This window comes from Ramlibacter sp. MMS24-I3-19 (assembly GCF_050320135.1).
GTDB lineage: Bacteria > Pseudomonadota > Gammaproteobacteria > Burkholderiales > Burkholderiaceae_C > Ramlibacter.
Map to the genome: position 1 here is coordinate 3,172,023 of NZ_CP190017.1, position 56,401 is coordinate 3,228,423.

A 56,401-nucleotide genomic window follows, 5' to 3' on the forward strand; every position below is an offset into this window, starting at 1 on the left:
GTCCGCCTCGAAGATGCGCACCGCTTGCATGGAACCGTCAGGGAGGAGGGCGCCGACGTTGACGTTGTAGGTGGAGTTCGCCTGCCTTTCCTTCAGCCACGCGCCGGTCTGCCCGATGCTGATTCGGCCCTCATAACGTGCGCGCAGCAACTGCGCGGCGCGATCGGCCGCAGGGGCGACGTAGTCCCCCACGGCGAAGGTCAGGGCGGTGAAGGCCAGTCCCAGGAGGAGCAACGTGCGCAACGCGCGACCGGGCCCGAGTCCGCTGGTGCGAAGGATGGTGTATTCGGAGCTCTGGGCGAGCCGCGCCATCACGAAGATGGTCCCGATCAGCACCGCGATGGGCAGCAGTTCGTAGAGGTGACTCGGCACCAGCAGCGAGACATAGAGCAGGGCTTGCGTGAGGCGGTATGGCGTCACGCCCTTGCCGACGTTGGGGAGTTCGTCGACGAAATCGAAGAAGAAGAACAGGGCCAGGAATCCCGCCGCGACGAACACCACCGCCGCGAGCACCTCGCGATAGACCAGTCGGCGGATGGTCTTCATGCCGCCTGCCCCTTGGGCTTGCGTTGCCACGACCAGTTGTTGTGCTGCTTGGCCAGCCAAAGCGAGGCGATGGCGAATGCCCCACCGTGCAGGCCTAGCATGAAGGGGGCGAAGGCCGAGCGGCCGCCACTGATCCAGCTCTGTCCGAGGTTGAGGAGGTTGTAGTAGACGACGAACGCGAACAGCGCGAACACCAGGTTGCCGCTGCGGCCCGCGCGCGGATTGACGCTGGACACGGTGATGGCGATCACGATGAAGTTGATGGCGGCGAACGCCATGCCCAGGCGCCAGGCCAGCTCGCCCAGGTTGGCCCGCGTGGGCTCGAGGACGAGCCGCGCGCTGGAGAGCGTCTTGGCCGGCGCATTGTCCTGCGGCCCGACATCGGCACTGCCCACCCGGTTGCCCAGTTCGCCGAACTCGCTGACGCGCAGCTCGCGGCCGTCCACGTTGCTCTCCACGCGCTGGCCGTTGGACAGCAGCAGGAACTGGCTCTCGCCCTGCGTGATGACCCGTCCGGTGCGGGCCGAAGTGATCGTCTGCCGTCCGCGCTCCACGGTGGAGATGAAGATGTTCTTGCCGGACTTGTTGTCCGGCGTGTCCTTGTCCAGGAAGAACACGCGCGTGCCACTGGCCGATTCCTGGAACTGCCCGGGCGCCACGCGTTCGAGGTCGCCACGGCTGCCGTAGCGATCCCGCAGGTCCTGCGTCTGCTGGTTGGCCCACGGCCAGACGATCAGGGCGAGCACCGCCACGGCGGCGAGGATTGGCCATGCGAACCCGAACATGGGCCGCAGCAGCGCCGACAGGCCGCGGCCGGCCGAGAACCAGATCACCATCTCACTGTCGGTGTACATGCGCGAGAGCGTTCCGACGATGGCGATGAACAGCGACATCGTGAGGATCGGGGGCAGGTAGCCGAGCACCGTGTACCCCATGACCATCATGACTTCCTGCGGGTTCACGCTGCCGCGATTGGCCTGGCTCAGGGTGCGGATCAGCGTCATGGTCATCACGATGGTGACCAGCACGACGAGGGTCGCGCCGAAGCTGCGCGCCAGTTCTTTGCGTAAGGACGAATGGAATAACATCGGCGCCGCCGCGACACGCGAGAAACAAGGATTATGGACTTCGAACTCAAGACCTTCGACCTGGCCGACGCATGCCGTCAGAAATGCGATGCCCTCGTGGCCGTGGTGACCGACGACGGCATGGCCGGCGACGATCCGGTCTCGCGCCTCGTGCAGGACGCGCGCAAGTCGGGGGATTTCGAGTCCAAGCCGGGCAAGCTGCTCCAGGCCTGGCGGGTCGAGGGCGTCGCGGCCAGGCGGGTCGTCATCGCAGGCGCCGGCGACGGTAGCGGCAAGCGGGTGCAGGCCGCCGTGCAGGCCGCCGTGGGCGGGCTGCGCCACAAGGCCATCAAGCGACTCGTCGTCGCGCTGCCAGGTAGTGCCGGCGATGACGCCGTGCGTGCCGCCGTGGTCGCGACCGCCGATTCCAGCTATGCGTACGTGGCCACGAAGAGCAAGGCCGACGGCCGTGCGATCGAGCGCGTGACCCTCTCCGTGCCGGCGTCGGTGACGGCGCATCGCCAAGCCTTCGATGCCGCGCGCGGTACCGCCGCCGGCATCGAGTTCGCACGCGAGCTGGGCAACCTGCCGCCCAACGTCGCCACGCCCACCCGCCTCGGCGACGAGGCCCGCAAGCTCGCCAAGGCGCATGGTTTCCGTTGCGAAGTGCTCGGCCCGAAGGAAGTCGAACGGCTGGGAATGGGTTCGTTCATGGCCGTGGCCCGTGGCTCCGAGGAGCCGCTTCGCTTCATCGTCCTGCAGTACCGCGGGGCCGCGGAGTCGCAGGCACCCGTCGTGCTGGTGGGCAAGGGCATCACGTTCGACAGCGGCGGCATCTCCATCAAGCCTGCGCCGGAGATGGACGAGATGAAGTTCGACATGAGCGGCGCGGCCAGCGTGCTGGGCACCTTCCGTGCGCTCGGCGAACTGAAGCCGAAGCTCAACGTCGTCGGGCTGATCCCTGCCTGCGAGAACCTGCCGGACGGCCGCTCGATGAAACCCGGCGACGTGCTCACCAGCATGAGCGGACAGACGATCGAGGTGCTCAACACCGACGCCGAGGGCCGCCTGATCCTGTGCGATGCGCTCACGTATGCCGAGCGCTTCAAGCCGCGCGCCGTGGTCGACATCGCCACGCTCACCGGCGCCTGCGTCATTGCCCTGGGCGGCGTGCGCAGCGGCCTGTTCGCATCCGACGACAACCTGGCGCGCGCACTGCAGGAGGCGGGCGACGCCGCGCTGGACCTGTGCTGGCGCATGCCGCTGGACGACGAATACGGTGACGGCCTGAAGACCAACTTCGCCGACGTGGCCAACGTGGCCGGCCGCCCGGCTGGCTCCGTCACCGCAGCGAAGTTCCTGCAGCGGTTCGCCGGCAAGTACCCGTGGGCGCACCTGGACATTGCCGGGACGGCCTGGAAGGGCGGGGCAGCCAAGGGCTCCACCGGCCGGCCGGTCGGTCTGCTGGTGCAGTACCTGCTTTCGCAGCAGGACGGGAAAGCCACGGCGACCACGAAGGCCACGGCGCCTGCGAAGGCAGGACGTCGCAAGGCCGCTGCGCGCTGAGCGCGATGACCGAGATCACGTTCCACGTCAACACGCCGGACAAGGTGGGCTACGCCTGCCGTCTCCTGCGCAAGGCGTGGGGCGCCGGCTCGAAGGTCGCGGTCACCGCCGAACCGGAACTGCTGCGGGAGCTGGACGCCACCCTCTGGACCTTCAGCGCTGCCGATTTCATTCCGCACTGCTACGAAGTGGCCGACGACCTGCGCGCACGCACGCCCATCGTGCTGGTGGACAGTGCCCGGGCCGCGCCGCACGTGGAGGTGCTGCTCAACCTGGGCACCTCGGTGCCGGATGGATTCGAGCGCTTCGAGCGACTGATCGAGGTCGTCTGTGCCGACCCCTCCGACCTGCAGCAGGGCCGCGTGCGCTGGAAGCACTATGCAAGCCGCGGCTACGCGATGACGCGCCACGATCGGGCAGAGGCGCGGTGATGGCTGCCGCGCGCCGGTAGCGTGTCGCGCACGGCTGCCTCGTCGTGCGCTTTCCCCTATGGTCCAGGCCCGGAAATTGCGATATGTTCGCGCCGGTTGAGTCATCCGCATCTCGACCCATTCCCACTCCGGAGGTTCTATGCAAATCAAGTTGAAGTTGACCGTCGCCGCTGCCATCGCCGCTGCCTGCGGCCTGGCGAGCGCGCAGGACGTGCAGGTGGTCAGGATCGGCAGCGTGGCACCGATGTCCGGCCAGCAGGCCTCGTACGGCAAGGACAACGACAACGGCGTTCGCATGGCGATCGACGACCTCAACGCCCAGAACGTCACCATCGGCGGCAAGAAGGTGCGCTTCGAGATCCAGACCGAGGACGATGCCGCCGACCCGAAACAGGGCACGGCTGCGGCACAGAAACTGTGCGATGCCAAGGTGAACGGCGTGGTGGGCCACCTCAATTCGGGAACCACCATCCCCGCTTCGAAGGTCTACAACGAGTGCGGCATCCCGCACATCACGGGCGCGGCCACCAACCCCGCGCTCACCAAGCCCGGCTACAAGACCACCTACCGCATCATCGCCAATGACAATGCGCTGGGCGCGGGCCTGGCGTTCTATGCCGCCGACGGCCTGAAGTTGAAGAAGGTGGCGATCATCGACGACCGCACGGCCTATGGCCAAGGCGTCGCCGAGGTGTTCAAGAAGACTGCCCAGTCCAAGGGCATGCAGGTCGTCGAGGAGCAGTTCACCAACGACAAGGCCACCGACTTCATGGCCATCCTCACTGCCGTGAAGTCCAAGAACCCGGACGCCATCTTCTACGGCGGCATGCACCCGCAGGCGGCCCCGATGCTGCGCCAGATGGAGCAGCTGGGCATGACCAACGTCAAGTACTTCGGCGGCGACGGCATCTGCACGCAGGAGATCATCCAACTGGTGCAGGGCGCCAAGACCCTGAACAACGTGGTGTGCGCCGAAGGCGGCGCCTCGCTGGCCAAGATGCCCGGCGGCGAAGCCTGGAAGAAGCGCTACGACGCCAAGTACCCGGGCCAGTTCCAGATCTACAGCCCGTACACCTACGACGCCACGATGGTGCTGGTCGACGCGATGAAGCGTGCCGGCTCGGCCGATCCCAAGGTCTACACGCCCAAGCTGGCCGAGACCAACTACAAGGGCGTGACGGCCAACATCCGCTTCGAGCCCAATGGTGAGCTGAAGAACCCCGCGATGACGCTCTACGTGTACCGCGACGGCAAGAAGGTGCCGCTGAACTGAGCGACGGCCTCGTGACAAAGGGCCGCCCGCGGGCGGCCCTTTTCGTTGCAACTCGCAGCGCGGCGTACTCGTGGACACCTCGCGAACCGTGCTTTCCTGCCTGTAGTACGCACGGCAGTCTTGCTGTCGGCGACTTCCTACAACCCACGCCGGCATTGGGTTTGCGGGCTATTCAAGGACGGCCGAGGTTGCCTCATCCGTCCGAACTCACTACGCTGCGCCACCGCCCGTCCATGCGACGGGTGTTACGTATTGGGGACGAACAATGGAAGTACTGGCGAAACTCCCGATCAGCGAGCAGCGGGACGCGGAGCTCAAGCAGTTGCTGAAGGCCCTGGGCGCGTTCCGTCGCGGCGAGAGCGGCGTCACGTTGCCCACCGACTGGGACGGCATCCACGGCAAGCTCGCGGCCGAGTTCAACGAACTCAGCGCCCAGGCTGCGCGCACCAATCACAGGCTCAAGGCCCTGGAGAGTGCCACTCGCATGGGCAGCAAGGCGCAGCGGCGCCTCGTGGACGACAAGCTCACCGGCTTCTGGCAGGACAACGTCGCCGCCGTGAACCTCCTGGTCGATGAGCTCGACCTCGGAGCGGAGAACACGCGTGCCCTGTTGAAGGGCCTGACCGACCTCAAGAAGGGCAATGCCAAGGCCCAGCTGCCGCCGGACTGGCCGGGCGTGCACGGCAAGGTGGCGGATGCCTTCAACGATGTGGTCGCCGAAAACCTGCGCATGGCGCAGGAGCTCTCGCGCCTGTCACGCGTGGTCGGCAAGGAAGGCAAGCTGAAGGAGCGCGCGCACCTGCCCAATGCCAGCGGCTTCTGGCGCGAGTCGGCCGAATCGATCAACTCGCTGATCGGCGACCTGGTGCACCCGACCTCGGAAGTGGCGCGGGTGATCGGCGCCGTCGCGCAAGGCGACCTCTCCAAGTCGATGGCGCTGGAAGCCGACGGGCGCCCGCTGGAAGGCGAGTTCCTGCGTACCGCGATGATCATCAACAAGATGGTGCAGCAGCTCGGCACCTTCGCCGCCGAAGTGACGCGCGTGGCGCGCGAGGTGGGCACCGAAGGCAAGCTGGGTGGCCAGGCCGACGTGCAGGGCGTGGCCGGCACGTGGAAGGACTTGACCGACTCCGTGAACTTCATGGCGTCGAACCTCACGGCCCAGGTGCGGAACATCGCCGACGTGACCAAGGCCGTGGCGGCGGGCGACCTGTCCAAGAAGATCACGGTGGACGTGAAGGGTGAGATCCAGGAACTGAAGAACACCATCAACACGATGGTGGACCAGCTGTCCTCGTTCGCCTCCGAGGTGACGCGTGTGGCGCGCGAGGTGGGCACCGAAGGCAAGCTGGGCGGACAGGCCGACGTGCAGGGCGTGGCCGGCACGTGGAAGGACCTCACCGAGTCGGTGAACTCCATGGGCTCGAACCTCACTGCGCAGGTGCGCAACATCGCCGAAGTGACGACCGCGGTGGCCGCGGGCGACCTGTCCAAGAAGATCACGGTGGACGTGAAGGGCGAGATCCTGGAGCTGAAGAACACCATCAACACGATGGTGGACCAGCTGCGGTCGTTCGCATCCGAGGTGACGCGCGTGGCGCGCGAAGTGGGTACCGAAGGCAAGCTCGGTGGCCAGGCTGACGTGCAAGGCGTGGCTGGCACCTGGAAGGACCTGACGGACTCGGTGAACTCGATGGCCGGCAACCTCACGGCCCAGGTGCGAAACATCGCGGACGTGACCACCGCCGTGGCCGCGGGCGACCTGTCCAAGAAGATCACGGTGGACGTGAAGGGCGAGATCCTGGAGCTGAAGAACACCATCAACACGATGGTGGACCAGCTGCGATCGTTCGCCTCCGAAGTGACGCGTGTTGCGCGCGAGGTGGGCACCGAGGGCAAGCTGGGTGGCCAGGCCGACGTGCAAGGCGTGGCCGGCACGTGGAAGGACCTCACGGACAACGTGAACTTCATGGCCGGTAACCTCACGGCCCAGGTGCGAAACATCGCGGACGTGACGAAGGCCGTGGCCGCGGGCGACCTGTCCAAGAAGATCACGGTGGACGTGAAGGGCGAGATCCTGGAGCTGAAGAACACCATCAACACGATGGTGGACCAGCTGTCCTCGTTCGCCTCCGAAGTGACGCGTGTGGCGCGTGAAGTGGGCACCGAGGGAAAGCTGGGTGGCCAGGCCGACGTGCAGGGCGTGGCCGGCACGTGGAAGGACTTGACCGACTCCGTGAACTTCATGGCGTCGAACCTCACGGCCCAGGTGCGCAACATCGCGGACGTGACCACGGCCGTGGCCGCGGGCGACCTCTCCAAGAAGATCACGGTGGACGTGAAGGGCGAGATCCTGGAGCTGAAGAACACCATCAACACGATGGTGGACCAGCTGCGGTCCTTCGCTTCGGAGGTGACGCGTGTGGCGCGGGAAGTGGGCACCGAAGGAAAGCTCGGTGGCCAGGCCGACGTGCAGGGCGTGGCCGGCACGTGGAAGGACCTGACGGACTCGGTGAACTCCATGGCCGGCAACCTCACGGCCCAGGTGCGCAACATCGCCGACGTGACGAAGGCGGTGGCCACCGGCGACCTGTCGAAGAAGATCACCGTGGACGTGAAGGGTGAGATTCTCGAATTGAAGAACACCATCAACGTGATGGTGGACCAGCTGTCGTCGTTCGCCTCCGAAGTGACGCGCGTGGCGCGCGAGGTGGGCACGGAGGGCAAGCTGGGTGGCCAGGCCGATGTGAAGGGCGTGGCCGGCACCTGGAAGGACCTCACGGACAACGTGAACTTCATGGCCGGCAACCTCACGGCCCAGGTGCGAAACATCGCGGACGTGACGAAGGCCGTGGCCGCGGGCGACCTGTCCAAGAAGATCACGGTGGACGTGAAGGGCGAGATCCTGGAGCTGAAGAACACCGTGAACACCATGGTGGACCAGCTGCGATCGTTCGCCGCCGAAGTGACGCGCGTCGCGCGCGAGGTGGGCACCGAAGGCAAGCTGGGCGGACAGGCCGATGTGCAGGGCGTGGCCGGCACGTGGAAGGATCTGACCGAGTCGGTGAACTCGATGGCCTCCAACCTCACCGTGCAGCTGCGCGACGTGTCCAAGGTGGCCACCGCGATCGCGACCGGTGACCTGACGCAGAAGATCACGGTCGACGCCCGCGGCGAGATCCTGCAGATCAAGGACGTGATCAACACCATGGTGGACCAGCTCTCGTCGTTCGCGGCGGAGGTGACCCGGGTGGCGCGCGAGGTGGGCACCGAGGGCAAGCTGGGCGGCCAGGCCGACGTGAAGGGCGTGGCCGGTACGTGGAAGGACCTGACCGAGTCGGTGAACTCGATGGCGTCCAACCTCACGGTGCAGCTGCGCGACGTGTCCAAGGTGGCGACGGCCATCGCCATGGGCGACCTGACGCAGAAGATCACCGTGGACGTGCGCGGCGAGATCCTGCAGATCAAGGACGTGATCAACACCATGGTGGACCAGCTGCGCTCGTTCGCCGCGGAAGTGACGCGCGTTGCCCGCGAAGTGGGTACCGAAGGAAAGCTGGGTGGCCAGGCCGACGTGCAGGGCGTTGCGGGTACGTGGAAGGACCTCACCGACAACGTGAACTTCATGGCCGGCAACCTCACGGCCCAGGTGCGCAACATCGCCGACGTGACCAAGGCGGTGGCGGCCGGCGACCTCGGCAAGAAGATCACGGTGGACGTGAAGGGCGAGATCCTGGAGCTGAAGAACACCATCAACACGATGGTGGACCAGCTCTCGTCGTTCGCCTCGGAAGTGACGCGCGTGGCACGCGAGGTGGGCACCGAAGGCCGCCTGGGCGGCCAGGCGCAGGTGAAGGGCGTGTCGGGCACGTGGAAGGACCTGACCGACAACGTGAACTTCATGGCCGGCAACCTCACGTCGCAGGTGCGAGGCATCGCCAAGGTGGTGACCGCGGTGGCCAACGGCGACCTGCAGCAGAAGCTGACGGTGGAGGCCAAGGGCGAGATCGCCGCGCTGGCCGAGACGATCAACTCGATGACCGACACGCTGGCCACCTTCGCCGACCAGGTGACCACGGTGGCGCGCGAGGTGGGCGTCGAAGGCAAGCTGGGTGGCCAGGCCAAGGTGCCGGGCGCGTCGGGCACCTGGAAGGGCCTGACGGAGAACGTGAACCAGCTGGCGGCCAACCTCACCACGCAGGTGCGAGCAATTGCCGAGGTGGCGACTGCGGTGACGCAGGGTGACCTGACGCGATCGATCACGGTGGAGGCGCTCGGCGAGGTGGCCGCCCTGAAGGACACGATCAACGAGATGATCCGGAACCTGAAGGACACCACGCAGCTGAACACCGAGCAGGACTGGCTGAAGACCAACCTGGCCAAGTTCTCGCGCATGCTGCAGGGCCAGAAGGACCTGGTCGCCGTGGGCCACCTGATCCTGTCCGAGCTCGCCCCCGTGGTCGGCGCCCAGCAGGCCGAGTTCTACGTGCTGCGATACACGCAGGACGTGCCCAAGCTGCGCCTGATGGCCAGCTACGCGTCGGACGGCCACGGTTCGTACGGCAAGGAGGTCGGCCTGGGCGAGGGACTGGTCGGCCAGTGCGCCTTCGACAAGAAGAAGCTCCTGCTGACCTCGAGCATTCCCGAGTCGCTGCGCATCTCGTCCGGTCTCACGCACTTCACGCCGCTGAACGTGCTGGTGCTGCCCATCATTTTCGAAGGGCAGGTGCGTGGCGTCGTCGAACTGGCCTCGCTCGAGCGGTTCAACCCGACCCACCAGCAGTTCCTCGACCAGCTGACCGAGTCCATCGGCATCGTGATCAACACGATCGAGGCCAACATGCGCACCGAGGACCTGCTGACGCAGTCGCAGTCGCTCGCGCAGGAGCTCCAGAGCCGGCAGCAGGAACTGCAGCAGACCAACGAGGAGCTGCAGGAGAAGGCCCGCTTGCTGGTGCACCAGAACCACGAGGTGGAGCGCAAGAACCAGGAAGTGGAGCAGGCCCGCCAGGCCTTGGAGGAAAAGGCCAAGCAGCTGGCCCTGACCTCCAAGTACAAGTCCGAGTTCCTGGCCAACATGTCGCACGAGCTGCGCACGCCGCTCAACTCGCTGCTGATCCTGTCCGACCAGTTGTCGAAGAACCCCGAAGGCAACCTCAGCACCAAGCAGGTGGAGTTCGCCAAGACGATCCACTCGTCCGGCAACGACCTGCTGATGCTGATCAACGACATCCTGGACCTCTCCAAGATCGAGTCCGGCACGGTGGCCGTCGATGTCAGCGAGCTGCGGCTGTCGGACCTGCAGCTGTACGTGGAGCGCACGTTCCGCCACGTGGCCGAGGCCAAGAACGTGGAGTTCGTCATCCACACCGGCGTGCAGTTGCCGTCGACGATGGTGACCGACCTGAAGCGCCTGCAGCAGATCCTGAAGAACCTGCTGTCCAACGCGTTCAAGTTCACCCACCAGGGCAGCGTGACTCTGACGGTCGAGGAGGTCGTCACCGGCTGGAGCACCGACCACGAGGAGCTGAACCGCGCACAGCAGGTGATCGCCTTCGCCGTGTCGGACACCGGCATCGGCATCTCCGGCGACAAGCAGCAGATCATCTTCGAGGCGTTCCAGCAGGCGGACGGCTCCACCAGCCGCAAGTACGGCGGTACGGGCCTGGGCCTGGCGATCAGCCGCGAGCTGTCGAAGCTGCTGGGCGGCGAGATCCGCCTGGCCAGCGCGCCGGGGCAGGGCAGCACGTTCACGCTGTACCTGCCGGTGCACTACCCCTCGACCCGCACCACGCGGCGCACCACGTCCTACTCGTCGGAGCCGACGCTGCCGCCGATGGCTCGCCGGCTGCCCGCACCGGCACCCGCACCGGTCGGCGTGCCGCAGCCGCAGCCGCAGATGCCGGGGCCGGAGGATGCTTCGGATCCCTCGCTGCTGGTGCGCAACGAGGCCGACGACGACCGCAACAACATTGGCGAGGGCGACCTGGTCCTGCTGATCGTGGAGAACGATCTCGCGTTCGCCCGCCTCCTGCTGGATGCGGCGCGCGCCAAGGGCTTCAAGGGGCTGGTGACCGCGATGGGCGCCGGCGCGCTCACGTTCGCCAACCAGTACCAGATCGCGGCCATCACGCTCGACATGTACCTGCCCGACATGGACGGCTGGCGCGTGCTCGACCGGCTCAAGCAGGACTTCATCGCGCGCCACATCCCGGTGTGCGTGATCTCGACCGACGACTCGAAGGAGCGCGCGTTCGGCGGCGGCGCGATGGCGTTCCTGGAGAAGCCCATCCAGTCCAAGGACCTGCTGGACGCGATGCTGGACAAGCTGCGCGCCTATGCATTGCGCAAGCAGCGCAACGTGCTGGTCGCGATGAAGGACACGGCCGGTCGCAACGAACTGGTCGCGCTGCTCGAGGACGAGGACACCAACACCGTGGTGGTCAAGAGCGCCGACAAGTTCGTCGAGGCGCTCGACCAGACGCGGTTCGACTGCGTGGTGCTCGACGATGCCTTCGGCAAGCTGGACACCATGCAGGTGCGGCAGGCCCTGGGCGCGCACGCGTCGGTGGGCCCATTGCCGCTGCTGCTGTATCGGAGCATGGCCGCGCCAGAGGTGGCGCGGTTCGCATGGCATTCGGACGACCTGGTCACCGTGCGTGAGGCGCACTCGGTGCCCCGGCTCTACGACATGGCGTTGCTGGCCCTGCACCAGAGCATCAACCGGCTGCCCGAGCCGCGTCGGGCGCTGCTGGAAGACGCAGTCTCCGCCGCCAAGCCCCTGGCCGGCAAGCGCGTACTCATCGTCGACGACGACATGCGCAACATCTTCGCCCTGGCCACGGTTCTGGAAGAGCACGCCATGGACATCGTCTGGGCGGACAATGGGCGGGAAGCCATCAGCCGCGTCGCGAACGATCCCCAGATCGAGGTCGTGCTGATGGACATCATGATGCCGGAGATGGACGGCATGGCCACCATGAAGGAGATCCGCAAGCTTCCGCAGGGCAAGAACCTGCCGATGATCGCGGTGACCGCGAAGGCGATGAAGGGCGACCGCGAGAAATGCATCGAGGCGGGCGCATGGGATTACCTCTCCAAGCCGGTGAACACGCACGACCTGCTGACGGTGCTGCGTGCCTGGCTCCACCAGTGACAGTGACGGCACGACTGAACCCCGAAGCGCAGGCCGCCCTCCAGGAGCGCGCCAACATCCTCGTGGTCGACGACCTGCAGGAAAAGCACGTCGTCTTCCGCACCATCCTCGAGGAGCTGGGCGAGAACATCGTCAGCGCGAGGTCCGGCAAGGAGGCACTGCGCTACATCCTGGAGATGGAGTTCGCGGTGATCCTGCTGGACGTCAACATGCCCGACATCGACGGGCTGGAGACGGCCAGCCTGATCCGGCACTACAAGAAATCGGCCCAGACGCCGATCGTGTTCATCACGGCCTACGTGGACGAACTGCAGGCCAAGCGCGGCTACGCGCTGGGCGCGGTCGACTACATCCCGTCGCCCGTGGTGCCGGAGGTGCTGCGTTCCAAGGTGCGCGTGTTCGTCGAACTGCACCGGATGAACCGCCAGCTGCAGCTGCGGGCCGCCGAGCGCGAGGCGCTGGCGCGGTCCGAGACGGCGCGCGTCGCGGCCGAGGAGGCGATCCAGCGAGCGGACTACCTGTCCGACGTCAGCCAGCGGCTGTCGCGGTCGCTGAACCTGGAGCACACCAGCCGTGCGCTGCTCGATGCGGCGGCGCCCATGCTGGGCGAACGTGCCATCCTCGTGCTGGCCGACGCGGACGGCCACGTCACGCGGTCGATGGCGAGCACGGGCAAGGGGCTGGACGATCTGCCCGCCGGTGCCCAGGAGGCGGTCGGCCGCACCCTGCGAGAGCGCCAGTTCCAGCTGTGGCACGACGACGAGACGGACCTGGCGCTGGCCATCTGCCCGCTCACGGCGGGCGAGCGGGTGCGTGGTGCGCTGCTGCTGGAGGGACCGGCCCGCCAATTCGACGGCGCCCGCCTGGCCCTGGCCCGGGAAGTGGCCAGCCGCGCATCCATTGCGATGGAGAACGCGCGCCTTTACAGCGCTGTGCAGGAGGCGGACCGCCGCAAGAACGAGTTCCTGGCGATGCTGGCGCATGAATTGCGCAACCCGCTGGCACCGATCCGCAATGCAGTGCACATCATGCAGGGGTCCGACGTCGCGGCACCCACGATGCACTGGGCGCGCGACGTGATCAGCCGACAGGCCGACCACATGGCGCGGCTCATCGACGACCTGCTGGATGTGTCCCGCATCGTGCAGGGCAAGGTGGTGGTCAAGCCCGAACGCCTGCATCTCGCCTCGCTGATCGAGCGCTCCGCCGAATCGACGCTGCCCAAGATGGAATCGCGCGGCCAGCAGTTGCGCATCCAGCTGCCCGACGAGCCGGTGGTGATCGACGGCGATCCGGTGCGGCTGGCCCAGGTGCTGTCCAACCTCATCAACAACGCCGCGAAGTTTTCGCCGCAGCATGCGGTGATCGAGCTGGCCGCGACCTACGAAGGCGGCATGGTGGCGATCACCGTGCGCGACGAAGGCGCAGGCATCGACCCGGCGTTCCTGCCGCACATCTTCGACCTGTTCGCGCAGGCCGACCAGTCGCTGGACCGCTCGCAGGGTGGCCTGGGCATCGGCCTCACGCTGGTCAAGCACCTCGTCGAGCTGCATGGCGGGTCGGTCGAGGCACGTAGCGAGGGACTGGGGCGCGGTGCCGAGGTCACCGTGCGGCTCCCGGCGCTGCTCGACGAGCAGAAGGTGACGGTGCAACCGGAAGAGGGCGCAGAGGCCGGCAACGCCGGGCGTGGTGCCAACGGACCATCGCGCATCCTCGTCGTCGACGACCTGGTGGCTTCGGCCGAAACGCTGATGACCCTGCTGGAGATGGAAGGGTTCGAGGTCCGCATCGCCAACGAGGGCATGGCGGCCCTGAAGATCGCGCAGGAGTTCCGGCCCGACGTGGTGCTGCTGGACATCGGCCTGCCGGGCATGAACGGCTTCGAGGTCGCCCACAAGCTGCGCGAGTTGCCGGCCGGCCATGACGCGCTGCTGATCGCGCTGACCGGCTACGGCGAGGCTGAAAGCCGGTCGCGGTCGGCCGAGGCGGGCTTCGATTTCCACATGGTCAAGCCCGCCGACGTGAACCTGCTGCTGCAGATGATCGCGGATCCGCAGCAATCGCGGAGTGCCAAGGTCGCCTGAGCCGCTGCGCTTGCTACAATCGCGCGCTCGCAGGAGAGGTGGATGAGCGGTTTAAGTCGCACGCCTGGAAAGCGTGTGTGGGTTAATAGCCCACCGCGGGTTCGAATCCCGCCCTCTCCGCCAGAACGCCAAAGGCCCGCATCGCGGGCCTTTTCGTTTCCGGGCGCAAAAAGGAGGCCCGCCGAAGCGGAACCTCCTGAGCCCCCTCTTCACCAACGGTCGTCTCAATTCCTCCCGAGCGGACTCGGGCGGGACCGCAGCCCTGGCGGCAGCAGGTCCTCGAACATCTCGCTCACCCGCTCGATCAGCTCCAGCGCGGCGGCCTCGCCATGGTTGCGTGCCAGCAGTCCCATCAGTTCGCCACGGATGAACCACAGCGTCTCGACATCGTCCGCGTACCGGATCCGCCGGCGCGCGGCGCCCGACTCCTCGTCGGGGACGGTGGACGCCAGGGCCAGCATCTTCTTGCGGATGTCCTCGATGCCGTACATCTCGTCGACATAGGACGGCTCGGTCGCCGGGCCACCACTGAAGATGGCGTGCAGGCTGTTCCGGAGATTGGGCTTGAACCAACGCATGTCTCGTCCTTTCGCGCTCAGGCAGCCGCCTGGCCATGGGGTGGGGTGAGGCCCGCGGGGGCCAGGTCGATCAGTTCGGTGACGGGCAGGTCCGCCATTGCCGGAGCCACGGTCGCCGAAGGCGCCAGATCCTGCAGGCGGGCAAAGCTGGCCAGCACGCGCTGGCCGGATGCGTCGGCCCCGCGGCGCGGGACGCCGTACTGGAGCCGCTGGCGCTCGCCGGCATCGAGCCGGTCGACCAGGCCGCGAGTCATCCAGACCGCGCCGCCGCGCGCCGTGCGCGAGAGCGCACCGGCATGGTCGGCCGCGGCGCCGAGCACCGACAGCTCCAGGGGCTCGACCAGGCGCAGCGGCCCGATCCAGTCCTGGCCGGCATCGATGCCGGTGTTCATGCACAGCTCGACGTCCCAGCCCTTGCGCGACTGCCAGCGGGCCGACAGCTGCCGCATCGCCTCGCGCGTGCGGTGCGCGGCGGCCAGCGCATTTGCGAGGTAGCCGCTGCCGCCATGCGGCAGGAAATGGCAGACCATCCCCTCGCCGGGATGGCTGCCGTGGCGTCCACCCAGCTCGGTGAAGATGCCGTCCAGCGTGCTCCAGATCTCGTTCACCAGCTCGAAGTACTCGCCGGCCGGCAGACGCAGCCACAAGGCATGGGCGTCCTGCAGGGTCGTGACCAGCACGGCAACGGGGAGCAGGGCAGGCGCGCCGGCCGGCTTGGCGCGTGAGGTGCGCTGCTCGGCGGCGGCCTCGGGCGCCTTCTCCACGGGGACCAGCACGAACAGGATGCCTTCGCGGAACTGCGCGGCCTGCAGCAGCCGTGCGCCTGCGTCGCCGGTCGCGACGAGGACCTGGGCGAACGGCTCCGCGGGCACGGCGACGCTCGCGCGGTAAGACGTTTCGAGCGCAGCCTGGTGTCCGGCCGGCGCGCTCGCCGTGATCGTGCCGATGCCGGTCCCGCGGGCCTTGAGCAGCCCGAGATGGAACCGCAGGACGGACTCGGCGCCATGCTGCTCGGCCCAGGTCACCAGATACTGCGCAACGCTGCCCGTCGTGGCCTGGTCCGACAACCCGTGGAGCGGGGAATCGGCATGGCTCCGCGCGGCCTCGTTGGACCACACCAGGCCAAGCGCGCCATCCAGCAGGTATGCCGGATGCGGGATGTCGGCCAGCGACAGGGTGGGGCGTCCCAGTCGGCGGTCCACGCTGGCGGGCGGGGGGAGGCCACCGATGGCATGGCCGTCGGCGGCGTGGCCGGGCGAGCGGCGGGAGACGGTGCCTCGGTGCCCCGGCCCGACAGCTGGCCGGCGAAATGCGCCGAGATGCGCGAGATGCTCCAGCCCTCGCGCTTCAGGCGCTGGATCTCGTTGACGCGGTCGACCGTGTCGTCGGGGAAGTAGCCGATGCGCGGCGCAGCGCCATCGGCCGGGTTGGGCGGCAGCACCTCCGGCCGGGGCAACAGCCCCGAGCTGATGTAGTTGTTCAGGGTCGCCCGGGAAATCCCGGTTCGCTCCAGAACGTCTTTGCTGGTCAGCACCTGTACCCTTTGTCTTGCACTGTCCGAGAAGTATTGGACAGCACAAAAAGACAGTCAAGACAGTTGTTGCCCCTGAAACACGGTATTTACACCTAGACAGTGTCACTATGTCTTAGCCAGTCACTTAGACGGAGCGTCTCTGCGTAGACAGATACCAACTGGATTAGACAGTTTGCCGGCAGGCGCCAGCCAGAAAAAGGCGCCCCCAGCGCCCTTCGAGACCGGTGCCGGAGAAGAACTACTCGGCGCTTCGCCCAGCCTGCACGAGGCGCATCGCGGACGCGATCAGCCCGGAGACCTCGCCCATGTGGCCGGGAATGATCAACGTGGTCTTGGACTCGTTGGCGACGGTGCGGAAGGCATCGACGGCACGCTCGGCGACCTTGAGCTGCACCGCCTGCTCGCCGCCGGGCTGCCGGATCGACTCTGCGACCTGCCGGATGGCGCCTGCCGTCGCCTCCGCGACGGCCAGGATGGCCGCCGCCTCGCCCTGGGCCTTGTTGATCTCGGCCTGCTTCTCGCCCTCGGAGCGGGCGATGAAGGCCTCGCGCTCGCCGGTGGCGATGTTGATCTGCTCCTGCCGGCGGCCCTCGGACGCGGCGATCAGGGCGCGCTTCTCGCGTTCGGCGGTGATCTGGGCCTGCATGGCCCGCAGGATCTCGGCGGGCGGGGTCAGGTCCTTGATCTCGTAGCGCAGCACCTTCACGCCCCAGTTGAGCGCGGCCTCGTCGATGGCCGCGACCACCTGCGCGTTGATCATGTCGCGCTCCTCGAAGGTCTTGTCCAGCTCCAGCTTGCCGATCACGCTGCGCAGCGAGGTCTGGGCAAGCTGGGTGACCGCCACGATGTAGTTGGACGAGCCGTAGCTGGCGCGCATGGGGTCGGTCACCTGGAAGTACAGGATCCCGTCGACGGTCAGTTGCGTGTTGTCCCGGGTGATGCACACCTGGCTGGGGACGTCCAGCGGGATCTCCTTCAGGCTGTGGCGGTAGGCCACCCGGTCCACGAAAGGCACGAGCAGGTTCAGGCCCGGCGAGAGCGTGCCGTGGTACTTGCCCAGCCGCTCGACCACCCAGGCGTGCTGCTGCGGGACGACCTTGATGGACCGCACGACGAAGATGACGGCGATGACGAACAGGACCAATGCGATTTCCACGTGCTTTCCCTCCAGTGAGACGGTTCAGATTTTCTCGACCACCAGCCGGCTGCCGACGACCTCGCGCACGCGGTGCATCCCTGTGGCGGGAGCGACGCCGGGCAGGTGCGTGACGGTCCAAATGGCGCCGCGATAGCGCACCTGGGCCGTGCCATCGGGCAGCCAGGTGTCGACCATCAGGGTTTCACCCACATCGAGGTTGACGTCCGGATTGCTCGCAGCGGGCGCCGCGGTCGCCCGTCCACGGCGCAGCAGGTACCAGCCAGTGACGGCGCCCCCACCGACCAGGGCCGCGGTCACCAGTTGCACCGTGAGCGCCGCGCCCGCGTGGGCCGCCAGCGCCGCAGCCGCCAGGCCGATGGCCAGCATCAGCAGGTAAAAGGTGCCGGTCATCAGTTCCACCGCCACCGCGGCGCCGGCCAGCAGCCACCACACTGTCGAATCCGCCATCTCTGCAGTCCTCCTGCCGGGATTGTGCGGGAGCGGGCGCTCAGGGAGGCGCCAGCCCGATTGCATACACTTCGCGCCTCACGTTTCCGGCCCCACGCCTCGCGTCCGCGGCCGGGCTGCCCGCCCCACCAGGATCCCTGCATGAAATTCCGCTTCCCCATCGTCATCATCGATGAAGACTACCGCTCGGAGAACACGTCCGGGCTGGGCATCCGCGCCCTGGCCCAGGCCATCGAGGCCGAAGGCATGGAGGTCCTGGGGGTCACGAGCTACGGCGACCTGGCGCAGTTCGCGCAGCAGCAAAGCCGCGCCAGCGCCTTCATCCTCTCGATCGACGACGAGGAGTTCACGGCCGGCCCCGACCCGGACCCGGCCGTGGTGCACCTGCGCAGCTTCATCCAGGAAGTGCGCCGCAAGAACAGCGACGTGCCGATCTACATCTACGGCGAGACCAAGACCAGCCGGCACCTGCCCAACGACATCCTGCGCGAGCTGCACGGCTTCATCCACATGTTCGAGGACACGCCGGAGTTCGTGGCCCGCCACATCATCCGGGAGGCCAAGAGCTATCTCGAAGGCGTGCAGCCGCCGTTCTTCAAGGCGCTGCTCGACTACGCCGAGGACGGCTCGTATTCATGGCACTGCCCCGGGCACTCCGGCGGCGTGGCCTTCCTCAAGAGCCCCATCGGCCAGATGTTCCACCAGTTCTTCGGCGAGAACATGCTGCGGGCCGACGTCTGCAACGCGGTCGACGAGCTGGGGCAGCTGCTGGACCACACGGGCCCGGTAGCGGCGAGCGAACGCAATGCCGCCCGCATCTTCAACGCCGACCACTGCTTCTTCGTCACCAACGGCACGTCGACGTCGAACAAGATGGTGTGGCACCACACCGTGGCGCCGGGCGACGTGGTGGTGGTCGACCGCAACTGCCACAAGTCGATCCTGCACTCGATCATCATGACCGGGGCGATCCCGGTGTTCCTCAAGCCCACCCGCAACCACTTCGGCATCATCGGCCCGATCCCCCAGAGCGAGTTCGAGCCGGCCGCCATCCGCGCCAAGATCCGCGCCAATCCGCTGCTCAAGGGCGTGGATGCCGACGCCGTCAAGCCGCGGGTGATGACGCTCACCCAGTCCACCTACGACGGCGTCCTGTACAACACCGAGACCATCAAGGGGATGCTGGACGGCTACGTCGACACGCTGCACTTCGACGAGGCCTGGCTGCCGCACGCGGCCTTCCACAAGTTCTATGGCACGTACCACGCGATGGGCCGCAGCCGCACGCGTCCGCGCGAGTCGCTGACGTTCGCCACCCAGTCCACCCACAAGCTGCTGGCCGGCATCAGCCAGGCCAGCCACGTGCTGGTGCAGGACTCGCAGCACCGCAAGCTCGATCGGCACCTGTTCAACGAAGCCTTCCTCATGCACACGTCCACCAGCCCGCAGTACGCGATCATCGCCAGCTGCGACGTGGCGGCGGCGATGATGGAGCCGCCCGGCGGCACCGCCCTGGTGGAGGAGAGCATCCTCGAGGCGCTGGACTTCCGGCGCGCCATGCGCAAGGTGGACCAGGAGTACGGCAAGGACTGGTGGTTCAAGGTCTGGGGCCCCGACAGGCTGGTCGAGGAGGGCATCGGCCGCGGCGACGACTGGGTGATCAAAGGCGAGGCGCGCACCGCCAAGTGGCATGGCTTCGGCAACCTGGCCGAAGGCTTCAACATGCTGGACCCGATCAAGTCCACCATCGTCACGCCCGGCCTGGACCTGAACGGCAAGTTCGCCAAGACCGGCATCCCGGCCTCGATCGTCACGCGCTTCCTGGCCGAGCACGGGATCATCGTGGAGAAGACCGGCCTCTACAGCTTCTTCATCATGTTCACCATCGGCATCACCAAGGGCCGGTGGAACACGCTCCTGACGGCGCTGCAGCAGTTCAAGGACGACTACGCGCGCAACCAGCCGATGTGGCGGATCCTCCCGGAGTTCTGCCAGCAGTACCCGCGCTACGAGCGCATGGGCCTGGCCGACCTGTGCCAGTTCGTGCACGAGCTCTACGCCAGGTACGACATCGCCCGCCTCACCACCGACATGTACCTGTCGGACCTGACGCCGGCCATGAAGCCCAGCGACGCCTTCGCCCACATCGCGCATCGCAAGACCGAACGCGTGGGCATCGACGAACTGGAAGGGCGCATCACCACCTCGCTGGTGACGCCGTACCCGCCCGGCATCCCGCTGCTGATCCCGGGCGAGGTGTTCAACAAGAAGATCGTCGACTACCTGAAGTTCTCGCGCGAGTTCAACGCCCAGTGCCCCGGCTTCGAGACCGACATCCACGGTCTGGTCGAGGAGACCTCCGCCGACGGCAAGGTGCGGTACTACGCCGACTGTGTGCGGGAGTGACCGGCTCCGGGCCGGGGCGGTCGGGCTGCAGCTCGTCGCGCCAGCCTGCAGTTCGTCGCCCACCGGGTGCGGCGGAAGGGCCGCTTCCCTACAGTTTCCTCATCGGGCCACGTCGGCCCGGAGGAGACCGAGATGCAGCATCCCGCCACCCACTTCCAGCCGCAGTCCCTGCCGCCTGCCGTCCGCATCGGCCTGGCCGCCGCCGTCGCGCTGCTCCTGACCGGCGTCCTCGCTGTCGCCACTTCGGCCAGCCACACCGCAGTGCGCCACGCATCCGCGCAGATGCAGGACACCACGCGCTACGTGAAGCTGCCGCCGGTGGAAATCGTCGGCCGCCGCGCCGTGGCGATGGACTCGCAGGATGACGCACCGCAGGCGCGCGCGGCCGCCGCCAGCACCAGCACGCCGGCTTGCGTGCAACCCACCTGAAGCGGGGTAACCTCGGACGATGACCCCGGAAGCAAAGACGCCCCGCTCGCCGCGAGGGCCCCTGTTCGCCTGGCTGTCGCGCGCCAACGCCGAGCTGAGCGGCTGGGCGGCGGCCACGTCGTGGTGGCGCCTCATCGTGCTGTTCCTGGTGGTGCTGATCGCGGGCAACCTGATCGCCGAGCAGCTGCACCTGAAGCACCAGCGGGTGGTGATCGCCCGCGGCGGGAACGACACCTCGGTCGAAGTCACGCGGGTCGGGCCGGACGGCATCCGCATCACGCGCCGCCGCGATCCACTGGCGAATCCGCCGGGCCACGCCGGTCCGGTGGCGCCCGAACAGCCGGCCACCGCCGAGGGGTTGCCCGACACGCCTCCCGTTCCCCACCCGCCAGGGGCAGCCAACGAGGGCAACTCGAACGACAGCGACGAGGAGGATGGCGACGAGCCGCGCACGATCTCGCGCAACGTGTTCACCTTCCGCGGCCTGGTGGGCGACCTGGGCGCGACGCTGATCATCGTTCTCTTCGCCTATCTCGCGGCCTCCAAGATCGTGGTGCGCAAGGTGGCCCTGGCCGACGCCAAGGTCCGCACGGCCGAGGACGCCGCCGGCCGCGAGGCGATGGAACGCCAGCTGGTCCAGGCCCGGTTGCAGGTGCTGCAGGCCCAGGTCGAGCCGCACTTCCTGTTCAACACCCTGGCGGCGGTCGACTACCTGATCGAGACCGACCCGGCGCGCGCCAGCCAGATGCAGAAGGCGCTGATCACCTACCTGCGCGGGGCGCTGCCGCAGATGCGCCAGGAGTCGTCCACGCTCGGTCGGGAAATGCGCCTGGTGCGCTCCTACCTGGAGCTGATCAAGATGCGCATCGAGGACCGGCTGGAGCTGCAGTACGAGATCCCGCCGGAGCTGGAAAGTGCGGAGTTCCCGCCCATGATGCTGCAGTCCCTGGTGGAAAACTCGATCAAGCACGGCATCGAGCCCAAGCCGGAGGGCGGCAAGGTCACCGTGGCCGCGCGTGCGCAAAAGGGTGCGCTGGTCGTCGAGGTGCGCGACACCGGGGTCGGCATCGTCGATCTCGACAAGCTGGACGGTCCCACCTCGGGCACCGGCATCGGCCTGCAGAACATCCGTGAACGCCTGGCCATGCTCTATTCGGGCAAGGGCCACCTGAGCCTCATGTCCGACTCCAACACCGGCACCACCGTGCGCATCTCCGTCCCGTTCCACATTCCCACCAAGGCCCCCGCCGGCTCGCAGCCGGCGACGGAGCAGGCAGCATGAGCACGGCCAACGGGACGCCGCTGCGTGCGCTGATCGCCGACGACGAGCGCCTGCTGCGCGAGCAGCTCAAGACCCGCCTGGCCGCGGCCTGGCCCGAGCTGCAGATCGCCGGCGAGGCCCGCGACGGCATGGAAGCGCTGGCGCAGGCCGAGGCGCTGCAGCCGGACGTGGTCTTCCTCGATATCCGCATGCCAGGCATGACAGGCATCGAGGCGGCCCGCGAGATCGTGGCCCTGCCGGGCTGGAAGGGCGAGATCGTCTTCGTCACGGCCTATGACGAGTACGCCATCGCGGCCTTCGAGCAGGGCGCGCTGGACTACCTGCTCAAGCCGGTGGAAGCGGCGCGGCTGGCCCAGACGGCCCAGCGGCTGAAGGACCGGCTGGCCGCACGGCGCTCGACCGGATCCTCTGCCGCCGATGAAGCGGCGCTCGACTCGCTGCTCGAGCGGCTGATGAAGCTGCAGCACGGCATCTCGCAGCCCGCGGGCGGTGCAGCGACGTACATGCAATGGATCCAGGCCGCGGCGGGATCGACCACGCGCCTGATCGCCGTGCCCGAAGTGCTGTTCTTCCGCTCGGACGAGAAGTACACGCGGGTGCAGACCCGACAGCAGGAGGCCTTCATCCGCACGCCGATCCGCGACCTGCTGCCGCAGCTGGACCCGCAGCAGTTCTGGCAGATCCACCGGTCCACCATCGTGAACCTGGCCGCGGTGGCGTCAGTGACCCGCGACGACACCGGCAGGCAGCGCGTGCACCTGCACGGCCACCCCGAGGTGCTGGAAGTCAGCCGCAGCTTTGCGCACCTGTTCAGGGGCGCGTGAGGGTAGGGCGCCTCAGTCGGCTGCCTGTTCGGCGATGCCGCCGACCACCTGGCTGAAACCACCGTCGACGTAAGTGATCTCGGCCGACACGCCACCGGCGAGGTCGGACAACAGGAACGCCGCCACGTTGCCGACGTCGTCGATGGTGACGTTGCGCCGGATCGGCGAGGTCTCGGCCACCACCGACAGGATCTTGCCGAAGCCCTTGATGCCGCTGGCAGCCAGCGTCTTGATCGGGCCGGCGCTGATGCCGTTGACGCGAACGCCGCGTGGGCCCATCGACTCGGCCAGGTAGCGCACCGAGGCTTCCAGCGAAGCCTTGGCCAGGCCCATCGTGTTGTAGTTGGGGACGGTGCGGATGGCGCCCAGGTAGGTGAGCGTCAGCAGCGCCGCCTTGTCGTTCAGCATCGGCTGCGCCGCCTTGGCCATGGCCGGGAAGCTGTAGGCACTGATGTCGTGGGCGATGCGGAATGCCTCGCGCGACAGGCCGTCGAGGAAATCGCCCGCGATCGCCTCGCGCGGCGCGAAGCCGATGGCATGCACGAAGCCGTCGAACTTCGGCCAGTGCGCCGAGAGGTCGGTGAACAGGCGCTCGATCTGCGCGTCGTCCCCGACGTCGCAGTCGAACACCAGCTTCGAGCCGAAGTCGGCCGCGAATTCGGTGATGCGGTCCTTGAACCGCTCACCGACATAGCTGAAGGCCAGTTCGGCCCCCTGTGCATGGCACGCCTTCGCGATGCCGTAGGCGATGGAGCGGTTGGACAACACGCCCGTGATCAGGAACTTCTTGCCGGCCAGGAAACCCATGGGAGCTCGCTTGAACAAAACGGGCAGAATTCTCGCATGCGTGCCGTGTTGTGTTTTCTGGCCTGCGTACTGGCGGCTCCCGGCTGGGCCGCCCCAGGGTATTCGGTGTGGGGCGACTTCAAGTACAAGCCCGGCTTCGACCACTTCGAGTACGTCAATCCGCAGGCGCCCAAGGGCGGCGAGCTGCGCATGGTGCCCGCATCGCGCGTCTCCAATTTCGACAAGGTCAACCCGTTCACGCTGAAGGGTCGCGAGCCCTCGCAGGAGGCCGACCTGCTGTTCGAGTCCCTGCTGACGGGCCCGATGGACGAGGTGGGCGTGGCCTACGGCTTGCTGGCCGAGGACGTGGATGTTGCAGCCGATGGGATGTCGGCCACTTACCGTCTTCGGCGCGAGGCCCGCTTCCACAATGGAGACCCCGTCACGGCGACCGACGTCAAGCACAGCTTCGACACGCTGATCTCGAAACTGGCGCATCCCTCATACGCGGCGACGTATGTGGATATCGCGGGCTGCGACGTGGTGGACCCGCTGACCGTGAAGTTCCGGTTCAGGAAGAAGGACCGTCAGCTTCCCCTCGTGGCGGGCGGCATGCCCGTGTTCAGTGCCAAATGGGGTGGCGGCAAGCCGTTCGACCAGGTCGTCATGGACACGCCGATCGGCACGGGTCCCTACAAGATCGGACAACTGCTCTCCGGCCGCGAGGTGACCTACGTGCGCGACCCGGGTTACTGGGGCCGCAACCTTGCGGTCCGCAAGGGGACGGGAAACTTCGACCGCATCACCATCAAGCTGTACCGGGACAGCACGGCGCAGCTCGAGGCGCTCAAGGCCGGTGAATTCGACTTGATGGAATTCTTCTCCGCCGGCGATTGGGCGCGTCGGCTGAATGGTCCGCGCGTCGCGCGCGGCGAACTGGTCAAGCAGGAGTTCCACCACCGCACGCCCGACGGCTTCCCGGCGTACTTCCTGAACCTGCGCCTGCCCAAGTTCCAGGACCGCCGCGTGCGCATGGCCATCGAGCTGGCGATGGACTACGAGTGGATGAACCGGCAGCTGTTCCGGGGCGCCTACACGCGCGTCAAGGGCGTGTTCGGCAATACCGATTGCGAGGCCAACGGCACGCCGTCGCCGCAGGAGATGGCGCTGCTGGAACCGTACCGGGCGTCGCTGGCGCCCGAGACGTTCGGCCCGATGGCGGTGCCCCCGCGCACCGACGGCCAGAACTCCCTGCGAGGCAACCTGCTGCAAGCGCGCGAGTTGCTGCGTGCTGCAGGCTGGACGCTCGACGATGGCGTGCTTCGCGATGCGAACGGACAGCCGTTCACCATCGAACTGCTGGACACGACCGAGGGCAAGGCCGAGACGCTGACCGCCGCCTGGCAGCGCGCACTCGAGAAGCTGGGCATCCGCCTGACGGTGCGCACGGTCGACTGGGCCCTGTTCCAGGAACGCATCGACGCCCACCAGTTCGAGATGGTGCAGATCGCGGCACCGGGCACGCACTTTCCCGGCACCGACTACTTCGACCTGTTCGGCAGCAAGGCCGCCGACACGCCGGGGTCGAACAACTGGGGCGGCGTGAAGAATCCGGCCATCGACGGCATCCTCGGCCGGCTGACGGGCGCCAGCAACCGCGACGAGTACCTCGCGGCCTGCCGTGCCCTCGACCGCGTGATCGCGCATGGCCACTACATGATTCCCGGCTGGACCAACCGTGCCGTTCGCATCGCCTACGACACGTGGCGGCTCGAGCGCCCGGCCACCGTGCCGCCTTATCCGCCAGAGGGCGTCGCGTATCTCGACTGGCCCATGATGGTGTGGTGGGCGCGCATGCCACCCGCCACCGCTGCGACACACTGACATGGCCGCCTACATCCTCAAGCGCATCCTCCTGATGCTGCCGACGCTGCTGGGCGTCCTCCTGCTCACTTTCATCGTCACGCAGTTCGTCCCCGGCGGACCGGTGGAGCAGTTCATGGCGGAGGCGCGCCGCACCGCCGGACGCACCGGCGAGACCGGGGCGTATCGCGGAGGCCAGGGCGTCGACCCGAAACGGATCGCCGAGATCAAGGCGCTGTACGGGTTCGACAGGCCTCCCGCCGAGCGCTTCGTCAAGATGCTGGGGCAGTTCGCCCGCTTCGACCTGGGGCGCAGCTTCTTCCAGAACAAGGACGTGTGGGAGCTGGTGAAGGAAAAGTTGCCGGTCTCCGTGAGCCTGGGCCTGTGGACGTTCTTCATCAGTTACCTGGTGGCAGTGCCCCTGGGCGTGGCCAAGGCCGTGCGGGCGGGCAGCCGCTTCGACCTGGTCACGAGCATCCTCGTGCTGGTCGGCTACGCGATTCCCGGGTTCGTCCTCGGCGTCGTGCTGCTGGTGATCTTCGGCGGCCAGCTGCAGTGGTTCCCCTTGCGCGGACTGGTCTCGGGCAACTGGGAGCAGCTGTCGTGGCCGGCGCGCATCGTGGACTACCTGTGGCACATCGCCATGCCGGTCACGGCGATGGTGCTGGGCAGCTTTGCCGTCACGGCCATGCTGACCAAGAACGCCTTCCTCGAGGAGATCCGCAAGCAGTACGTGCTGACGGCGCGGGCCAAGGGACTGACGGAGCGCCGCGTGCTGTGGAAGCACGTGTTCCGCAACGCACTGATCCCCATCGTCACGGGCTTTCCGGCGGCGTTCATCGGCGCGTTCTTCACCGGCGCGCTCCTGATCGAGACGCTGTTCTCGCTGGACGGCCTGGGGCTGCTCAGCTACGAGAGCGTGATCCGCCGCGACTATCCGGTGGTGCTCGGAACCCTTTACCTCTTCACGTTGATCGGCCTTCTCACCAAGCTCGTCAGCGATCTCTGCTATGTCTGGGTCGACCCTCGTGTCAAGTTCGATTGACGGCCAGGCCGTCGCGCAAGCGGCCCCGGCCGCGATGCGCAGCGAGAGCCCAGGCGCGCGCGCCTGGCGGCGCTTCAAGGCCAACCGGCTCGGCTTCTGGAGCCTGGTGATCTTCTGCGGCCTCGTTGCCGTCAGCCTCTTCGCCGAGGTGCTCTCGAACGACCGGCCGCTGCTGGTGCGCTACCAGGGAGCGTTCTATGTGCCATTGGTGCACGACTACCCGGAGAAGACCTTCGGCGGCGATTTCGAGACGCCCACCGACTACCTCGATCCGCTGATCAAGGACAGGATCACGCATGGCGGCAACTGGGCGATCTACGCGCCCAACCCGTACGGGCCGTCGACCCTCAACTACTTCGCCGAGCTCCCCAACCCGGCGCCGCCGTCGAAGGAGAACTTCCTCGGGACGGACGAGCGCGGTCGCGACTTGCTGGCCCAGCTGATCTACGGGTTCCGGCTCGACGTGTTGTTCGGGCTCGCGCTCACGGCGATCGGCGTCGTCATCGGCGTGGCGACGGGCGCCGTCCAGGGCTACTTCGGGGGACGCACCGACCTCGCGTTCCAGCGCTTCATCGAGATCTGGGGATCGATGCCCGAGCTGTACCTGCTGATCATCTTCAGCGCGATCTTCGCGCCCAGCGTCGGACTGCTGCTGGTGTTGCTCAGCCTGTTCGGGTGGATGGGCCTCTCCGATTACGTCCGGGCCGAGTTCCTGCGGAACCGGCAGATGGACTATGTGCGCGGCGCCCGTTCGCTCGGGGTGCGCAATGGCCGGATCATCTGGCGCCACATCCTCCCCAACTCGATGACGCCGGTCGTGACGTTCCTGCCCTTTCGCATGAGCGCGGCGATTCTCGCCCTCACGTCGCTGGACTTCCTGGGCCTGGGCGTGCCGCCGGGAACGCCCTCCATCGGGGAACTCCTGAGCCAGGGCAAGGCCAACCTCGACGCCTGGTGGATTTCCGTATCGACGTTTGCAGCGCTGGTCTTGACGCTGCTGCTGCTCACCTTCATGGGCGACGCGCTGCGCGACGCGCTCGATCCGCGAAAGGCCGACCAATGACCGCGCTCGTGGAAGTACGCGACCTCCGGATCGCGTTCGAGGGCCGCGAGGTCGTGCATGGCGCCGATTTCCATATCGATGCCGGCGAGAAGCTGGCCCTCGTGGGCGAGTCCGGCTCCGGCAAGACCGTCACCGCGCTCTCGCTGCTGGGATTGGTGCAGAACGCGCGCGTGACGGGATCGGCGCGCTTCGCGCCGCCTGCACCCGGCAACGACCCGGTCGACCTGCTGAAGCTGTCCGAGCGGGAGCTGCTGGGCGTGCGCGGCGCCGACATCGCCATGATCTTCCAGGAGCCGATGACGGCGCTGAACCCGCTGTACCCGGTCGGCGACCAGGTCGCCGAGGTTCTGGAATTCAAGCAGGGCCTGAGCCGCCGGCAGGCATGGCAGGGCGCGATCGAGGCGCTCGCGGCCACCGGCATTCCCGAGCCGGCGCGACGCGCACAGGCCTTCCCGCACCAGCTCTCCGGAGGCCAGAGGCAGCGGGCGATGATCGCGATGGCACTGGCCTGCCAGCCGCGCCTGTTGCTGGCCGACGAGCCGACGACGGCGCTCGACGTCACCCTCCGGGGCCAGATCCTCGCCTTGCTGGCGGACCTGCAGCGGCAGACCGGCATGGCGGTTCTCCTCATCACGCACGACCTGAACCTCGTGCGCAAGTTCGCCGATCGCGTGGCGGTGATGGAAAACGGGCATCTGGTCGAGGAGGGCACTGTCATGACCGTGTTCTCGTCGCCGCGGCATGCCTACACGCGCCGCCTGATCGACAGCCGTCCCACCCGCGACGTCGACACGCCGCAAGCCGATGCCGCACCGGTGATGCACGCGCGTGGCCTGCAGGTGAGCTATCCGGTGACGTTGCCGGGCGTGCGCGGCTGGTTCCGCCGCGGCGAATTCAAGGCCGTGCGCGGCGCCGACTTTGCCATCCACCCGCGGCAGACGCTGGGAGTGGTGGGGGAGTCCGGCTCGGGCAAGTCCACGCTGGCCATGGCGGCCCTCGGCCTGCTCAGGCACAGCGGCGAGCTGGACGTCGTCGGCCAGCAATGGGGGCCCAAGGCAGCAAACAACCGCGCCATCCGCCGGCAGGTGCAGGTGGTCTTCCAGGATCCGTTCTCGTCGCTGTCGCCCCGCATGACCGTGGAGGAGATCGTCGGGGAGGGCCTGCTCGTGCACGAGCCGGAGTTGCCGGCCGCGGACCGGCGCGTTCGCGTGCTGCAGGCCCTGGAGGACGTCGGCCTGGCCGAGACGCAGTTCCCGGGCCTGCTCGGCCGCTACCCGCACCAGTTCTCGGGCGGCCAGCGGCAGCGCCTCGCCATCGCCCGTGCGCTGATCGTCGGCCCCCAGTTGCTGGTGCTGGACGAACCCACCAGCGCCCTCGACGTCACCATCCAGAAGCAGGTGCTGCGGTTGCTGCAGCGGCTCCAGCGGGAGAGGGGCCTGGCCTACCTGCTGATCACCCACGACGTCGACGTCATCCGGGCCATGGCGCACGACGTGCTGGTGATGAAGGACGGCGAGGTGCTGGAGGCCGGTCCTGTCGACCGGGTGCTGGGCAGTCCTTCGCACGACTACACCCGCGCGCTCGTGGCCGCGGCGGCCTGAGCCCGATGGGATTGCACCGCCTGCCCACGCCGATCCCGCCGGACGAGGTGGAGATCAGCGCCGTGCGGGCCCAAGGCGCCGGCGGCCAGAACGTCAACAAGGTGTCGAGCGCGGTGCACCTGCGGTACGACATCCGTGGCTCGTCGCTGCCGGCCGACCACAAGGCGCGCCTGCTGGCCTTGAGCGACCAGCGCATCACCCGCGCCGGCGTGCTCGTGATCAAGGCCCAGATCCACCGCTCGCAGGACATGAACCGAGCCGAAGCGTGGGCCCGGCTGCAGGACCTGGTGGACAGCGTGGCTGAGCCGCCGCACGTGCGCAGGCCCACGCGGCCGACTGCTGCGTCGCGTCGTCGACGGCTTGCGGACAAGCGCCTGCATTCGGCCGCCAAGCTCAGGCGCAGCGGGCGCGACACACCGGATTAGGACCACCGTCCCGGTTGCGTCGGAGGGCGCCGCGCGGTACAATCTTTGCTTCACGACCAGGACCGGGCGGGTAATCACCGCCCGTTTTTTTGCCCGCGCCAGTTTCGACGCAGTGCCCTTGCACTGCGGGCGCGAAGCGGCCAAGAAGGCCGCCGGCAACCTGCCCGTGAACCGAAAGGAATGACGCAAACCTCGGCGCTGCACGACATCGCCCAACAGACCGTGAGCGGCCTGGGCTACGACCTGGTGGAGATCGAACGCTCCGCCGGCGGGCTGCTGCGCGTCACGATCGACCTGCCCTGGGTCCCTGGCAAGGAGCAGTTCGTGAACGTCGAGGACTGCGAGAAGGTCACGCGCCAGCTGCAGTACGCGCTGGAAGTCGAAGGCATCGACTACAAGCGGCTGGAGGTGTCATCGCCCGGCCTCGACCGCCCCCTGCGCTCGCAGCAGGACTTCGAGCGGTTCGCCGGCGAGGTGGTTGACATCACGCTGAAGGCGCCGGTGGGCGCGGCTGGTGCCGGCCAGGTGGCCGCCAACCGCAAGAAGTTCCGCGGCGAGCTGGGTCCGGACGGCGACGGTGCCTGGCAGGTGACCTGGAGCGACGAGCCCGAACCGAAGCCCGGGCAGCGCGTCAGCCGCAAGAAGACGCCGGCGCCGCTGCAGGTGCTGGGCTTCACGTTGGACGAGTTGAAGGAGGCGCGCCTCGCGCCGGTGGTGGATTTCAAGGGCAGGAAGCCCAGGCAGACAGGAGAGTCGTGACATGAACCGCGAATTGTTGATGCTGGTGGAGGCGATTTCGCGCGAGAAGAACGTGGAGCGCGACGTCGTGTTCGGCGCGGTGGAATCCGCGCTCGCCCAGGCGACCAAGAAGCTGTACGAAGGCGAGGTCGACATCCGCGTGGCCATCGATCGCGACAGCGGCAACTACGAGACCTTCCGTCGCTGGCTGGTCGTGCCCGACGAGCAGGGGCTGCAGAACCCCGATGCCGAAGAGATGCTGATGGACGCCAAGGAGCGCGTCGCCGACGTCGAGCCGGGCGACTACATCGAGGAGCCGATCGAGTCGTTGCCCATCGGCCGCATCGGCGCGATGGCGGCCAAGCAGGTCATCCTGCAGAAAATCCGCGACGCCGAGCGCGAGATGCTGCTGAACGACTTCATGTCGCGCGGCGACAAGATCTTCGTGGGCACGGTCAAGCGCATGGACAAGGGCGACATCATCGTCGAGAGCGGCCGCGTCGAAGGGCGCCTGCGCCGCGGCGAGATGATCCCCAAGGAGAACCTGCGCAACGGCGACCGCGTGCGGGCCATGATCATGGAGGTCGACCTCACGCTGCGCGGCGCCCCCATCATCCTGTCGCGCGCCGCCCCCGAGTTCATGATCGAGCTGTTCCGCCAGGAAGTGCCCGAGATCGAGCAGGGCCTGCTGGAGATCAAGAGCTGCGCCCGCGACCCGGGCTCGCGCGCCAAGATCGCCGTGCTCTCGCACGACAAGCGCGTCGACCCGATCGGCACCTGCGTCGGCGTGCGCGGCACCCGCGTCAACGCCGTCACCAACGAGCTGGCGGGCGAGCGCGTGGACATCGTCTTGTGGTCCGAGGATCCGGCCCAATTTGTGATCGGTGCCCTGGCGCCCGCCAACGTGTCCTCCATCGTCGTCGACGAGGAGAAGCATGCGATGGACGTGGTGGTCGACGAGGAGAACCTCGCCATTGCCATCGGCCGGGGCGGCCAGAACGTGCGCCTGGCTTCCGAGCTCACGGGCTGGAAGATCAACATCATGGACGCCAACGAGTCGGCCCAGAAGCAGGCCGAGGAGTCCAGCTCCATCCGCGCGCTGTTCATGGAGAAGCTCGACGTCGACGAGGAGATCGCCGACATCCTGATCTCCGAGGGCTTCACCAGCCTCGAGGAAGTGGCGTATGTGCCGATCTCCGAGATGCTGGAGATCGAGGCCTTCGACGAGGACACCGTCAACGAGCTGCGGACCCGCGCCAAGGATGCGCTGCTCACGATGGAGATCGCACGCGAGGAGAGCGTCGAGGGGGTCTCGCAGGACCTGCGCGACCTCGACGGCCTCTCGAACGAACTGATTGGCAAGCTGGCTGACGCCGGCGTGCACACCCGCGACGAGCTGGCAGACCTGGCCGTCGATGAATTGACCGAGATCACTGGCCAGTCCGCGGACGAGGCCAAAGCCCTGATCATGAAGGCGCGCGAGCACTGGTTCTCCGGTGCGACGGCCCAAGCGTGACGTGATGGAGGGACCAGGAACCTATGTCGAGTACCACCGTCGCCGAGTTCGCCAGCGAACTCAAGAAATCTCCCGATACGCTGCTGGAACAGCTGCGTAGCGCGGGCGTCGCCAAGAGCGCGACGACCGATGCGTTGTCCGAGTCGGACAAGCAGAAGCTGCTGGGCTACCTGAAGGCCAGCCACGGCACCAGCTCGCCCGAGCGCAAGAAGATCACCCTGGTGAAGAAGTCCACCAGCGAGATCAAGCAGGCGGACGCCAGCGGCAAGGCCCGCACCATCCAGGTCGAGGTGCGCAAGAAGCGCACCTTCGTCAAGCGCGACGACGGCGCGGACACCGCCGTGGTCGAGGCGCCCGAGCCCGAGGTGCGCGATGCCGCCCCGGCCGCGCCGCGCATGGACGACGCCGAGCTGTCGCGCCGCGAGGAAGAACACCGCCGCCAGGCCGAACTGCTGCGCCGCCAGGAGGAAGACCTGGTGGAAAAGCGTCGGCTGCGCGAGGAGCAGGAGCGCCGCGAGCGCGAGGCCGAGGAACGCGCCGCCGCCTATGCGGCCGAGGAGCGCGCCAAGCAGGCCGCCCAATCGCAGGCCCAGGTCGCCGCCAGCCAGGAAGCTGCCGCTGCCGCCGAGGAGCGCGCTGCTGCCGCTGCCGCCGCCCGCGCCAAGGCCGAAGCCGAATCGAAGGCCCGCGCCGCCGAGGAAGCCGCGCGCGCCAAGGACCTGGACGAGCGCCGCCGCAAGGCCCTGGCCGAGGCCGAGGCCATCCGCGCCATGATGGCCGCGCCCAAGAAGGTGCTGGTGGCCAAGAAGCCCGAGGAAGCCAAGCCCGTCGCCAGGCCCGGCGAGGCCAAGCCTGCTGCCAAGGGCACGCTGCACAAGCCCGCCGTCACCGGCCGTGCCGCGCCTGGTGCCGGCGCGCCCGCAGCGCCCGGCAGTGGCAAGGAAGTCAAGTCGGCCAAGCTGTCGTCCAGCTGGGCCGCCGATCCGGCCAAGAAGAAGGCCATCCCGACCCGTGGCGATGCCTCGGGCGGGGTGGGCCGCAACAACTGGCGCGGAGGCCCGCGTGGCCGCCGCGGCAGCGACCGCGACCAGCGTGACATGTCCCCGGTCCAGGCCGTGGAGCAGCGCGTGCTGGAAGTGCACGTGCCCGAGACCATCACGGTCGCCGAGCTCGCCCACAAGATGGCGGTCAAGGCCTCCGAGGTGATCAAGGTGCTGATGAAGATGGGCCAGATGGTCACCATCAACCAGCCGCTGGACCAGGACACGGCCATGATCGTGGTCGAGGAAATGGGCCACAAGGCCCTGACCGCCGCGCTGGACGACCCCGAGGCGTTCACCGAGGAAGAGACCTCGCAGGCCGAGGCCGAGGCGCTGCCGCGCGCTCCCGTGGTCACCGTCATGGGCCACGTCGACCACGGCAAGACCTCGCTGCTGGACTACATCCGCCGCGCCAAGGTGGCGGCGGGCGAGGCCGGCGGCATCACGCAGCACATCGGCGCGTACCACGTGGAGACCCCGCGCGGCACGATCTCGTTCCTGGACACCCCGGGCCACGAGGCGTTCACCGCCATGCGGGCCCGCGGCGCGCAGGCCACCGACATCGTGATCCTGGTGGTGGCGGCCGACGACGGCGTCATGCCGCAGACCAAGGAAGCCATCAAGCACGCCAAGGCGGCCAAGGTGCCGATCGTGGTCGCGGTGAACAAGATCGACAAGCCCGGCGCCAACCCGGACCGGGTGAAGCAGGAACTTGTGACCGAGGAGGTGGTGCCCGAGGAGTACGGCGGCGACTCGCCATTCGTGAGCGTCTCGGCGCTGACGGGCCAGGGCGTCGACGACCTGCTCGAGCAGGTGCTGCTGCAGGCCGAGGTGCTGGAGCTGAAGGCGCCGGTGGATGCCGCCGCCAAGGGCCTGGTCATCGAGGCGCAACTGGACAAGGGCCGCGGCCCGGTCGCCACGATGCTGGTGCAATCCGGCACGCTCAAGGTGGGCGACGTGGTCCTCGCGGGCCAGACCTTCGGCCGCGTGCGCGCCATGCTCGACGAGAACGGCAAGACGATCAAGGCAGCCGGTCCCTCCATCCCGGTGGAGATCCAGGGCCTGACCGAGGTGCCGCAGGCCGGCGACGAGTTCATGGTGCTGGGCGACGAGCGCCGTGCGCGCGAGATCGCGACGTACCGCGCGGGCAAGTTCCGCAACACCAAGCTGGCCCGCCAGCAGGCCGCCAAGCTGGAGAACATGTTCAACGACATGACCGCCGGCGAGGTGAAGACGCTGCCCATCATCGTCAAGGCCGACGTGCAGGGCTCGCAGGAAGCGCTTTCGCAGTCGCTGCTCAAGCTCTCGACCGACGAGGTCAAGGTGCAGCTGGTGTTCGCCGGCGTCGGTGGCATCACCGAGTCGGACGTCAACCTGGCCATCGCCTCCAAGGCGGTGATCATCGGCTTCAACACGCGTGCCGATTCCGGCGCGCGCAAGCTGGCCGAGGGCAACGGCATCGACCTGCGCTACTACAGCATCATCTACGACGCGGTCGACGAGCTGAAGACCGCGATGTCGGGGATGCTGGCACCGGAGAAGCGCGAAGAGGTCATCGGCTCGGCCGAGATCCGCACGGTGTTCGTGGCGTCCAAGATCGGTACGGTGGCCGGTTGCATGGTCACCTCGGGCATGGTCACGCGCAACTCGCACTTCCGCCTGCTGCGCGACAACGTGGTGATCTACACGGGCGAGCTGGAGTCGTTGAAGCGGATGAAGGACGACGTGCGCGAAGTCAAGGAAGGCTTCGAGTGCGGCATCAAGCTGAAGAACTACAACGACATCAAGGAAGGCGACCAGCTCGAGTTCTTCGAGATCAAGGAAGTCGCCCGCACGCTGTAAGGCGGCCGAGATGCCCAAGAAGCAGACCAAGCCCAATCGAGCCTTCCAGGTCGCGGACCAGATCCAGCGCGACCTGGGCGAGCTCGTGCGCGAGATCAAGGATCCGCGCCTGGGCATGGTCACGCTCAACGCCGTGGAGGTCACGCCGGACTACGCCCACGCAAAGGTGTTCTTCAGCGTGCTGGTGGGCGACCCGCAGGAATGCGAGGACGCCCTCAACCACGCCGCCGGATTCCTGCGCAACGGGCTGTTCAAGCGCCTGCACATCCACACGGTGCCGACGCTGCACTTCCAGTTCGACCGCACGACCGAGCGGGCCGCAGACATGAACGCGCTGATCGCACGTGCGGTCGCGTCGCGCTCCAAAGAGTCGGGCGACAACTAGCCATGAGCGCACCACGAGCACGGGTCGTGAGGCGCCCCGTGCACGGGGTGCTGCTGCTGGACAAGCCCAGGGGCCTGTCGAGCAATGACGCCTTGCAGAAGGCCAAGTGGCTGCTGCGCGCGGAAAAGGCCGGGCACACCGGCACGCTCGACCCGCTGGCCACCGGTGTGCTGCCGCTGTGCTTCGGCGCGGCCACCAAGTTCAGCCAACTGCACCTGGACGCCGACAAGGCCTACGACGCGGTTGCCGTGCTCGGTGTGAAGACCACGACCGGCGATGCGGAAGGCGATGTGATCGCCGAACGCCCGGTCCCGGCCATCACGCCGGCCCAACTGCACGACCTGCAGCGCCGCTTCACCGGTCCGATCCGCCAGTTGCCGCCGATGCACAGCGCCCTGAAAAAGGATGGCAAGGCCTTGTACGAGTACGCGCGTGCCGGCCAGGAGGTCGAGCGCGAGCCGCGCGACGTCACGATCCATGCCCTCGAGCTGGCCCTGGGCGAGGAGGGCGGGTGCGCGGTGCTGCGCTTCAGCGCACGCGTGAGCAAGGGCACCTACATCCGCACGCTGGGCGAGGACCTGGGCGAGGCACTCGGCTGTGGCGCGCACCTGTCCTTCCTGCGCCGCACCGCCACGGGCCCGTTCGACGTGGCGAACTGCACAAGCATCGAGGCACTCGAAGCGATGGACGAGGACGAACGCCTGGCCATGTTGCTGCCTGTCGAGGCGCTGCTGGCCGGCCATGCGCCCGTCACGCTGGGCCCCGACGATGCAGGCCGTTTCCTCTCCGGGCTGCGCCGCCGCGGCGCCTGGCCCGACACGACCGCCGTGGCGGTGTTCGGCACGCAGCCGTCCACGCTGCTCGGCACCGGCCACGTGAAGGCCGGCGAACTGATTCCAGGGCGCCTGCTGAGCCCCATCGACATCCAGCAAATCCTCGGTTCCCAGGAACCCGTTACCCCATGAGCACCAAACAGATCCGCAACATCGCCATCATTGCCCACGTCGACCACGGCAAGACCACCATGGTCGACCAGCTGCTGCGCCAGTCCGGCACCTTCGCCGAGCACGAGAAGGTGGTCGACACCGTGATGGACAACAACGCCATCGAGCGCGAGCGGGGCATCACCATCCTGGCCAAGAACTGCGCGGTCAGCTGGAAGGGCACCCACATCAACATCGTCGACACCCCGGGACACGCGGACTTCGGCGGTGAGGTCGAGCGCGCGCTGTCGATGGTCGACGGCGTGGTGCTGCTGATCGACGCCCAGGAAGGCCCGATGCCGCAGACGCGCTTCGTGACGAAGAAGGCGCTGGCCCTGGGCCTGCGCCCGATCCTGGTGGTCAACAAGGTCGACAAGCCCGGTGCGCGCCCGCAGCACGTGGTGAACGCCGCCTTCGACCTGTTCGACAAGCTCGGCGCCACCGACGAACAGCTGGACTTCCCCGTCGTCTATGCCTCCGGCATCAACGGCTGGACCTCGATGGACGAGGGTGCGCCCGGCGAGCAGTGGGGCCCCGACATGTCGGCGCTCTTCGAGACCATCCTGAAGCACGTGCCGGCGCACGAGGGCGACCCCGCCGCCCCGCTGCAGCTGCAGATCTCGGCGCTGGACTACTCCAGCTTCGTCGGCCGCATCGGCGTGGGCCGCATCAATGCCGGCACCATCAAGCCGATGATGGACGTGCTGGTGATGGAAGGCCCGGACGGCAAGTCGCTCAAGGGCCGCGTCAACCAGGTGCTGACGTTCCAGGGCCTGGACCGCGTGCAGGTCACCGAGGCTGGCCCCGGCGACATCGTGCTGATCAACGGCATCACGGAGATCGGCATCGGCGTGACGCTGACCGACCCGCAGGCCCCGACGCCGCTGCCGATGCTGAAGGTCGACGAGCCGACCCTGACGATGAACTTCTGCGTCAACACCAGCCCGCTGGCCGGCCGCGAAGGCAAGTTCGTCACCAGCCGCCAGATCTGGGACCGCCTGCAGAAGGAACTGCAGTCGAACGTGGCGCTGCGCGTCAAGGAAACCGACGAGGAAGGCGTGTTCGAGGTCTCCGGCCGCGGCGAACTGCACCTCACCATCCTGCTGGAGAACATGCGCCGTGAAGGCTACGAGCTGGCCGTCTCCAAGCCGCGCGTGGTGTTCAAGGACATCGACGGCGTGCGCTGCGAGCCGATCGAGCTGGTGACGGCCGACATCGAGGAGCAGCACCAGGGCGGCGTGATGCAGGCCCTGGGCGAGCGCAAGGGCGACCTGGTGAACATGGAGCCGGACGGCCGCGGCCGCGTGCGCCTGGAGTACCGCATTCCCGCTCGCGGGCTGATCGGGTTCTCCAACGAGTTCCTGAACCTCACCCGCGGCTCGGGCCTGATCTCCAACATCTTCGACAAGTACGAGCCGTTCCGCGGCGACATCGGCGGCCGCAAGAACGGCGTGCTGATCTCGATGGACGACGGCGAGATCTTCACCTACGCGCTGGGCAAGCTGGACGATCGCGGCCGCATGTTCGTGCGCGCGAACGACCCGGTGTACGAAGGCATGATCGTCGGCATCCACAGCCGCGACAACGACCTGGTGGTCAACGCCACGCGCACCAAGCAGCTGACCAACTTCCGCGTCAGCGGCAAGGAAGACGCGATCAAGATCACGCCCCCGATCGAGCTGACGCTGGAGTACGGCGTCGAGTTCATCGAGGACGACGAGCTGGTCGAGATCACGCCCAAGTCGATCCGCCTGCGCAAGCGCTACCTGAAGGAACACGAGCGCAAGCGCGCTCTCCGCGAAGCGGCCTGACCCGGGGCGGCGACCCAGGTCGCCGCCTCTTTTTTTCGCATGAAGCTGTCGCACCCCCAAGCCGTGGTCGGGATGGTGGCGGTGACCCTGATGTGGTCCATCGCCGGGGTCGTCACGCGCCATCTCGAGCAGGCGCGCAGCTTCGAGGTCACTTTCTGGCGCAGCTTCTTCACCGTGCTGTCGCTGCTGGTGATCCTGCCGGTCTTCCAGGGCCGATCGGTGTTCGGCAAGCTGCGCCGCGCCGGCCCTGCGCTGTGGCTCTCCGGCCTGTGCTGGAGCGTGATGTTCACGGCGTTCATGGTGGCCCTCACGCTCACCAGCGTCGCCAACGTGCTGGTGACGATGGCCGTCGGGCCGTTCCTCACGGCGATCGTCGCGTGGCTTGCCATCGGTCATCGCGTGCCCGGGCGCACGTGGCTCGCCATCGTGGTCGCCGGGGCCGGCATCGGCTCGATGTACGCCGCCCAGCTCTCGGGCGGGCGGCTGGCCGGCACGGTCGTGGCCCTGTGCGTGCCGATCGCAGGGGCGTTCAACTGGACGATCACGCAGCGCGCGCACCGCGAGGGACACGACATCGACCTGGTGCCGGCCGTGCTGGTCGGCGCCGCGCTCTGCGCCATGGCCACGCTGCCGCTCGCGATGCCGTTCGCCGCGTCCTGGCACGACATCGGGCTGCTCGCCATGCTGGGCCTGGTGCAGCTGGCGATTCCATGCGCGCTGTCGGTCGTCTGCGCGCGCGTGCTCAAGGCACCCGAGATCGCGCTGCTGGCGCTGCTGGAAGTGATCTTCGGGATCCTGCTGGCCTGGGTCGGCGCCGACGAGGCACCCACGCGGGAGGTGCTGGCGGGCGGCACGCTGGTGATCGGCGCGCTGGTGTTGAACGAACTGGCTGGATGGAGACAACGAACATGAGTGAAGTGGTCGCGGAACGCGTGGGCAGGGCAGGGTGCATCACCCTCAACCGACCGAAGGCGCTGAACGCGCTGTCGCTGCAGATGATCCGGGAGATCACGTCGGCCCTTCTGGCCTGGCAGGACGACGATCGCGTCGAAGTCGTCCTGCTGCGTGGCCAAGGCAAGGACGGTCCGTTCGGGGCGTTCTGCGCCGGTGGCGACATCCGCTTCTTCCATCGCGTGGCCCTCGCCGGCAATCCCGAGCTCGAGGACTTCTTCACCGAGGAATACACGCTCAACCACCTCGCCCACGGCTACCGCAAGCCCTACATCACGTTCCTCGACGGGATCGTGATGGGTGGTGGCATGGGCCTGTCGCAGAGCGTCGCTCGACCCGAGCCGGCGGGCATCGACCATCCCGACGACCGGCAGAGGCCGCGTCCCCAGGCTGCGCGCTCGCGCATCGTGACCGAGCGCACGAAGATGGCCATGCCGGAGACCAACATCGGCCTGTTCCCGGACGTCGGTGGCGGCTGGTTCCTCTCGCGCTGTCCCGGACGGCTGGGCGAATACCTGGCGCTCACGGGCGAATTGCTCGATGGTGCCGAGGCCCTCGAGGCGGGTCTCGCGGATGCGATGCTGCCGGCTGCCGACCTTCCTGCGCTGTGGGAGCGGTTCGCCGCACAGGGTGCAGAAGCGATCCCGCCGCTCCAGCTGGCGCCCTCCGGCAAGCTCACCGCCCTGCGGCCGGAGATCGACCGCGTGTTCGCGCTGCCCACGGTGCGCGACATCGTGCAGGCGCTGGAAGGCAGCGCCACTGAGTGGGCCGCGCACACGGCAGGCCTGCTGCGCAAGCGGTCGCCGCTCATGCTGCATGTGACCCTGGAGCAGGTGCGGCGCGCGCGCGGCATGGACCTGGCGTCGGACCTGCGCATGGAGCGCGACCTGGTGCGGCACTGCTTCCACCTGCGGCCCGGCGTCGCCAGCGAGACGGTGGAAGGGATCCGCGCCGTGGCGATCGACAAGGACCATGCGCCGCGGTGGAACCCGGTGCGCATCGAGGACGTCACGCCGGAGATGGTGGCGCCGTTCTTCGAGAGTCCGTGGCCCTTGCACGCGCACCCGCTGCGCGGGCTTGCCTGATTCGCACGCGCACCCGCTGCGCGGCCTTGCCTGATTTCGCACGCGCACCCGCTGCGCGCGCTCGACCAGGCGCCAGCCTCAGAGCTGCTTGTAGACGGTCTCGGCCAGCGGCAGCAGGTCGGCCCGCGCCATGCGGCCCGCGAGCGCATAACCGAAGCCCTGGTCGATCCAGTAGAAGCTCGACGTCCCGGCTTCGCTGGTGAAGCGGAACGCGGTTTCTGCCGAAGCCTGCGTGCCCGCCTTGCCGGCATCGAGCGCACCGACGTACAAGGTCACGCGCTCGCCCTTGCCGTTCTGGTACATGAACTGCGCGCGTGCACCCTGCTCGCCGGGGAGGAGCCTGCCGCCCACCAGCTCGTAGCCCTGGGCCGCGAGGTCCGGCACCTTGAGCGGCCGCCCCAGGCGCTTGGAGAGCCACTGCACGAGATGTTCCTGCTGCGCGGCCGCCACTTCGACGGGATGCCGCACCTCGGGCGAATACACCACATGCGCGACCACGGCCTGGTGGCCGAACTCGGCCCCGCGCGCCTTGGCCATGACGCTGCTGCCCGGCATGGCATCCCACTGACCGCGCCCCAGCCATCCGGCGCCGATGGCCAGCAGCACGGCCGCGGCCATGCCGCCCCAGCGCTGCCACCGGTCCACGCTCGCGCCGGCCTGTCCTACGGCGCGGGACGCTGCAGCCAGCTCCGGCGGCACCGGCTCGCGCAGCACGTCGAGATGCAGCCCGCGCAGCATGTCGCGCTGGGCCTGCCAGTCCTGCACGGTCTGGGCTGCTTCGGGGTCTGCGGCCAGGCGCGCCTGCAGTGCTTCGCGCTCGGAGGGCGCGAGCCGGCCGTCGACCAGCGCGTGCAGGCTGGCTTCATCGATCGGCGGACTGGAATGGGAGGTCATGGTCATCTCACTTCAGGCGCTTGAGCGGAACCACCGCCGGTGGACCCGCCAGGGTGCCATCCATCAGTTCGCGCAGGCGCGTGCGCGCGCGTGACAGGCGGGACATCACGGTGCCCACCGGCGTGCCGGTGATGCGCGCGACTTCCTCGTAAGTCAGGTCCTGCAACGCCACGAGCAGGAGCACCTCGCGCTGCTCGCCCGGAAGGCGCGACAGGCAGCGCTGCAGGTCCAGCACCTGGTCGGTACTGCCTGCCGGCGTGGCGAGTTCGTGCGCGACATCGTCGATGTCCACCCGCTGGCCTGCCTGCCGCACCGCGCGACGCGCACCGTCGATGAACAGGTTGTGCATCAGCGTGAAGAGCCAGGCGCGCAGGTCGGTCCCGGCCTTCCACAGCTGCCAGCGATCGCACGCGCGTTCCAGCGTGTCCTGCACCAGGTCGTCCGCCGCCCACGCGTCCCCCGTCAGCGAGCGCGCATAGCGTCGCAGCTGCGGGATCTGGGCTTCGAGCTGGAGGGCCTGGGTCGACATGGACGCAGCCTAGCGCAGGCGTGGCCGCCGCGAAACCGGGGCTTCCGGCCACAGTTGCAGGAACACGCCATCCACGAGGGACAGGCTCGAGCGCGCATGGCCTTCGCCGTGTTCGGCGGCCAGTGCCTGCATCAGCGCCGGCCGCAGGTGCCACAGGGAAGCGCAGTCGCCGGCGCAATGCAACCGCAGGCGGAGCAGGGCCGACTCGATGCTGCGCGAGGCCTGCAGCTGTCCCAGCATGGCCAGCCGCAGCTTGCAGGCCGGATCGGCCGAAGGCAGGACGGCGGCGCTCATCGCACGGCGGTCCCGCAGGCGGGGAAGGGGTGGCGGACAGTGGACATGGGCGGCTCCGGGCGTTGGACCTCACCCCATCAACGTCGGGCCATGCCGGTTTATTCCGGCTGGGCCGACGAGCGTCAGCGGTTGCGCGACTTCATGGCGCGCTCGACCTCCCGCTTGCCCTCGCGGTCCTTGATGGTGTCGCGCTTGTCGTGTTCCGCCTTGCCCTTGGCCAGCGCCACCTCGCACTTGACGCGGCCGGACTTCCAGTGGAGGTTGATGGGCACGAGGGTGTAGCCCTTCTGCTCCACCTTGCCGGTGAGGCGCCGGATCTCGTCCTTGTGCAGCAGCAGCTTGCGGGTGCGCACGGCATCGGGGCTGATGTGCGTGGACGCGGTGCGCAGCGGGTTGATCTGCAACCCGATGATGAACAGCTCTCCCTTGCGGACCACCACGTAGCCCTCGGTGAGGTTCACCTTGCCGTCGCGCAGGGCCTTCACTTCCCAGCCCTCGAGCACCATGCCGGCCTCGAACCGCTCTTCGAAGAAGTAGTTGAAGGCCGCCTTCTTGTTCTCGGCGATGCGTGCGGCGCTGTCCTGTTTTTGGGCCATGGCTGACAGATGGGGAGCGCAGGCCGTCTCTACAATCCCGCGGAACCCGCGATTGTCGTATGAAAACCGTCCACCGCTCCGTCCTCATCTGGTACAGCGCGGACGAGATGTTCCGGCTGGTCACCGACGTCGCGCAGTACCCCAAGTTTCTGCCGTGGTGCGACCGCGCCACGGTGCTCGAGCAGGACGAGCACGGCATGCGGGCCGAGATCGGCATCTCGTTCGGCGGCATCCGCCAGAGCTTCACCACGCGCAACGACCACGTTCCGGGCCGCAAGGTGTCGATGCGCCTGCTGGATGGACCATTCTCGAACCTCGACGGCCAGTGGTCGTTCAATCCCGTGGGCGACGCGGGACAGCGCGCCTGCAAGGTCGAACTGGACCTGAACTACGGCTTCAAGAACGCGGCGCTCGCGGCCGTGGTCGGTCCCGTGTTCGACCGCATCGCCGGGACCCTGGTGGACGCCTTCGTCAAACGCGCCGAGCAGGTCTATGGCTGAGGCGTCGCTACGCATCGTGGTCGTGCACTCGCCTGGTCCGCGCCAAGTGGTGGAGCAAATCGTGAGCGTCGCAGCCGGGACCACCGTGGCCGATGCCTTGCGCCTGGCCGGCGTCCAAGTGCCGGCCGATGGCGAGGTGGGCATCTGGGGCCGCCGTGCGGCCTTCACGCACGCGCTTCGCGACGGCGACCGGGTGGAAGTCGCGCGCCCCTTGCGCGTGGACCCGAAGGTCGCGCGCCGCGAGCGGTTCCGCAAGCAGGGAAGTCGGGCAGCAGGCCTGTTCGCCGGGCGCCGGCCGGGATCGAAGGCTGGGTACTAGCGGCCTGCGCCGCCCGAGTCAGGCGCAGTCGCGCGCGATGATGTCCTGCATCCGCTGGCCTTCTGAGGCGCGCTGGTTGTCGTCGAGGACTTCGCGCTCGCCCTGGGTGTTGACGCGCGACAGGCGGATGCCCGAGTCGAGCGTGGCCTTGGCTTCACGGGCGCGCTTGCAGTTGTCGGCCTTCGCTTCCGCCATCGCGGCGTCCTGGGCCTTCTTCTTCTCGGCCTCCGCGGCCTCGGCCTGCTTCTTGCGCGCCTCGAGTTCCTTGTCCCTGCCGGTCACCTTGAGCACGCCGGGCGCTTGCGTGGACGCGGCTGCGGGCGCTTCTGCGGCGGGGGCCGGGTCTGCCGCGGGCATGCGGCCGCTGGGCGCCTTGAGGACGTTCTTCGCGGGAATGTCCGGCGGCGGCGACTGGTCGCTGTAGACCTTGTGGCCGCTCTTGTCGATCCACTGCCACTGGGCCATGGCCGAGAGCGGCAACACGCAGGCGAGGGCGAGGGTCAGGGCGCGGGCTGCAGTCATGCGGCCAGTGTAGCGGTCAACTCGACAGCTGCGGTTGCCCCGAGCCATGACGCCCGCGCAGTCCGTCACACGCCCGGGCGCCACGGCCGCCAGCGGAAGGGCGATGTGGGCCGCTCGCTACAATTCATCTTTTGGAGCTCTGACATGCGCCTTCTTGGCAAAGCGCTGACCTTCGACGACGTGTTGCTGGTCCCGGCGTTCTCCCAGGTCCTGCCCAAGGACACTGGCCTTGCGACCCGCCTGTCCCGCAACATCCCGCTGAACCTGCCGCTCGTGTCCGCGGCCATGGACACGGTGACGGAAGCGCGGCTGGCCATCGCGATGGCGCAGGAAGGCGGCATCGGCATCGTCCACAAGAACCTCACCGCCAAGCAGCAGGCCGCGGAAGTGGCGCGCGTCAAGCGCTACGAGTCGGGCGTGCTGCGCGATCCGGTGGTCATCACGCCCAAGCACACCGTGCGCGAGGTGTCCGCCCTGTCCGAGCAGCTCGGGATTTCCGGATTCCCCGTGGTCGATGCCGGCAAGGTCGTGGGCATCGTCACCGGCCGGGACCTTCGGTTCGAGACGCGCTACGAGCAACCGGTCACCGAGATCATGACGCCGCGCGAGAAGCTGATCACGGTGCGCGAGGGCACCAGCCCGGCCGAAGCGAAGGCATTGCTGAACAAGCACAAGCTCGAACGCCTGCTCGTGGTGAACGAAGCCTTCGAGCTCAAGGGCCTGATCACCGTCAAGGACATCACCAAGCAGACCAGCTTTCCCAACGCTGCACGGGATGCGTCCGGGCGGCTGCGTGTCGGCGCCGCCGTCGGCGTGGGCGAGGGCACGGAGGAGCGCGTGGAGGCGCTCGTCAAGGCCGGCGTCGACGTGATCGTGGTCGACACGGCGCACGGCCACAGCAGGGGCGTGCTGGACCGCGTGCGCTGGGTGAAGAGCAACTACCCGAGCGTGGACGTCATCGGCGGCAACATCGCCACGGGCAAGGCGGCGCTCGCACTGGTCGAGGCTGGAGCCGACGCGGTCAAGGTCGGCATCGGCCCGGGCTCCATCTGCACGACCCGCATCGTCGCCGGTGTGGGCGTACCGCAGATCACCGCCATCGACAACGTCGCCACCGCACTGGCAGGCACCGGCGTGCCGCTGATCGCGGACGGCGGCATCCGCTACTCCGGCGACATCGCCAAGGCCATTGCCGCGGGCGCGAGCACGGTGATGATGGGCGGGATGTTCGCCGGCACCGAAGAGGCGCCGGGCGAGATCGTGCTGTACCAGGGTCGCAGCTACAAGAGCTATCGCGGCATGGGTTCCATCGGCGCCATGCAGCAGGGCAGCGCGGACCGCTATTTCCAGGAAGCCAGCAGCACCAACCCCAACGCCGACAAGCTGGTGCCTGAAGGCATCGAGGGACGCGTGCCGTACAAGGGTTCGCTGGTGTCGATCGTGTACCAGCTCGCCGGCGGCGTACGGGCGGCCATGGGGTACTGCGGCTGCGCGAGCATCGACGCGATGCGCGAGCAGGCCGAGTTCGTCCAGATCACGGCGGCGGGCATGCGCGAGAGCCATGTCCACGACGTGCAGATCACCAAGGAAGCGCCGAACTACCGCGCCGACTGAGCTCCGCCGCATCCCAAAACGGACCAGAATCTTCTGGTCCTTTTTTGTGTCCGCCACTACAATCTGGCCAGATTCATTTCAGGTCGAGCCAGAATCTCATGCAGACGGTCCCCATCCACCAAGCCAAGAGCCAGCTGTCCGAGCTGATCCGCGCGGTCGAGCAGGGTGAGGAAGTCGTCCTCACCCGCCACGGCAAGCGGGTGATCCGCCTCATCAAGGAACCGGAAACGGAGCAGCCCAGCATCGAAGCACGGCGGCAGGCGATCACGGCGGAACTGGAAGCCTTGCGGACCAAGGTCGGCTCCGCCGGCCCCGGCTTCCAGGAGCTGTGGGAGGAGCACAAGCGTGAGCGCGGCGCGGCATGGATCGACGATCCGGAGGGTGCACGTGCTGGTCGTTGATGCCTCCGCCTTCGCGAGCTGGGCGTTCCCGGATGTGGGCGGCAACAAGGTGGCGCAGGCCCTCATCCGCGTGATGGCGGAGGAGGAGAGTGCCACCAGCGCCGCCATCTTCCCGCTCGAGGCGCTGCATGCGGCCGGCCGCTCCCTGGCCCGTGGCCGCTTCACGCCCAGCGTGCACCAGCACGTGCTGCGTCTGCTGAGCAGGCTGCCCGTGGCGCTGGCGCCGCTGCGGGTGTCGCCCCTGGAATTCTGGAACTGGGCCCGGTCGCTCGAACTCACCCCCTACGACGCCGCCTACCTGAAGGTGGCGATCGACCTGAAGGCGCCCCTTGTCACCATGGACCGCGCACTCCAGCGCGCCTGCCTGCAACTGGACCACCCCCTGATCACGGACCTGCCCTGACATGCAACACGACAAGATCCTCATTCTCGACTTCGGCTCGCAGGTCACGCAGCTGATCGCCCGCCGCGTGCGCGAGGCCCACGTCTACTCCGAAGTGCATCCCTGCGACGTCACCGACGCCTGGATCCGCGACTACGCCGCGGATGGTCGCCTCAAGGGCGTGATCCTCTCGGGCAGCCATGCCAGCGTGTACGAGGAGACCACCGACAAGGCGCCGCAGGCCGTGTTCGAGCTGGGCGTGCCGGTGCTGGGCATCTGCTATGGCATGCAGACCATGGCCCACCAGCTGGGTGGCAAGGTCGAAGGCGGCCACAAGCGTGAGTTCGGCTTTGCCTCCGTCCGGGCCCGTGGCCATACCGAGCTGTTGCGCGACATCGCCGACTACACAACGCCGGAAGGCCACGGCATGCTGAACGTCTGGATGTCGCACGGCGACAAGGTCGTGGAGATGCCGCCGGGCTTCAAGCTGATGGCGTCGACCGAGAGCTGCCCGATCGCCGGCATGGCCGACGAGGCGCGGCGCTTCTACGCCATCCAGTTCCATGCCGAGGTCACGCACACGGTGCAGGGCCACGCGATCCTCGAGCGGTTCGTGCGCGGGATCTGCAACGCCCGCCCCGACTGGGTGATGCGCGACCACATCGCCGAGGCCGTGGCGGCGATCAAGCAGCAGGTCGGCGACGAGGAGGTGATCCTCGGCCTGTCCGGGGGCGTCGATTCGTCGGTGGCTGCAGCGCTGATCCATCGCGCGATCGGCGACCAGCTCACGTGCGTGTTCGTCGACCACGGGCTGCTTCGCCTGAATGAGGGCGACATGGTGATGGACATGTTCGCGGGCAAGCTGCACGCCAAGGTGGTGCGGGTCGATGCCAGCGCGCTGTTCCTCGGCAAGCTGGCCGGCGTGAGCGACCCGGAGGCCAAGCGCAAGATCATCGGTGGCCTGTTCGTCGACGTGTTCAAGGCCGAGGCCGCGCGGATCAAGCAGACCCATGCGCGCCACGTCGCCTGGCTGGCGCAGGGCACGATCTATCCGGACGTCATCGAGTCGGGCGGTGCCAAGAGCAAGAAGGCGGTCACGATCAAGAGCCACCACAACGTGGGTGGCCTGCCCGAGCAGCTGGGTCTGAAGCTCCTGGAGCCGCTGCGCGACCTGTTCAAGGACGAAGTGCGTGAGCTGGGCGTGGCCCTTGGCCTGCCGCCCGAGATGGTCTACCGCCACCCGTTCCCGGGGCCCGGCCTGGGCGTTCGCATCCTGGGCGAGGTGAAGAAGGAGTACGCCGACCTGCTGCGGCGGGCCGACGACATCTTCATCCAGGAGTTGCGCAACTTCCGCGACGAGAAGACCGGCAAGTCCTGGTACGACCTCACCAGCCAGGCGTTCACCGTCTTCCTGCCGGTCAAGAGCGTGGGCGTGATGGGCGACGGCCGCACCTACGACTACGTGGTGGCGCTGCGCGCGGTGCAGACCAGCGACTTCATGACGGCCGACTGGGCGGAGTTGCCGTATGCGCTGCTGAAGAAGGTCTCGGGCCGCATCATCAACGAGGTGCGCGGCATCAACCGCGTGACCTACGACGTCTCCAGCAAGCCGCCGGCGACGATCGAGTGGGAATAGCGCGCCGGCACCGCTACAGTGGCGCCATGTACCAGCCGCCGCAGTTCATTGCCAAGGACCCGCAGATCGCACTGGACGTGATGCGGGCGTATCCGTTCGCCAGCCTGGTCTCCTGCGACGACGACGGGCTGCCCTTCGTCACGCACCTGCCGCTGCACCTGGAGCAGAAGGGGGACGAGGCGGTCCTGTGGGGGCACTGCGCCAAACCCAACCCGCATTGGCGCTACCTGCAGCAACGGCCGCGCGCGCTGGTCACGTTCATGGGGCCGCACGCCTACCTGTCACCGAAGGTCTATCCCGACCTGCAGCGCGTGCCGAGCTGGAACTACCTGGCCGTGCATTGCACCGTGGAGGCGCGGCTGGTGGAGGAGGGCGAGGGCAAGGACGCCCTGCTGAAGCTGCTGATCGGCGACCACGAGCCGGCGTATGCGGCGCAGTGGCGCGGCCTGGATGCGGAGTACACGCGCAAGATGCTGGCCGGCATCGTCGGCTTCGAGCTGCGGGTCACGGAATTGCAGTGCAAGGTCAAGCTGAACCAGCATCGGCCCGAGTCGCATGACGCACTGCATGCAGCGTACCGGGCAGGCGGCGAGCAGGAGCGCGAGCTGGCCGGCTGGATGGAACGGATCGGCATGGTGAAGGAGGGGTGAGATGCGTGCAATGGTCAGTCTCTTGGGGTTGGTGATCGTCGTGGCCATCGTCGGCCTGCTGGCGAAGAAGCAGATGACTGCCGTGGCTCCCGCGCCTGCGGCGGTGATCCCCGGGCAGCCCGCGGCAGCGACGCCGCAACAACAGGTGCAACAAATGCGCCAGGCTGCCGAAGCCGCGCTGCAAACGCCGCGCGCGATGCCGGACGACAGCAACTAGGCGGGCTGGCGTGAGTGACGCGGCCTTCATGCGCGAGGCGCTGGGCCAGGCACGGCTCGCGCTGGAAGCCGGCGAGGTGCCCGTCGGTGCCGTGGTCGTCCGCGATGGCGTGGTGATCGGACGCGGCCACAACCATCCCGTCAGCGGGCACGATCCCACCGCCCATGCCGAGATCGCGGCCTTGCGACAGGCCGCCTTGGCGCTGGGCAACTACCGCCTCGACGGGTGCGAGCTGTACGTGACGCTCGAGCCCTGCGCGATGTGCACCGGTGCCATGCTGCACGCCCGCCTGCAGCGGGTGGTCTTCGGTGCGACCGACCCGAAGACGGGGGCCGCCGGTTCGGTGGTGAACCTGTTCGAGCAACGCCGACTGAACCATCACACGCAGGTGCAAAGTGGCGTGCTGGCCGGCGAGTGCGGTGCGCTGCTCTCCAGGTTCTTCGCCGGACGGCGGGCCCGGGCACGCGATGCGTCGCAGCCCTTGCGGGACGACGCGGTTCGCACGCCGCATGCACGCTTCGACGGCCTGCCCGACTACCCGTGGGCGCCGCACTACGTGGCCGACCTCCCGGCCCTGGCCGGCCTTCGCATGCACTACCTGGACGAAGGGCCGCGAGACGCGCCGCTCACCTGGCTGTGCCTGCACGGGAATCCGTCCTGGAGCTACCTGTATCGCAAGATGCTGCCGGTGTTCCTGGGCGAGGGGCACCGGGTCGTCGCGCCGGACCTGGTGGGCTTCGGCCGGAGCGACAAGCCGAAGAAAGAAGGGGCGCACAGCTTCAGCTGGCATCGCGAGGTGCTGCTGCAGTTCGTCGAGCGCCTCGATCTGCAGAACATCCTGCTCGTCGTGCAGGACTGGGGCGGCCTGCTCGGCCTCACGCTGCCGATGGCGGCGCCTCACCGATACCGGGGGCTGCTTGTGATGAACACGATGCTGGGCACGGGCGACGTTCCGCTGAGTGCCGGATTCCTCGCCTGGCGCGAGATGTGCGCGCGCAATCCCGAGTTCAGCGTCAGCCGCCTGTTCGCCCGCGGCAATCCACACCTCGCGCCCGACGAATGCGCGGCGTACGACGCACCGTTCCCCGACCGGGGACACCGGGCCGCCCTGCGTGCGTTCCCGGCCATGGTTCCGGAGACGGCGGATGCGGACGGCGCGGCCATCTCGCGCGAGGCACGTGAGTTCTGGCGCACGCAATGGAGCGGGCGCAGCCTGATGGCGATCGGCGCGCAGGACCCGGTCCTCGGCACGCCCGTGATGGAGAACTTGCGCGCCGTGATCCGAGGGTGCCCCGAGCCCATGGTTCTCGCGGACGCCGGACACTTCGTGCCGGAGCATGGCGAGGCGATCGCGAGGAGGGCGGTGGGATACTTCCGCCCGTGACGAGCAAGCACATCTACATCTATTCGCCCTCCAGCGCAGTGCGCGACAAGGCCGCCGTGCGCCGGGGCATCCAGAGGCTGCGGGCGATGGGCCATGAGGTCGAGATCGACCCGGCGGCCTTCGCCACGCACATGCGGTTCGCCGGTGACGACGACACGCGGCTGGAAGCGATCCATCGGGCGGCCGCCAGTGGCGCCGACATTGCGCTCACCACGCGCGGCGGCTACGGCCTCACACGGCTGCTGCCGCGCATCCGCTACAAGCAGCTGGCCAAGGCCATCGAGCGCGGCACGCAGTTCGTCGGCCTCAGCGACTTCACCGCCCTCACGAGCGCATTGCTCGCGGAGACTGGTGCTGCAACGTGGCAGGGCCCGGCCATCGGCGAGGACTTCGGCGTCGAGACCGAACCCGACGAGATCATGCAGGCCTGCTTCGACGACCTGGTGGAAGGCCAGGGCGAGGGCACCGGCTGGCGCCTGCCTGCCGCCGAAGCTGCCGCAACCTTCCGGGACGTGAACGGCATCCTTTGGGGCGGCAACCTCTCGATCCTGGCTGCCCTGGTGGGCACGCCATGGATGCCGCGCGTCAAGGGAGGCATCCTGTTCATCGAGGATGTCGGCGAGCACCCGTACCGGGTGGAACGCATGCTGTCCCAGCTGCTGCACGCGGGCGTGCTGGGCGAGCAGAAGGCCATCGTGTTCGGTCAGTTCACCAACTGGAAGCCGGTGCCGCACGACAAGGGCTACAAGCTCAAGACGGTGGTGGACTGGCTACGGACCCAGGCGAAGGCGCCGGTATTGACTGGATTGCCGTTCGGGCATGTGCCGACCAAGGTGCTGCTGCCGGTCGGGACGCCGGTGCACCTGGCGGTGGACGGGCGAGACGCGTTCATCGTGTGGGGCCACCGGCACTAGGCTGGCGAGGATCGCCGGCGCTCAGCTGACCAGCGGACTCGGGCGCGAAGACAGGCCTCCCGGCAGCAGGCCCTGGAACAACTCGCTGACCTCGCGCAGGCGTTCACGCGCGATCGCTTCCCCGTACATCGATGCGACAGCGGCCATCAGGTCGCCTCGCAAGTACCACAGCCCCTGCAGCTCGCCTGCGTAGCGGATGCGCCGTGTGAGTTGCGGGAAGCGCGAAAAGCCGCCATGGCCCAGCAGCTCCAACATGGAGGTGCGGATGTCCTCCGTGCCGACATCCAGGGTCGATTCGGTGGGATCGACGGGGTGGCCAAGGAGACCGTAGAGATTGGCGCGGACGCTCGATTTCAACCAACGCATGTGTCTGTACTGGTCCGTGACGGACACTTTTGACCGTGGGGATGACAAGTTACGCGTCCACGCGGCGAATTCCAACCGTTGAGTGGCGAACCATTTCACGCCCTGGCTCAGCAAAATCAAAGACTTGGTAACGAAACGTCAAGCTCGGTCTCGACATCTTGTGACAAGTACATCGTTGGTATGCAAACGCGCTTCCGCCGTCGTCTCAGAGGAGAGCGGCTCTCGTGGATGCTGCTCCCGCACACGCTCGGAGTTGATTTGACATAACAATCATCGTATCTATTTATATCGACACACCGAACTCACCATTTCCCAGGCGGCTGGCTGCGCTGGACTGCCTGCTGGATCAACGCCACGGCATCGGGCCGGTTCGCCTTCAGCGCGAAGTCCAGCGCGGTCATTCCCAGCTGGTTCTTCATCGCCGTGTCCGCGCCGGCGTCCAGCAGCAGCTTCACGGCGGCGGTGCTGCCGTACATGGCAGCCATCATCAGTGGCGTCGTGCCATTGGGCGACTGGGCGTCGATGAACGCGTAGTGCTCCAGCAGCAGTTCCATGACCTCCAGGTGGCCGCCGGTGGCTGCGTAATGCAGCGGCGCCCAACCTGGCTTGTTGACGTCGGCATCGCGGTCGATCAGGCGCTTTGCCAGCGCAGTCTGGCCCTTGAGGGCCGCCATCATCAGCGGGCTCTCGTCCTTGGCGGTACGTACCTCGACGTTGGTCTTGGGCCAGTCGACCAGGACGGCGGCCACCTTCGGGGCCGGCTCACGCAGCGCCAGATAGAGTCCGCTGAGCCCGTCAGGGCTGGGCGTGTTCGGGTCGAAACCGCGCTGCAGGAGCTCGCTCACGGTGGCGGCGTCATCCTGCTTGATGGCACTGAAGAAGTCGTCGTAAGAGCCTGCATTGGCAGACGAAAACCAAGCTGCAGCAAGGAGATACGCAGCAAACCTCAGGTACTTCCTCATGCCGCCATCCCGCGAAAGAGCCGCTCGAAATTGCGGCTGGTCTGCTCGGCAACAGTCTCGACGGGCACGCCGCGCACCAGTGCGATCGACGCTGCCACGTGCGGCACGTACGACGGGTTGTTGGTCTTGCCGCGGTAGGGCACCGGGGCAAGGTAGGGACTGTCGGTTTCGATCAGGTACCGGTCCTCGGGCACGAACGCCGCCACGTCGCGCAGGTCGGCCGCGTTCTTGAACGTCACGATGCCGGAAAACGAGATGTAGAAGCCCAGGTCCAGCGCGGCCCGGGCCACTTCGGCGGTTTCCGTGAAGCAGTGGAAGACGCCGCCAGCGCTGCGCGCGGAGGCATCCTCGCCCTCCTCCTTCAGGATCGCGAGTGTGTCGGCCGAAGCCGAGCGCGTATGGATGATCAGCGGCTTGCGACAGGTCTGGGCAGCCCGGATATGGGTCCGAAAGCGCTGGCGCTGCCACTCCAGGTCGCCCACCGAGCGGCCGCCCTTGCGCTCGTCCATCTGGTAGTAGTCCAGACCTGTCTCGCCGATCGCGACGACCCGCGGCCGCCCTGCCCGATCCAGCAGATCCTGCACCGACGGCTCCTGGACACCTTCGTTGTCCGGATGCACGCCCACGCTGGCCCAGAAGTTGTCGTAGCGGATGGCCAGGGCGTGGACAGTCTCGAACTCCTCGAGCGTGGTGCAGATGCAGAGGGCGCGATCGACCCCGGCCTGCGCCATGGCGGCGCGGATCTCGTCCAGGTTCTCGGACAGCTCAGGGAAGCTCAGGTGGCAATGCGAATCGACGTACATGCCGTCGATGATGCCAGCGCCGCCGGCGGCGGCTTCAGATCGTCTGGGTGGGGCGCTCGGACGCCAGGTGCCCGCCGAGGATCTCCTCGATGCGGACCTTCAGCAGCTTGGACTTCTCGTCGGCCGGGAAACGGACGCCGACACCCTGGGTGCGGTTGGCTGCGGCGCGGGCCGGGGTGACCCAGGCCACCTTGCCGGCCACAGGATAGCGCTGCGGATCTTCGGGTAGCGTGAGCAGCACGTAGACGTCGTCGCCCAGCTTGTAGTCGCGCGTGGTCGGGATGAACACGCCGCCGTCGGAGAACAGCGGAATGTAGGCGGCATACAGCGCCGCCTTTTCCTTGATGGCGAGCTGGATGACGCTGGGGCGCGGAGTGGAGGGAGCGGCGGTGCTCATGGGTGACTGATCAGCTGGCCGAGTGTAGGGCCGCCCGGGCCCGGGCCACAAGCGCTTCCAGCATCAGGCCGGCGTTGAACGGGTGTTCCGCGGTCCGCTGCTCACCGGCGAGGTCGCGCCACCACGCCGCGAGGCCAGCGATGCTGCCTGTCGAGGGAAGGTCGCCTCCAGTGAAAAAGCGAGGCTGGCCGCCGGTGCGAAGGGCCAGCAGGTCGTGGCAAAGCTTCTGCAGGATGTCGATCGCCTGGGCCGGCGTGCAGTCGCCAAAAGCCGACACATCGCCACGCGCGATCGCCTTGGGCAGCTGCGACCACTGGCGCGCATCGCGTCCGGCGTTGTGCAACGCGAGCGCCTCTTCGGGCCGGCCACCGGCCGCGCGCAGCAGCACGGGGGCGTCGGTCGTTGACACACCCTCGGCCGCCAGCCAGGCCAAGGCCTCGTCCTGCGTTGGCCAGCGCATCGGGTGGCCGAGGCAACGGCTGCGAATCGTGGGCAGCAACTGGTGCGCCGCCTCGCTGGCCAGCAGGAAGCGCACATCGCCGGGCGGCTCCTCCAGCGTCTTGAGCAGCGCATTGGCGGTGACCGTGTTCATGCGCTCGGCCGGGTAGACCAGCACCACCTTGCCGCGTCCGCGGCTGCTGGTGCGCTGCGCAAACTCGATCGCGTCCCGCATGGCCTCGACACGGATCTCGCGACTCGCCTTGCGCTTCTTGTCGTCGATGTCCTGCTGCGCCTTCTCCGACAACGGCCAGCCGAGGGCCTGCATGGCCGTCTCCGGCATCAGCACGGCCAGGTCGGCATGGGTGCGGACGTCGATGGCATGGCAGCTGGCGCAGGTGCCGCACGCGCCATCGGCCGTGGGATGGTCGCAGAGCCAAGCGCGCGCGAGGTCCAGCGCGAGGGCGTACTGGCCCAGGCCCGAGGGTCCCTGCAGCAGCCAGGCATGGCCACGCTGCGACAGCAGCTGCCGCGCCTGGTCGGCGAGCCACGGCGCGCGCGCAGTCATGCCAGCCATCCGCGCGAGCGCACCGCCTGCAGCACCTGCTCGCGCACGGCTTCTCGCGACTGGGCGCCATCGATGCGGGCAAAGCGCTGCGGGTCGGCTGCGGCGCGCCGCGCGTAGCCGTCGGCCACTCGCTGGAAGAAGTCGCGGGTCTCGGCCTCGAAGCGGTCCGGTGAGCGCGCCGCCGCCACCCGTCTGGCGGCGACATCGACCGGCACATCGAACCACACGGTCAGGTGCGGCTGGCGCAATCGGCCCGCTGGCAAGGCATCGACCGATTGCACCCAGCGCTCCAGCTGCTCGAGCACGGCGATGTCGAACCCCCGGCCGCCGCCCTGGTAGGCGAAGGTCGCATCGGTGAAGCGATCGCACAGGACCACGTCCCCGCGGGCGAGGCCGGGCTCGATCACCTGGCCCAGGTGATCGCGACGCGCCGCGAACATCACCAGGGCCTCCGTGAGGGCGTCCATGGGCTGGTGCAGCACCAGCTCGCGCAGTCGCTCGGCCAGCGGCGTGCCGCCCGGCTCGCGCGTCTGCACCACCTGCCGGCCCGCGTCGCGAAAGGCCTGCACCAAGGCCTCGACGTGGCTGGTCTTGCCCGCACCGTCGATGCCTTCGAAGCTGATGAAGACGCCCTCGCTCACCGGCCCCTCTGGTACTTGTTGACGGCGCGGTTGTGCTCGTCCAGCGTCTCGCTGAAATGGCTGCTGCCGTCGCCGCGCGCGACGAAATAGATGGCCTTGCTCTGCGCGGGTTGCACGGCCGCCAGCAGCGACGCGCGGCCCGGCATGGCGATCGGTGTCGGCGGCAAACCGGCGCGGGTGTACGTGTTCCACGGCGTGTCGGTCAGCAGGTCGGCCTTGCGCAGATTGCCGTCGAACGACGCGCCGAGGCCGTAGATCACCGTGGGATCGGTCTGCAGCGGCATGCCGATGCGCAGCCGGTTGTTGAACACCGCCGACACCAGCGGGCGGTCGGCGCCCTTGCCCGTTTCCTTCTCGACGATGCTGGCCAGGATCAGCGCCTCTTCCGGGCTGTGCGTGGCGGCCTGCGGTGAGCGCTGCGCCCACGCGGCCTGCAGGCGCTTGTCCATCGCGCGCATCGCCCGCTTGAAGAGCGCCGATTCCGTGCTGCCCTTGGCGTAGGTGTAGGTGTCCGGAAAGAAGCGTCCCTCGGGGTGCTGGCCGGGCCGCCCGAGCAGCGCCATCAGCGCCGCGTCGTCGAGGCTCGCGGTGTCATGCCGCAGCGCGTCTTCCTTGGCGAGCACTGCGCGCACCTGGCGGATGTTCCAGCCTTCCACCAGGGTCACTGCGCGCAGGCTTTCCTCGCCACGGGCCAGCTTGCGCAACAGCCGGCGCGGCGTGACGCCGGCCTCGAGCTCGTAGCTGCCGGCCTTGATCTGGCGCGCCTGGCCGGAGAGCCGGAACCACCAGTACAGCAGCTCCGGATTGGCCTTCACGCCGGCATCAACAACCGCCTGCGCCACACCGCGCGGCAGGGTTCCCGGCTCGATGTCCACGTCGACCATCTGCGCTGCGAGCGGCAGCGGCTGTCGCACCCACCACCATGCATAACCCGCGGCCGCGAGCGTGGCGAGCACGGCCAGGAAGAACACCGTCGAGAAAAAGCGCCGCAACCCTGCTGACCCCATTGAAGAACTGCGGCCATGATAATCCGGCCATGTCCAGTTCCCTCGAAGGCACCTGCGCCCTCACCCACCTGGGCGCGATCCGCGCGCATGGCGAGGAGGCCGCCCGCTTCCTGCACAGCCAGCTCACCCAGGACACCGTGCTGATGCGCCCCGACGAAGCGCGTCTCGCGGCCTTCTGCACGGCGAAGGGCCGCATGCTCGCCAGCTTCGTGGTCGTCGCCCGGGACCCGCAGGACTTCCTGCTCGTCACCGCCCGGGACCTGCTGCCGCCCACGCTCAAGCGCCTCTCGATGTTCGTGCTGCGCTCCAAGGTCAAGCTCACCGATGCCACGGCCGACGTGGACCTGGTGGGACTGGCCGGCAGCGCCGCCGCGCCGAGCGAAGGCCTGGCGCCGTGGCAGAAGCGCGAGGCCGGGCCTGCGCAGGTCGTGCGGCTCTATCCCGCCGACGG

At 67.9% G+C, this 56,401-nt stretch carries 52 protein-coding genes, 1 tRNA gene and 1 pseudogene (2 of these 54 only partly in view); 34 read left to right on the forward strand and 20 right to left on the reverse strand.

The window, feature by feature from the left end; all coding sequences use genetic code 11:
• Together lptG and lptF are read right to left on the reverse strand one after the other, a co-directional pair.
• Nucleotides 1-546, reverse strand: the 5' end (the start) of a protein-coding gene (gene lptG, locus ACPWT1_RS15850; protein ID WP_427912109.1) for an LPS export ABC transporter permease LptG. 546 nt of this gene lie to the left of the window's left edge; the window shows 546 of its 1,092 coding nt (coding positions 1-546); its start codon is at nt 544-546; the stop codon falls past the left edge of the window.
• Nucleotides 543-1,634: an LPS export ABC transporter permease LptF gene (lptF, locus tag ACPWT1_RS15855; RefSeq protein WP_427912110.1), complete on the reverse strand. Its 1,092-nt coding sequence runs from the start codon at nt 1,632-1,634 to the stop codon at nt 543-545. The genes lptG and lptF overlap by 4 nt, the downstream gene beginning before the upstream one ends.
• Before the next feature lie 33 nt (nt 1,635-1,667).
• Between lptF and ACPWT1_RS15860 the strand changes: the two genes are divergently transcribed.
• From ACPWT1_RS15860 to ACPWT1_RS15885, 6 genes are all read left to right on the forward strand, one after another.
• A complete protein-coding gene (locus tag ACPWT1_RS15860; RefSeq protein ID WP_427912111.1) occupies nt 1,668-3,179 on the forward strand; it encodes a leucyl aminopeptidase in 1,512 nt (503 codons plus the stop codon).
• A gap of 5 nt (nt 3,180-3,184) precedes the next feature.
• Complete coding sequence (locus tag ACPWT1_RS15865) at nt 3,185-3,610, forward strand: DNA polymerase III subunit chi (protein ID WP_427912112.1); 426 nt, start codon at nt 3,185-3,187, stop codon at nt 3,608-3,610.
• A 139-nt stretch (nt 3,611-3,749) separates the two neighbouring features.
• Nucleotides 3,750-4,883, forward strand: coding sequence for a branched-chain amino acid ABC transporter substrate-binding protein (locus ACPWT1_RS15870; RefSeq protein WP_427912113.1), 1,134 nt, complete (start codon nt 3,750-3,752; stop codon nt 4,881-4,883).
• Nucleotides 4,884-5,148: 265 nt separating this feature from the next.
• The gene (locus ACPWT1_RS15875) at nt 5,149-12,039 is read left to right on the forward strand and encodes a HAMP domain-containing protein (protein WP_427912114.1); all 6,891 of its coding nucleotides are present in this window, start codon (nt 5,149-5,151) and stop codon (nt 12,037-12,039) included.
• A gap of 2 nt (nt 12,040-12,041) precedes the next feature.
• Nucleotides 12,042-14,123, forward strand: coding sequence for a response regulator (locus ACPWT1_RS15880; protein ID WP_427912115.1), 2,082 nt, complete (start codon nt 12,042-12,044; stop codon nt 14,121-14,123).
• Between the two features lie 32 nt (nt 14,124-14,155).
• Nucleotides 14,156-14,246 (forward strand) — tRNA-Ser (locus ACPWT1_RS15885).
• A gap of 101 nt (nt 14,247-14,347) precedes the next feature.
• Here ACPWT1_RS15885 and ACPWT1_RS15890 read toward each other — a convergent pair.
• The 5 genes and pseudogenes from ACPWT1_RS15890 to ACPWT1_RS15910 all read right to left on the reverse strand — a co-directional run bounded on the left by ACPWT1_RS15890 (nt 14,348) and on the right by ACPWT1_RS15910 (nt 17,841).
• Nucleotides 14,348-14,701, reverse strand: a complete 354-nt coding sequence (locus ACPWT1_RS15890) for a hypothetical protein (protein ID WP_427912116.1) — start codon at nt 14,699-14,701, stop codon at nt 14,348-14,350.
• Nucleotides 14,702-14,718: 17 nt separating this feature from the next.
• Nucleotides 14,719-15,903, reverse strand: a complete 1,185-nt coding sequence (locus ACPWT1_RS15895) for a hypothetical protein (protein WP_427915637.1) — start codon at nt 15,901-15,903, stop codon at nt 14,719-14,721.
• A gap of 119 nt (nt 15,904-16,022) precedes the next feature.
• Nucleotides 16,023-16,235: pseudogene (locus tag ACPWT1_RS15900) on the reverse strand (MerR family transcriptional regulator); the annotation flags it as partial.
• A gap of 238 nt (nt 16,236-16,473) precedes the next feature.
• A complete protein-coding gene (locus tag ACPWT1_RS15905; protein ID WP_427912117.1) occupies nt 16,474-17,391 on the reverse strand; it encodes an SPFH domain-containing protein in 918 nt (305 codons plus the stop codon).
• Nucleotides 17,392-17,415: 24 nt separating this feature from the next.
• Entirely contained in the window at nt 17,416-17,841 is a 426-nt protein-coding gene (locus ACPWT1_RS15910) for an NfeD family protein (protein ID WP_427912118.1), read from the reverse strand.
• Between the two features lie 141 nt (nt 17,842-17,982).
• Between ACPWT1_RS15910 and ACPWT1_RS15915 the strand changes: the two genes are divergently transcribed.
• The 4 genes from ACPWT1_RS15915 to ACPWT1_RS15930 all read left to right on the forward strand — a co-directional run bounded on the left by ACPWT1_RS15915 (nt 17,983) and on the right by ACPWT1_RS15930 (nt 22,782).
• Nucleotides 17,983-20,247, forward strand: coding sequence for an Orn/Lys/Arg decarboxylase N-terminal domain-containing protein (locus tag ACPWT1_RS15915; protein ID WP_427912119.1), 2,265 nt, complete (start codon nt 17,983-17,985; stop codon nt 20,245-20,247).
• A 132-nt stretch (nt 20,248-20,379) separates the two neighbouring features.
• Nucleotides 20,380-20,676: a hypothetical protein gene (locus ACPWT1_RS15920; protein ID WP_427912120.1), complete on the forward strand. Its 297-nt coding sequence runs from the start codon at nt 20,380-20,382 to the stop codon at nt 20,674-20,676.
• Nucleotides 20,677-20,695: 19 nt separating this feature from the next.
• The gene (locus ACPWT1_RS15925; RefSeq protein ID WP_427912121.1) at nt 20,696-21,958 is read left to right on the forward strand and encodes a sensor histidine kinase; all 1,263 of its coding nucleotides are present in this window, start codon (nt 20,696-20,698) and stop codon (nt 21,956-21,958) included.
• Nucleotides 21,955-22,782 carry a LytR/AlgR family response regulator transcription factor gene (locus ACPWT1_RS15930; protein ID WP_427912122.1) on the forward strand — a complete coding sequence of 276 codons (828 nt, stop codon included), beginning with the start codon at nt 21,955-21,957 and terminating at the stop codon, nt 22,780-22,782. Before ACPWT1_RS15925 ends, ACPWT1_RS15930 begins: the two co-directional genes overlap by 4 nt.
• A gap of 12 nt (nt 22,783-22,794) precedes the next feature.
• Here ACPWT1_RS15930 and fabI read toward each other — a convergent pair whose 3' ends face one another.
• The gene (gene fabI, locus ACPWT1_RS15935) at nt 22,795-23,589 is read right to left on the reverse strand and encodes an enoyl-ACP reductase FabI (protein WP_427912123.1); all 795 of its coding nucleotides are present in this window, start codon (nt 23,587-23,589) and stop codon (nt 22,795-22,797) included.
• A 36-nt stretch (nt 23,590-23,625) separates the two neighbouring features.
• Between fabI and ACPWT1_RS15940 the strand changes: the two genes are divergently transcribed.
• The 13 genes from ACPWT1_RS15940 to ACPWT1_RS16000 all read left to right on the forward strand — a co-directional run bounded on the left by ACPWT1_RS15940 (nt 23,626) and on the right by ACPWT1_RS16000 (nt 39,916).
• The gene (locus ACPWT1_RS15940; protein WP_427912124.1) at nt 23,626-25,452 is read left to right on the forward strand and encodes an extracellular solute-binding protein; all 1,827 of its coding nucleotides are present in this window, start codon (nt 23,626-23,628) and stop codon (nt 25,450-25,452) included.
• A 1-nt stretch (nt 25,453) separates the two neighbouring features.
• On the forward strand, nt 25,454-26,476 hold the full coding sequence (locus tag ACPWT1_RS15945; protein WP_427912125.1) for a microcin C ABC transporter permease YejB: 1,023 nt from the start codon (nt 25,454-25,456) through the stop codon (nt 26,474-26,476).
• Between the two features lie 34 nt (nt 26,477-26,510).
• Entirely contained in the window at nt 26,511-27,539 is a 1,029-nt protein-coding gene (locus tag ACPWT1_RS15950; RefSeq protein WP_427915574.1) for an ABC transporter permease, read from the forward strand.
• Nucleotides 27,536-29,140 carry an ABC transporter ATP-binding protein gene (locus ACPWT1_RS15955; RefSeq protein WP_427912126.1) on the forward strand — a complete coding sequence of 535 codons (1,605 nt, stop codon included), beginning with the start codon at nt 27,536-27,538 and terminating at the stop codon, nt 29,138-29,140. The genes ACPWT1_RS15950 and ACPWT1_RS15955 overlap by 4 nt, the downstream gene beginning before the upstream one ends.
• Before the next feature lie 5 nt (nt 29,141-29,145).
• A complete protein-coding gene (gene arfB, locus ACPWT1_RS15960) occupies nt 29,146-29,565 on the forward strand; it encodes an alternative ribosome rescue aminoacyl-tRNA hydrolase ArfB (RefSeq protein WP_427912127.1) in 420 nt (139 codons plus the stop codon).
• A 180-nt stretch (nt 29,566-29,745) separates the two neighbouring features.
• Entirely contained in the window at nt 29,746-30,324 is a 579-nt protein-coding gene (gene rimP / locus ACPWT1_RS15965) for a ribosome maturation factor RimP (RefSeq protein ID WP_427912128.1), read from the forward strand.
• Between the two features lies 1 nt (nt 30,325).
• A complete protein-coding gene (gene nusA, locus ACPWT1_RS15970) occupies nt 30,326-31,819 on the forward strand; it encodes a transcription termination factor NusA (protein WP_427912129.1) in 1,494 nt (497 codons plus the stop codon).
• A 23-nt stretch (nt 31,820-31,842) separates the two neighbouring features.
• Complete coding sequence (gene infB, locus ACPWT1_RS15975; RefSeq protein WP_427912130.1) at nt 31,843-34,701, forward strand: translation initiation factor IF-2; 2,859 nt, start codon at nt 31,843-31,845, stop codon at nt 34,699-34,701.
• 10 nt (nt 34,702-34,711) lie between these two features.
• Nucleotides 34,712-35,086 (forward strand): 30S ribosome-binding factor RbfA, encoded by a 375-nt coding sequence (gene rbfA / locus ACPWT1_RS15980; RefSeq protein WP_427912131.1) that lies wholly within the window; start codon nt 34,712-34,714, stop codon nt 35,084-35,086.
• Between the two features lie 2 nt (nt 35,087-35,088).
• Nucleotides 35,089-36,051 (forward strand): tRNA pseudouridine(55) synthase TruB, encoded by a 963-nt coding sequence (gene truB, locus ACPWT1_RS15985; RefSeq protein ID WP_427912132.1) that lies wholly within the window; start codon nt 35,089-35,091, stop codon nt 36,049-36,051.
• On the forward strand, nt 36,048-37,880 hold the full coding sequence (gene typA / locus ACPWT1_RS15990; RefSeq protein WP_427912133.1) for a translational GTPase TypA: 1,833 nt from the start codon (nt 36,048-36,050) through the stop codon (nt 37,878-37,880). Before truB ends, typA begins: the two co-directional genes overlap by 4 nt.
• A gap of 39 nt (nt 37,881-37,919) precedes the next feature.
• A complete protein-coding gene (locus ACPWT1_RS15995; protein WP_427912134.1) occupies nt 37,920-38,792 on the forward strand; it encodes a DMT family transporter in 873 nt (290 codons plus the stop codon).
• Nucleotides 38,789-39,916, forward strand: coding sequence for an enoyl-CoA hydratase/isomerase family protein (locus tag ACPWT1_RS16000; RefSeq protein WP_427912135.1), 1,128 nt, complete (start codon nt 38,789-38,791; stop codon nt 39,914-39,916). Before ACPWT1_RS15995 ends, ACPWT1_RS16000 begins: the two co-directional genes overlap by 4 nt.
• A gap of 78 nt (nt 39,917-39,994) precedes the next feature.
• Here the strand turns inward: ACPWT1_RS16000 and ACPWT1_RS16005 are convergent, their stop codons facing one another.
• The 4 genes from ACPWT1_RS16005 to smpB all read right to left on the reverse strand — a co-directional run bounded on the left by ACPWT1_RS16005 (nt 39,995) and on the right by smpB (nt 42,229).
• The gene (locus ACPWT1_RS16005; protein ID WP_427912136.1) at nt 39,995-40,810 is read right to left on the reverse strand and encodes an anti-sigma factor family protein; all 816 of its coding nucleotides are present in this window, start codon (nt 40,808-40,810) and stop codon (nt 39,995-39,997) included.
• A gap of 7 nt (nt 40,811-40,817) precedes the next feature.
• Nucleotides 40,818-41,339, reverse strand: a complete 522-nt coding sequence (locus ACPWT1_RS16010; RefSeq protein WP_427912137.1) for a sigma-70 family RNA polymerase sigma factor — start codon at nt 41,337-41,339, stop codon at nt 40,818-40,820.
• 9 nt (nt 41,340-41,348) lie between these two features.
• A complete protein-coding gene (locus tag ACPWT1_RS16015) occupies nt 41,349-41,633 on the reverse strand; it encodes a hypothetical protein (protein WP_427912138.1) in 285 nt (94 codons plus the stop codon).
• Between the two features lie 122 nt (nt 41,634-41,755).
• On the reverse strand, nt 41,756-42,229 hold the full coding sequence (smpB, locus tag ACPWT1_RS16020) for an SsrA-binding protein SmpB (RefSeq protein WP_427912139.1): 474 nt from the start codon (nt 42,227-42,229) through the stop codon (nt 41,756-41,758).
• 59 nt (nt 42,230-42,288) lie between these two features.
• Here smpB and ACPWT1_RS16025 point away from each other — a divergent pair, with 59 nt between their 5' ends.
• Nucleotides 42,289-42,729 (forward strand): type II toxin-antitoxin system RatA family toxin, encoded by a 441-nt coding sequence (locus ACPWT1_RS16025; protein ID WP_427912140.1) that lies wholly within the window; start codon nt 42,289-42,291, stop codon nt 42,727-42,729.
• Nucleotides 42,722-43,048 (forward strand): RnfH family protein, encoded by a 327-nt coding sequence (locus ACPWT1_RS16030; RefSeq protein ID WP_427912141.1) that lies wholly within the window; start codon nt 42,722-42,724, stop codon nt 43,046-43,048. The genes ACPWT1_RS16025 and ACPWT1_RS16030 overlap by 8 nt, the downstream gene beginning before the upstream one ends.
• Nucleotides 43,049-43,066: 18 nt before the next feature.
• Here ACPWT1_RS16030 and ACPWT1_RS16035 read toward each other — a convergent pair whose 3' ends face one another.
• The gene (locus ACPWT1_RS16035; RefSeq protein ID WP_427912142.1) at nt 43,067-43,570 is read right to left on the reverse strand and encodes a DUF4124 domain-containing protein; all 504 of its coding nucleotides are present in this window, start codon (nt 43,568-43,570) and stop codon (nt 43,067-43,069) included.
• Between the two features lie 144 nt (nt 43,571-43,714).
• On the opposite strand from ACPWT1_RS16035, the gene guaB reads away from it, so the two are divergent.
• The 8 genes from guaB (at nt 43,715) to ACPWT1_RS16075 (ending at nt 50,768) form a co-directional block, all read left to right on the forward strand.
• Entirely contained in the window at nt 43,715-45,184 is a 1,470-nt protein-coding gene (gene guaB / locus ACPWT1_RS16040; RefSeq protein ID WP_427912143.1) for an IMP dehydrogenase, read from the forward strand.
• Nucleotides 45,185-45,282: 98 nt separating this feature from the next.
• Nucleotides 45,283-45,585 carry a type II toxin-antitoxin system Phd/YefM family antitoxin gene (locus ACPWT1_RS16045; protein WP_427912144.1) on the forward strand — a complete coding sequence of 101 codons (303 nt, stop codon included), beginning with the start codon at nt 45,283-45,285 and terminating at the stop codon, nt 45,583-45,585.
• Complete coding sequence (locus ACPWT1_RS16050) at nt 45,572-45,988, forward strand: type II toxin-antitoxin system VapC family toxin (protein ID WP_427912145.1); 417 nt, start codon at nt 45,572-45,574, stop codon at nt 45,986-45,988. Before ACPWT1_RS16045 ends, ACPWT1_RS16050 begins: the two co-directional genes overlap by 14 nt.
• A 1-nt stretch (nt 45,989) precedes the next feature.
• Nucleotides 45,990-47,603 (forward strand): glutamine-hydrolyzing GMP synthase, encoded by a 1,614-nt coding sequence (gene guaA / locus ACPWT1_RS16055; RefSeq protein ID WP_427912146.1) that lies wholly within the window; start codon nt 45,990-45,992, stop codon nt 47,601-47,603.
• Between the two features lie 26 nt (nt 47,604-47,629).
• Entirely contained in the window at nt 47,630-48,253 is a 624-nt protein-coding gene (locus tag ACPWT1_RS16060; protein WP_427912147.1) for an FMN-binding negative transcriptional regulator, read from the forward strand.
• A 1-nt stretch (nt 48,254) separates the two neighbouring features.
• Nucleotides 48,255-48,470, forward strand: coding sequence for a hypothetical protein (locus ACPWT1_RS16065; protein WP_427912148.1), 216 nt, complete (start codon nt 48,255-48,257; stop codon nt 48,468-48,470).
• A 10-nt stretch (nt 48,471-48,480) separates the two neighbouring features.
• Nucleotides 48,481-49,854 carry a tRNA adenosine(34) deaminase TadA gene (gene tadA, locus ACPWT1_RS16070; RefSeq protein WP_427912149.1) on the forward strand — a complete coding sequence of 458 codons (1,374 nt, stop codon included), beginning with the start codon at nt 48,481-48,483 and terminating at the stop codon, nt 49,852-49,854.
• Nucleotides 49,851-50,768: an LD-carboxypeptidase gene (locus tag ACPWT1_RS16075; RefSeq protein ID WP_427912150.1), complete on the forward strand. Its 918-nt coding sequence runs from the start codon at nt 49,851-49,853 to the stop codon at nt 50,766-50,768. The genes tadA and ACPWT1_RS16075 overlap by 4 nt, the downstream gene beginning before the upstream one ends.
• Nucleotides 50,769-50,789: 21 nt before the next feature.
• Here the strand turns inward: ACPWT1_RS16075 and ACPWT1_RS16080 are convergent, their stop codons facing one another.
• From ACPWT1_RS16080 to mltG, 7 genes are all read right to left on the reverse strand, one after another.
• Complete coding sequence (locus ACPWT1_RS16080; protein WP_427912151.1) at nt 50,790-51,233, reverse strand: hypothetical protein; 444 nt, start codon at nt 51,231-51,233, stop codon at nt 50,790-50,792.
• Between the two features lie 203 nt (nt 51,234-51,436).
• On the reverse strand, nt 51,437-52,096 hold the full coding sequence (locus ACPWT1_RS16085) for an ankyrin repeat domain-containing protein (protein WP_427912152.1): 660 nt from the start codon (nt 52,094-52,096) through the stop codon (nt 51,437-51,439).
• Nucleotides 52,093-52,899, reverse strand: coding sequence for a TatD family hydrolase (locus ACPWT1_RS16090; RefSeq protein ID WP_427912153.1), 807 nt, complete (start codon nt 52,897-52,899; stop codon nt 52,093-52,095). The genes ACPWT1_RS16085 and ACPWT1_RS16090 overlap by 4 nt, the downstream gene beginning before the upstream one ends.
• A 34-nt stretch (nt 52,900-52,933) precedes the next feature.
• The gene (locus tag ACPWT1_RS16095; RefSeq protein WP_427912154.1) at nt 52,934-53,296 is read right to left on the reverse strand and encodes a PilZ domain-containing protein; all 363 of its coding nucleotides are present in this window, start codon (nt 53,294-53,296) and stop codon (nt 52,934-52,936) included.
• 10 nt (nt 53,297-53,306) lie between these two features.
• Nucleotides 53,307-54,302, reverse strand: coding sequence for a DNA polymerase III subunit delta' (locus tag ACPWT1_RS16100; RefSeq protein ID WP_427912155.1), 996 nt, complete (start codon nt 54,300-54,302; stop codon nt 53,307-53,309).
• Nucleotides 54,299-54,943: a dTMP kinase gene (gene tmk, locus ACPWT1_RS16105; protein WP_427912156.1), complete on the reverse strand. Its 645-nt coding sequence runs from the start codon at nt 54,941-54,943 to the stop codon at nt 54,299-54,301. Before tmk ends, ACPWT1_RS16100 begins: the two co-directional genes overlap by 4 nt.
• Nucleotides 54,940-55,935, reverse strand: coding sequence for an endolytic transglycosylase MltG (mltG, locus tag ACPWT1_RS16110; protein WP_427912157.1), 996 nt, complete (start codon nt 55,933-55,935; stop codon nt 54,940-54,942). Before mltG ends, tmk begins: the two co-directional genes overlap by 4 nt.
• A 44-nt stretch (nt 55,936-55,979) precedes the next feature.
• Between mltG and ACPWT1_RS16115 the strand changes: the two genes are divergently transcribed.
• Nucleotides 55,980-56,401: the 5' portion of a YgfZ/GcvT domain-containing protein gene (locus tag ACPWT1_RS16115; protein ID WP_427912158.1), read on the forward strand. 490 nt of this gene lie beyond the right edge of the window; only the first 422 of its 912 coding nucleotides appear in the window; the start codon lies at nt 55,980-55,982; its stop codon lies beyond the right edge, outside the window.

Bases quoted from the DNA above. Each gene is read 5' to 3' on its own strand.
- lptF (WP_427912110.1), bottom strand. From the start codon at position 1,634: ATGTTATTCCATTCGTCCTTACGCAAAGAACTGGCGCGCAGCTTCGGC.
- ACPWT1_RS15860 (WP_427912111.1), top strand. From the start codon at position 1,668: ATGGACTTCGAACTCAAGACCTTCGACCTGGCCGACGCATGCCGTCAG.
- ACPWT1_RS15865 (WP_427912112.1), top strand. From the start codon at position 3,185: ATGACCGAGATCACGTTCCACGTCAACACGCCGGACAAGGTGGGCTAC.
- ACPWT1_RS15870 (WP_427912113.1), top strand. From the start codon at position 3,750: ATGCAAATCAAGTTGAAGTTGACCGTCGCCGCTGCCATCGCCGCTGCC.
- ACPWT1_RS15875 (WP_427912114.1), top strand. From the start codon at position 5,149: ATGGAAGTACTGGCGAAACTCCCGATCAGCGAGCAGCGGGACGCGGAG.
- ACPWT1_RS15890 (WP_427912116.1), bottom strand. From the start codon at position 14,701: ATGCGTTGGTTCAAGCCCAATCTCCGGAACAGCCTGCACGCCATCTTC.
- ACPWT1_RS15910 (WP_427912118.1), bottom strand. From the start codon at position 17,841: ATGGCGGATTCGACAGTGTGGTGGCTGCTGGCCGGCGCCGCGGTGGCG.
- ACPWT1_RS15915 (WP_427912119.1), top strand. From the start codon at position 17,983: ATGAAATTCCGCTTCCCCATCGTCATCATCGATGAAGACTACCGCTCG.
- ACPWT1_RS15920 (WP_427912120.1), top strand. From the start codon at position 20,380: ATGCAGCATCCCGCCACCCACTTCCAGCCGCAGTCCCTGCCGCCTGCC.
- ACPWT1_RS15925 (WP_427912121.1), top strand. From the start codon at position 20,696: ATGACCCCGGAAGCAAAGACGCCCCGCTCGCCGCGAGGGCCCCTGTTC.
- ACPWT1_RS15930 (WP_427912122.1), top strand. From the start codon at position 21,955: ATGAGCACGGCCAACGGGACGCCGCTGCGTGCGCTGATCGCCGACGAC.
- fabI (WP_427912123.1), bottom strand. From the start codon at position 23,589: ATGGGTTTCCTGGCCGGCAAGAAGTTCCTGATCACGGGCGTGTTGTCC.
- ACPWT1_RS15940 (WP_427912124.1), top strand. From the start codon at position 23,626: ATGCGTGCCGTGTTGTGTTTTCTGGCCTGCGTACTGGCGGCTCCCGGC.
- ACPWT1_RS15945 (WP_427912125.1), top strand. From the start codon at position 25,454: ATGGCCGCCTACATCCTCAAGCGCATCCTCCTGATGCTGCCGACGCTG.
- ACPWT1_RS15950 (WP_427915574.1), top strand. From the start codon at position 26,511: ATGCGCAGCGAGAGCCCAGGCGCGCGCGCCTGGCGGCGCTTCAAGGCC.
- ACPWT1_RS15955 (WP_427912126.1), top strand. From the start codon at position 27,536: ATGACCGCGCTCGTGGAAGTACGCGACCTCCGGATCGCGTTCGAGGGC.
- arfB (WP_427912127.1), top strand. From the start codon at position 29,146: ATGGGATTGCACCGCCTGCCCACGCCGATCCCGCCGGACGAGGTGGAG.
- rimP (WP_427912128.1), top strand. From the start codon at position 29,746: ATGACGCAAACCTCGGCGCTGCACGACATCGCCCAACAGACCGTGAGC.
- nusA (WP_427912129.1), top strand. From the start codon at position 30,326: ATGAACCGCGAATTGTTGATGCTGGTGGAGGCGATTTCGCGCGAGAAG.
- infB (WP_427912130.1), top strand. From the start codon at position 31,843: ATGTCGAGTACCACCGTCGCCGAGTTCGCCAGCGAACTCAAGAAATCT.
- rbfA (WP_427912131.1), top strand. From the start codon at position 34,712: ATGCCCAAGAAGCAGACCAAGCCCAATCGAGCCTTCCAGGTCGCGGAC.
- truB (WP_427912132.1), top strand. From the start codon at position 35,089: ATGAGCGCACCACGAGCACGGGTCGTGAGGCGCCCCGTGCACGGGGTG.
- typA (WP_427912133.1), top strand. From the start codon at position 36,048: ATGAGCACCAAACAGATCCGCAACATCGCCATCATTGCCCACGTCGAC.
- ACPWT1_RS15995 (WP_427912134.1), top strand. From the start codon at position 37,920: ATGAAGCTGTCGCACCCCCAAGCCGTGGTCGGGATGGTGGCGGTGACC.
- ACPWT1_RS16000 (WP_427912135.1), top strand. From the start codon at position 38,789: ATGAGTGAAGTGGTCGCGGAACGCGTGGGCAGGGCAGGGTGCATCACC.
- ACPWT1_RS16005 (WP_427912136.1), bottom strand. From the start codon at position 40,810: ATGACCTCCCATTCCAGTCCGCCGATCGATGAAGCCAGCCTGCACGCG.
- ACPWT1_RS16010 (WP_427912137.1), bottom strand. From the start codon at position 41,339: ATGTCGACCCAGGCCCTCCAGCTCGAAGCCCAGATCCCGCAGCTGCGA.
- ACPWT1_RS16015 (WP_427912138.1), bottom strand. From the start codon at position 41,633: ATGAGCGCCGCCGTCCTGCCTTCGGCCGATCCGGCCTGCAAGCTGCGG.
- smpB (WP_427912139.1), bottom strand. From the start codon at position 42,229: ATGGCCCAAAAACAGGACAGCGCCGCACGCATCGCCGAGAACAAGAAG.
- ACPWT1_RS16025 (WP_427912140.1), top strand. From the start codon at position 42,289: ATGAAAACCGTCCACCGCTCCGTCCTCATCTGGTACAGCGCGGACGAG.
- ACPWT1_RS16030 (WP_427912141.1), top strand. From the start codon at position 42,722: ATGGCTGAGGCGTCGCTACGCATCGTGGTCGTGCACTCGCCTGGTCCG.
- ACPWT1_RS16035 (WP_427912142.1), bottom strand. From the start codon at position 43,570: ATGACTGCAGCCCGCGCCCTGACCCTCGCCCTCGCCTGCGTGTTGCCG.
- guaB (WP_427912143.1), top strand. From the start codon at position 43,715: ATGCGCCTTCTTGGCAAAGCGCTGACCTTCGACGACGTGTTGCTGGTC.
- ACPWT1_RS16045 (WP_427912144.1), top strand. From the start codon at position 45,283: ATGCAGACGGTCCCCATCCACCAAGCCAAGAGCCAGCTGTCCGAGCTG.
- guaA (WP_427912146.1), top strand. From the start codon at position 45,990: ATGCAACACGACAAGATCCTCATTCTCGACTTCGGCTCGCAGGTCACG.
- ACPWT1_RS16060 (WP_427912147.1), top strand. From the start codon at position 47,630: ATGTACCAGCCGCCGCAGTTCATTGCCAAGGACCCGCAGATCGCACTG.
- ACPWT1_RS16065 (WP_427912148.1), top strand. From the start codon at position 48,255: ATGCGTGCAATGGTCAGTCTCTTGGGGTTGGTGATCGTCGTGGCCATC.
- ACPWT1_RS16085 (WP_427912152.1), bottom strand. From the start codon at position 52,096: ATGAGGAAGTACCTGAGGTTTGCTGCGTATCTCCTTGCTGCAGCTTGG.
- ACPWT1_RS16090 (WP_427912153.1), bottom strand. From the start codon at position 52,899: ATGTACGTCGATTCGCATTGCCACCTGAGCTTCCCTGAGCTGTCCGAG.
- ACPWT1_RS16095 (WP_427912154.1), bottom strand. From the start codon at position 53,296: ATGAGCACCGCCGCTCCCTCCACTCCGCGCCCCAGCGTCATCCAGCTC.
- ACPWT1_RS16100 (WP_427912155.1), bottom strand. From the start codon at position 54,302: ATGACTGCGCGCGCGCCGTGGCTCGCCGACCAGGCGCGGCAGCTGCTG.